The organism is Archangium violaceum (assembly GCF_016859125.1).
Classification (GTDB): Bacteria; Myxococcota; Myxococcia; order Myxococcales; family Myxococcaceae; genus Archangium; species Archangium violaceum_A.
The window spans coordinates 11,685,492-11,743,162 of sequence record NZ_CP069338.1 but is presented as its reverse complement, the minus strand read 5'-3'; the positions used below and the strand labels follow the sequence as shown (position 1 = coordinate 11,743,162).

Genomic DNA, 57,671 nt, shown 5'->3' with positions numbered 1-57,671 from the left:
ATGACGTAGGGTCGGCTCGCCGTTCCCTCGAGGAACGGCCGGATGACACGTATGGGCTCCCCGCCGTGGTAGTACGCCGCGTGGATGCTCGGCCAGAGAGTGCGTACGTGCAGTGCCGCCTGCTCGACCGCCGCGCGCGTGGGGAGGAAGAGGCCCACCCCGCGTTGCTCCTGCTCCACGGCGCGGAGGAACGCCTCGTCGAGGAACGCGAGCGGTTGTCTGTCCTCGACCACGACGGTGGCCACCTTCCGCGGATCGAATGCCCGGACCTCGAGCACGTCAACGCTGTTCAGGTAGCGCGCGTAGAGCGCCGGGTCGACGGTGGCGGAGAGCCAGATGAAGCGACAGCCCACGCGCTTGCCGAGCGCGAGGCAGAGCTCGAGCTCCGCCGACGTCTGGTGGATTTCGTCGATGACGAGCGTGTCGTGCGGCAGGATGTCGCCGTTCTGGAACCAGCGCCGCGCGATGCCGGTCGTCACGATGATGACGTTCCAGGAGGGGGTGTCGGGCGTCGCCTCGCGCTCGCGGTTCACCACGCCGACCCTGAGCGGGGCCGCGCCTCCCTGGCCGACGAGCTCCTCGGCGATGAGCCGGATGGCGAGCGTCTTTCCCGTCCCCGTTCCGGCCACGATACCGAAGCCCTTGCCCTCGCGGGCCAGCTCGCGCACTCGCGGCCCGTGGTGCTTCTCGAGGTAGGTCTCGAGGTTCAGCCCGAGCGCGAGCTCGATCGTCTCGCACGCCGCGCGAGTGGGGGCGATGACGATGACGCGCCCCGTCGGTGGCTCGGCGGAGATGAAGGCGTCATGGTCGGGCGGCAGATAGCGGTCGGTTGGCGTACGCACGCTGGATAATCACGCACGACGGAGACTCGCGGGGAAGGGTGAGTGCTGCCCTGAGTGGGTTTGCCGTCAACGACTGAGCAGGGACGCGGCGGCCGGAAGCGGCCGCCGCGCGGAAGGTCTGACTAGAAACGCAGACCCAGGGTCGCGACGACGTCGAAGAAGCCGCCGCTGGGGTTGTCGAGCTGCTCCGAGAGATCCTCGTCCAGCAGCAGCCGGTAGGTCGCCCGGGCTCCCGCGGTGAACTGCTCCACGTTGAACTCGATGCCGGCGGCCAGCGGCACCTCGCCCACCAGTCCCGACTGGTAGCCACCCAGCAGCGTGCCCTTCGCGAAGACGTACGAGCCCCCCACGCCAGCGCCCACGAAGGGACGCACGGTCTCGAGGAAGGGCGGGGACAGCTTCACCAGGGCGGAGCCTCCATGGCGCGTCAGGGCCAGGTCGAACACGCCCGCTTCGCTGATGGGGTTGTGCGCGCCCTCGTAGCCCAGCTCGAAGCCCAGGAAGCGCATGGGCTGCAGGTTCACCGTCAGACCCCAGCTCGGACCCGTCTTGGCGATGTCACCCAGGGTTCCCGTGTAGTTGCCCACGCCTCCGCGCAGGAAGACCTTCACCTTGCCGGTTGGCTCCTCTTCCTGGGCAGCCGCCGTCCCCGCGGTGCCCAGCGCCGCTACGAGCCCCAGTACCGCCATTCCATGACGCGACATCTCATCCTCCCATGTGGTGCGAGTGTGTGCAGGCTATAGCCATTGCCTTCCGTCGGCGCATCCGTCCTGACTCGAATGTTGCGCCGGATGTCGCGTACCGGCGTTGCGGGCTCCCAAACACGCGTGGCCAGGTGTCGCCGGGGCGGGTAGGCTCGTGCCCGAACCATGGGCTCCACACCTGGTTCGCTGGGGCTCATTCGAGCGAGGCATCCATGGAGCATCACTACGCGGAGTTCAACGGCATCCGTATGCATTATGTCACCCACGGCACCGGCAAGCCCCTGGTGCTGCTGCACGGATTCCCGGAGTACTGGGGCGTGTGGAGAGGGCTCATGCGGGAGCTGGAGCGGGAGTATCAGCTCATCGCTCCGGACCTGCGCGGCTACAACCTCACCTCCAAGCCGGAGGGGGTGGAGCACTACCGCATCCAGCACCTGGTGGCGGACGTGCGTGGGCTGGCGGACCACCTGGGTCTCGAGCGGTTCAACCTCCTGGTCCAGGACTGGGGGGCCTTGGTGGGCTGGAACTTCCTGCTTCGCCATCCCGAGCGGGTGGAACGTTTCATGACCATTGACATCACGCACCCGGCGCTCTTCCTCCGGGATCTGCGCACCAATCCCCAACAGCAGAAGGCCAGCCAGTACATGCTGCTCTTCCGCCAACCGGGAGCGGCCGAGGACTACTTCCATGCGAATGACTTCGCCGCGGGGAGGCAGGAAATCTTCGGGGATGCCCGGCGGCACGGGGCGCTACTGTCGGCGGAGCAGGAGGAGGAGTGGGTGGAGGTCTGGAAGCAGCCAGGCGCGCTCACCGCCGGCTTCAATTACTACCGGGCAGCGGAACTGGGGCCACCCGATGGCAAGGGGCATCCGGGCGGCGGCAATATGTTGGATGACCTGAATCCCGAGCAGTTCCTCGTGCGCGCGCCGGTGCTCGTGATGTGGGCGGAGAAAGATACCGCGTTACTGCAGTGCGGCCTGGAGGGGCTCGAGCAGTATGTGCCGGATCTCACCATCCGCCGCGTGCCGGATGCGACGCATTGGCTCTCGCTGGAGAAACCCGCCGTCGTGGCCCAGCACGTGCGTGAGTTCCTCGCTCGTTAATCCCTCTCACCGAGAGCAAGCGGCCCGGCGGCGTCTCCGTGCTCGAGCACGGCTTGCTTGCGACCCCTCTACCCCGTGCGCAATTACGGCGCGGGTAGTGAGGGGGAGCGACAATGCCAGCGAAGAGTACGTGGGGGAAGTGGGCGCGTGTAGGTCTGCTCGTGAGCGCGGGGCTGTACACGGGGTGTCATGCGGTGGACGACTCGGATGGGGAGGTCGCGACGCCCGAGTCCGCGGAACAGGAGCCCTCGTCTCCGCAAGCGGGAGCGCCTCTGCCTCCGGGAGATGTCTCCCCCGAGACACCCGGTGAGCCCGGTTCTGGCTCTGACTCAGGAGGGGAGGGCGATCCGCCTGACGCGCCTCCCGTCGGGTCGGAGCCGGACCCCGGGCCGGGTGGAGACCCGCAGCCGCCTCCGGCGGAGTCCGACTCACGCAGAGCCTGGCTGAGGGACTCGTTCTACGCGGGCGTGGCACCAAGAGGGCTCGCGGTGGGTGATTTCAACGGCGATGGCGCGCCCGACGTGGCCGTCAACGCGGGGGGGCGCAACTTCACGAGCCGGTACGTGAGCGGTACGGGGGAGTTCCTCCTGCTGCTCAACGATGGAAGTGGTGGACTCCGGAAGGGGCCGGCGCGACTGTCCTTGAGCCGAGGCAGCCGCATCGCGGCCGGTGATGCGGAGGGTGATGGCGACCTGGACGTGTTGGTGGGGTCCCGTCACGGGGCGAGTCTGTTGGTTGGGAACGGGAATGGCACCTTCTCGGCGCAGGTCGTCACCGTGGGCGATGGCCTCGTCTCCAGCCTGGGCTTCTGGAGTGGAAGCTCCGGTGCTCCCCTCGCGTGGGCCCTGGGGAACTACTCGCGGAGGGATGGGTCGACCACCGAGGCCGGGTTCGGTCTGCTGCGTCATTTTGGAGACGGCCGCTTCGAGTCCTCCTCCCTCCTTCATGAGAACGGAAACCCGTTGATTGGCATCACGCAGGATTCGTTGTTGGCCGCGGTCGCTGATTACAACGAGGATGGCTTCCCGGATGTCGTGTTCGACGACGCCCTGACACGGGAAGGGCGGACAGCGCATGTCTTCTTCGGGGACAGCGCGGGCCGGGTCCGTGCGGGTGGCGTCCTGCCCTGGACCGGGGTCAGCCGCCTGTACACCGCGGACTTCAACCGTGACGGGCACGCGGATCTCCTCACGGCGGACACGCACTTCCTCCGGGTGTACCTGGGCAATGGCCAGGGTGACTTCTCCGAGGCCTCCTCGGTGGAGCTCGGGCAGGAGGTGAGTGATATGGCCGTGGTGGACCTCGGCACCGACAACCTCCCCGACGTGGTGGCCCTGCACGGCGCGGCGGGGACGGTGTCGCTCCTGCGCGGCGCTGGCGAAGGAAAGCTCGCACCGCACAGTCAACTGGCGGTGGGTCGGGATCCGAGTGCCGCCGCTACCGCCGACCTGGATGGAAACGGGACGCTCGAACTCCTGATCGCGGAGGCGGACGACAACGCCGTGTCCGTGTATGCCATCCCGACCGAGCCCGTCCAGGAGTCGCCCGTCTCCTCCTGGTGCCCGCTGGATTCTGTTCCGGCGGACGCCTCGGTCCCCTCGTCCGCGTCCCCGCTGGCGGAGGTGGACACAGGGGGCGCAACCTCGAAGGCGGCCGTGGGGGACTTCGATGGGGATGGTCGGAAGGATCTCGCGCTCGCGTTGCCGGAGCAGGGAGCGCGGTTGGTATTGAACCCAGGGAGCGGAACCTTCACGACCTGGGACGTCCTCGAGGACCATCAGGTGTCCACGCTCACCGCGGGCGACTTCGACGGCGATGGCCGGAGTGACATCGCGGCTTCCCTGTACGACGGGTTCGATCATCATGACGTGACCGTGGTGTGGAACGACGTGGCGGCTCCCTTCGAGAACAGATTGTCACTCGGTGTCTCGGACGGCCCCGGCGGGTTGCTGGCCGCGGATTTCAACCGCGATGGGCACGTGGATCTGGCTGTGTCGTTCCAGGGGTTCTGCATCGGGCATGCGGAACGCTTCACCAACCTGGGCGACGGCACGTTCAGCGCGGTCCGTCTGAAGGATTACAACTACGAACCGGATGACACCTGTCCATCGATTGGAGAGCCACTTGCCGGGGACTTCAATGGGGACGGCACGTTGGATCTCATCCACACGACGCTGGGAATCAATCTCAACCCCACCGCCGCGGATGGGAGCCTGCTCCCCGGATATGGGTTCGTGGGCAGGGGTCCCTTCCTCGGGGTCTCGGATGTGAATGGCGATGGGCGGGTGGATCTGGTGCAACAAGCTTCGAACACGGGTGGTGTGAGCCTGTACCTCGGTGATGGGCATGGGTCGTTGTTGGCGCCCATCCCGTGCCCGTTGGCCGCGGGGAACAAGACGATCGCGCTGGAGGACCTGAACGCCGATGGGCTCACGGATGTCGCGGGCACTTCCGCCGATGGGACCGGGCTGTGGGTGGCGCTCGGGAAGGGCCAGGGCGGATGGAATCCGCCGCGGAGCTACGCGCCGGGCGCCCAGGTCGAGTGGGTGAAGCCCGTGGACCTGCTCGGAGACGAGCGCCCCGAGCTCCTCATGTTGCTGCGCTCGGGCCGGCTGCTGGTGTACCCCACGCCTGGGAATTGAGGGAGCCACCCGCCCGCGTGGGACTCGAGTTTTCTCCGGATTCGGACGTGCCCCTATCCTCCGTCATGAGGGAGGTGGTGACTTCGGCGGCGGCAGTTCCTCCTGGTAGCCCAGGGGCGTGAGAGGTGGAGCCTTCCGCTTCTCGTGCCCTCCTCTATTCAGAGGCGCCTGGTAGGACGACTTCGACACCATAGGACCACGGGATTGTAGAACACGGAGTAGATCCCAAGACCCCGGGCGTCATGGCTCGTCACCGAGCCAGACGGTCTGGTACCCCTTGCTGTTCGTCCTGAGCGAGGGGACCTTGACCGCGTAATTGCCGGTGCTGTCGATGAAGAGATAGGGCTTCTCGCGAATGACCGGCGTGGTGTCGACGACCGTGTAGACCTGGTTCTGCCAGGTGCCCGTCGGGGCCTGCTCGTCACCGACGAAGACCATGTTCCAGTTCTGGTCCACCCAGTGGTTCAGACTGGTATTCCGGGTGAGGAACTGCTGCTGGGTTCCGGAGTTGATGGTGTTGTCGATCTTCGAATATGAGTTGAGTCGTCCGGAATCATGCCCGGGTGTGCTCGCAGCTGGTGACAGCGGTCATCACCTGGTGATTGCTGTCACCATGCGTCGCCTGGGAGTGCTTCAACCCGCCTTCAGCAAGTCGCCGAGGATTTCCCGGCTCCGGGTCCACAGGAGCGCGCCGCCTTCGTCGGGAAAGGCATGCAGGGTTGCCTTCGGGAAGCGTGTGCTCAGGGTCTCTCCGAAGTCCGGGGAGTGGACGGTGCTCGTGTCGCGCTTTCCGTACCAGAGGCTCACGGGCACGGTGATGGTCTCGGGCTGTGTCGGCCAACGGCTCATGGCCAGGGTGAGGTCGCGGACGTATCCACCGGGTCCCTGCGCGAAGCCCTCGGCCAGGGACCGCCGGTACGCGGTGGAGAACGCGGGCTCGTCGTAGATGGCACGATCCTCTGGTGCGCTCATGGCGATGATGAGCGCCCATAGCCCTTCCGCGTCCACGCGTGCGGCGAACGAGGCCTCGAAGCCCTCCCGATCCTTCTCGATCGCCGTGACCAGTCCGGCGACGTCTGGATGAAGCATCTGCCTCGTCGGTGGGTACGCGAGCTCATCCTGACCGGAGACGATGGCAACGGCCGAGACGACATCCGAGCCAGCGAGGGCGACGGCGAAGGGAGCGCCCTGGGAGAATCCAATGACAGGTGGCCGCGCGATTCCCTCGGATCGCAGCACGGCCTCGACATCCCGGGCGTAGCTCTCAAGGCTCTTGTTCGGGTCCGGCGCCGACCCGCCGAGCCCCGCGCGATCGACGCAGAGCAGCCGCACGCCCAGCTCCTGGATGGCCTCCGCACCGAATCCAAAGGAGCTGGTCATGGCCGCGCCGGTGCAGAAGAGAACCGGAGTTCCTCGAGCGGAGCCCCACTCGGACCAGCCCACGCGCCTTCCATCCTCACGAGCGATGTGGCGGGTGCGGTCCGGAGCAGCGAGTTGAAGGGTCATCCGTGCAGACTCGGAGAAGGGAGCGGGAGCGTCAAGGTCCATGGACTGGCTGGGGACGGTCCCAACTCCTCGAAACTGACAGGGGGGGTTGTACACCCGCCCAGATGGAAACTTCAGGCCACCTCGTTTCGACAACGAGGTGGGACCAACGCATCCACCCGCTTGACCGACCACACCAGGAGACAGGCAATGCACTCGAGACGGATGATGTGGAACACGGCGATGTTGGCAGTGGAGCTCGTGCTTGCCTCATGTGGTGGAAGCTTCGAGGACGCGGCGTTCGATGAGTCGGAGACGAGCACGTTCACGTCCGAGTTGAACTCACCCATCTACGATAGGGCGCGGGCCTACGCTGCCGCCCATCCCAAGCGGGACGGCGCGTCGTGGGACCAGTGGTGCGGCTCTTTGATGTGGCGCTTTGGTCAGCTGCCCGAATCCTCGGCCCGGCCCTCCGCCATCGAGGCCTACCAAGCGTCGAGCATCGTTTCGACGGACGCATCGAAAGCGCTCACCGGCGCCTTCCACTGGTGGGACATTGGCGCTTACGGTCATCGACTTTGGCTATACCGGTCCCATTGATGGCGTGACAGGCCCTCAAACGGAGAAGATTCGCGTGAGGATCACCGCGCGTGAGCTGAACAACCGAGGTGGACCTCGTACCTCCGCGCAGGAAGATGGGATTCCCGGGAAGATCTACTGGACTCGCGTCCAGAGTGTCGGCCGGAGCTTCGGCTACACCGGCCCCATCGATGGTGTTCCCGGCCCGAATACCTACAAGGCCGAACACCGGATCGCCGCTTACGCGGTGAACCGGGCTTTCTGCCTCGCGCCGTCTGGAATCCTGGCCATGCCGTCCAGGACGAGCTTGCGGATCAGGAAGATTTGGCCCTTTATTCGAAGCCCCGCCCTTCCTCGCCCAGAATCCTGGTCGTCACATGCCTGCCACGTTCCACACGAGAGTTGTCCCCATCGTCGTGCTCCTCTCCCTTTCCGCGTACGCGGCGGGGGAGAGTGCCGGAGCCGTCGACTTCAAGAACACGATCAGCATGCTCAGCCGCCTCTTCAGGCAGGGCGAGTACGAGCAGGCCGTGGATGTCATCGAGCTCGTGCGTCAGCGCCCGTTGGGGACGTCCGAGCTGGTGACCCTGTCCCTCTACGAGGGCATCATCTTGTTTGAATTGGGCAAGCACGAGGAGTCTGGAGATGCCTTCCAGATGGCGCTCATGCTCCGGCTCGATGCGAAGCTTCCCGAGCCGGTCTCACCCAAGATCGAGAGTCTCTTCGAGGCCAGCCTGCGAAAGGTCCAGCAGGAGCTGTCCCCCCCGGCTCCGGCTCCTTCCACTCCGGGGGGCTCCTCGCCGGATTGCCCTTCGGCACGCATCGCGGCCAAGGGCAGGACCTTGAAGGCACAGCAGCTGTGGAGGTTGGCCTCCATGGATCAGATGTTGTGCGTGCGAGGGCTCCGGAAGGGGACGGTCATCGGGGCCTTGTCGGCATTGAAGGCCCAGGTCACGGAAGCGGCCACGAGCACCGAATGGGTGCGCGTCACCCAGGACATCGAGCGGTTCGCCCATCAGTTCGCCGTGTACCCGTCCAACGAGGACTGGCGTAAGGCGAAATCCACCGTGCCTGAAGAGCTCTGGGAGCTCGGGGACGAGGACCAGGACGTGCCCCTGCCCGAAGAGCCCCCCGTGCCCGTCGTCAAATCCCAGCCCGAGGAGGAACCGACGAATCTGTTCGGGTGTCTGGCGGCCGTCGCTCCCGAATGCGAGCGGCTCATGATGCGGCTGATTCCCCTCCAGACTCGAGCCGACGGCATGGAGGCCGCGAAGAAGGGCCCGGCGAAGAAGGAGCTGTTCCGCCTGGGCAAGAAGATCCGCGAGGCCCGCTCCAGCGAGACCCTGGCGGAGGCCTCGCGCGAAATCGACGCCTGGCAGGCGAAGTCGCACTGAACCTCGGAACCGCCGCTGCTCACTCCTCGATCAGGTTGAGCTTGAGGGTGGAGCGATGTCCGGCTTTGACGTTGACCTCGCGCTTCACCCTCTTGGCGAGCTTCTCGTTGACGAACTCGAGGGTGTGCCGCCCCGCGGTCAGCTCCAGGGGGGGCAGGGGGGTGGGTCCCTGCCTCTTGCCGTCCACGAAGACGGTGGCGTAGGGGAAGATGCGCAGCTCCAGGGTGCCCTTGAAGGTGACGGTGGGCGTGGCTGGAGGAGCGGACCGCTTCGGGACTGACGGCTGCACGGGGGCGGGAGCGGGCGTCGTGACAGGGGGGGCGGAGGCAATTCCGCTCCCCGCGTCCGGCACCCCCGCGTCGTCCTGCACGCCCGTGGTGGGGAGTGACGTGCGGTTGGGCTCGGAGGGGGTCTCCGCCAGCAAGATGGGTTCTGTTTCGGCGGTGGGAGGAGGCTTCGGCCAGAAACCCGCTCGCCAGGACACCCCGATGCCGCACGTGGCGAGCAGCAGGGCCGCACCCAACAGGAGGGGGACCCGTTGATTCGACGGCGGGGGCTTCTGCTCCGGCCTGGCGGGGCGCCACACGGCCCGCGCGCCAGTGGCCACGCCCGGATTCAGCTCCTGGGGATCCTCGTCGGGGGTGGACGGGGCTGGAGTGGACCGGGACGGCCGTGGCGGCCGTACCTGGGCGGTCATCAGCTCGGGGGGCGGAGGCGTGTGCGCGCGGCGCCGGGGCGGAGGCGTGACGAGGTCCCTCGGCTCCTCCTCTTTCGGCGCCTGGGGCCCGCGATGATTCGCCGTCACCACCTCGTTCGTGGGCGAGGAAACACGCTTCCGGACGAGGTTCGGTGGCTCGGGGGCCGGAGTGAGCGCCGGCCGAAGCGGCCCGACGGGGGGCGGCGTCAGGGCGGGGAAGTCCGTCTTCGAGACAGTCTGGTTGATGAACTGGGCCATCTGCTGCGCCGTCACGGGCCTGCCCACCGAGACGATGAACGCCTCCAGGTCGGCCTGAAGGGCATGACAGTCCGGGTAGCGTTGGTCGCGATCCTTGGCGAGCGCCCTGGTGAGGATGCGCCGCAGCGGCTGGGGCAGATCCGGACGGACCTGGGCCGCCTGAATGGGTGGCTCGTAGAGGATGGCCTGCATCAGCCCGGCCTCCGAATCCGAGGCGTACGGCCGCTGGCCCGTGAGCAGCTCGTAGAACACCACCCCGAGCGCGTACACGTCCGCGCGCCGGTCCAGCGCCTTCGCCCGCAGCTGCTCGGGCGGCATGTACGCGATCTTGCCCTTGATGACGCCGCTTTCCGTCTTGTGGCTCTGCCCGGCGGCCTTGGCGATGCCGAAGTCCACCACCTTCACCGCGCCCTGCCGGGACAGCAGGACGTTGTCCGGGCTGACGTCGCGGTGGATGAGGCCCTGCGGCTCGCCCGTGTCGGGATCGACGAAGTCATGGGCGAAGGCGAGCCCCTCGCAGGCCTGGGAGATGATCCGGGCGCACAGGGTGGGGGGCGGCGACAGGCCCTGGCTCGTGGCGCGCTTGATGACCTCGCGCAGGCTGGGCCCGTCGATGTACTCCATGGTCAGGAAGTACGCGCCGTCCGCCTCGCCGAAATCGAAGATCTGCACGATGTTCGGGTGCGTGAGCCGGGCGGCGAGCCTGGCCTCGGACAGGAACATCTGGACGAAGGCGGGCTCCTCGGCCAGATCGGGAAGGATGCGCTTGAGGACCAGGGTCTTCTCGAAGCCCATGGGCCCGGAGGCCTTGGCGAGGAACACCTCGGCCATGCCGCCCGCGGCGAGCTTGCGCACCAATTGGTATTTACCCACCTGTTGCAGCGTCACGAGCCAACTCTTTCTTCTCGGCGGATCCGGCGGTCCTGCCCCGGGAGCTCTCAGGGCGAATCTATTGGTTTCAAACACTCTCCGCGAGCTTGCTCAGCTCCACGTTGGCACCGCAGAGGAGCACGCCGACCCGCTCGCCCGGCTGGGGTCGGTAGGCATTGGAGAGGAGCGCGGCGAGGGCCGTCGCGCCGCCGGGCTCGGCTGCGATGCGCCACTCGCGCCAGAGCGTTCGTTGTGCCTCGCGGATGGCCGCGTCCGTCACGAGCGCGACGTGGTCGACCGCGGCTCGGGCAATGGAGAACACAAGCTCTCCCGTGTTGCGCGCGCCGAGCGAATCCGCCGCGATTGACTCAACCGTTACATCCACGGGACGGCCTGCTTCGAGCGAGGCGTGCAGCGCGCGGGAGCCTTCGGGCTCGACGCCGACGAGCTTGATGCCTCGCCCCGCCCACCAGCTCGCGATGCCAGCGATCAACCCACCGCCACCGACGGCCACGAGGACCGTGTCGAGCCCCTGCCCATCCTCTTCCCACTCGAGGGCGACGGTGCCCTGGCCCTGGATGGTGGAGAGGGAGTCGTAGGCATGGACGGAGAGCGCGCCCGTGTCGGCGATGTATGCGCCGCAGGTGACGAGCGCGTCGGCATAGCGCGGGCCTCCGATGACGACCTCGGCGCCGAAGCGGCGGATGAGCTCGAGCTTCGCGGGGCTCGAGATCTCCGGTACGAAGATGCGGGCGGGGATGCCCAGCTGCCGCGCCGCGTAGGCGACGGCCGCACCGTGATTGCCGCCCGATGCGGCGGCCACACCCGCCTTTGGAACGGGCTGCGTCAACAAGGTGTTGAAGGCACCGCGCGGTTTGAAAGAGCCCGCGTGCTGGAGGAACTCGAGCTTCAGGCTCACCGGCCCGTCGTGTCCCAGGGCACCGCCGGGCTGGGTGCAGACCGGGGTGCGACGGATGTGGGGGCGGATGCGCTCGTAGGCGGCGCGGATGTCGTCGCGGGAGAGGGGAAGGGCCATGGCTCGTTCGAACGGGGGCCGCCTGTCTATCATGAGCGGCCCCTCGGTGGCCGGATCCTCCTTCACCCTGGAATGAGGAGCTCGGGCGTGGAATCCGTCATGGGCAGAACCGCCTCGGACGAGGCCTCCGCCAGGGGAATGCCGAAGGAGAACGTCGAGCCCGCCCCCGGGGTGCTCACCAGCCAGATGTGCCCTCCATGGGCCTCGATGATCTGCCGGCTCAGGTGCAGCCCGAGCCCCACCACTCCCGTGTAGCCCGGTGCTCCTGGTGGGAGCGGCTCATAGAGGGGCTCGAAGACATGGGGCTGGCGCTCCGGCGGAATGCCGGGGCCGTGGTCGTGCACGGAGACCACGGCGTCGTCCCCCTGCCTCCGGGCCTCGAGCTGGATGGCTCCGCCAGGACGTGAGTACCGCAGGGCGTTCTCCAGCAGATGGGACACCACCTCTCCCATGAGATAGCGGTCGGCATGGACGATGAGCGGGCCAGAGGTCTCGACGCGAATCGGGTTCTCCGTGGTTCGCGCCGCCTTCTCCACCCGCTCTCGAACCAGGGCGTGGAGATCGAAGGGCTTGCGCTCCAGCCTTGGCTCGTTGGGCGCCATCTTCACGGCCGCGAACAGGTGCTCCACCAGGCGGGTAATCCGCCGGGTGTTGCGCGAGATGGCGGTGATCCCCTTGAGCTGGCGGGGCGTGAGCGCCTCCTTGTCGAGCAATATCTCCGCCCACGTCTGGATGGTGGTGACGGGAGTCTTCAGCTCGTGGGCCGCGGCCGTCATGAATTCCTCGCGCAGCCGCAAGGCCTCTCGCACCTGCTGGAACAGGCGTGCCTTCTCGATGGCCACGGCGAACAGCTGGCCCAGGGTGGAGTGGAACTCCAGCTCTCGTGCGGAGAAGGCGCGGGGAGCGTTGGTACCGTAGGTCATCACCCCCACGAGGTGCCCGCGAGAGCGCAGCGGAAACGCCGCCACTCCACGCAACCCCTCGTCCGCCCAGATACACGAGACCCCGGGCCGCCTTTCCTCCGCCTGGAGATCCTCGACGACCTGGAGCCGCTCCGTCCGGGCCGCCTGCGCCGTGAGCACGGGGGCATCGAAGGAGAGGCGACGCAGGCTCTCATCATCTGGGATGCGATGGGATGCGAGCAGGGTGAGCTCCCGGTGCTCCGGCTCCGCCAGCCAGACCCCGACCGCGTCGGCGCGCAGGCTATGGCGGCTCTGCTCGATGACCACCTCGGCGATCCGCTCGAGCTCCACCTCGCTGACCAGGGCCTGACCGACCCGGGCCAGCGCCAGCTCCTGATCCAGCAGCCGCGCCAGCTCGTCCTCCACCTGCTTGTGCTCGGTGATGTCCTGCACCGTCCCCAGGATGCGCACCGGGTGGCCCTCCGCGTCCGGGTGGACCTCGACCTCGTGGTGGACGATGCGCTCCGTTCCGTCCGGCCGGCGGACGCGATGGTCGAGGCTGAAGGGCTTGCTCCCGACCCGGGCCGCCTCCATCGCCTTCTCGATTCCCCGCCGCTCCTGGGGAGGGATGAAGGAGAGGAGCATCTCGAGGGTGAGCGTGCGCGCCTGGGGGGTGAGGCCCAGGATGCGGTAGACCTCATCCGACCCGTGGAACTGGTGGCTCACCAGGTCCCAGTCCCAGTTGCCGAGGTGCGCGATGCGCTGCGCCTGGGCGAGGCTCTCCTCGCTCCTGCGGAGGGCCTGCTCCTCCTGCCGGTGCCGGGTGATGTCCCGGATGACGACTTCCCCGAGGATGATCTGCCCGGAGGCATCCCTGACGGGGGCACCATTGATGCTGAGCAGGATTTGTCTCCCATCTGGACGGCGGAAGAGCATCTCCAGGTCGGTGAAGGACTCACCCCTCAACGTACGAACGAGCGGCAATTCCTTCTGCTCCATCGGGCGTCCGTCCGGGTGCCGGAGGTCATGGCGCCGGAGATGCTCGGAGAAGGACATCTCGGTGAAACCGGAGTGGCTCCGGATTCCGAGCAGCCGGAAGCCCGCGGGATTGGTGCTGACCATCCGTCCCTCCGTGTTGGCGACGATGATGGCTTCCGGCACGCTGGCGATGATCGCCGCGAGCTCGAGGGCCTGGCGCTCGGCCTCCTTGTGCAGGGCGTTCACCTCCGTCTCCCGCCTCGCGACCTCGGCCGCCATCGTGTTGAAGGCCTTGCCCAGCTCCTCCAGCTCATCCCCCGTGTCGATGTGCACGCGCGCTTCCCGATCGCCCCGTCCCAGGGCCTGGGCGGCCGCCTGGAGTTGCCTCACCGGGCGGGTATAGAAGCGCGTCAACCCCAGGGCCAGCAGGAGGCTCAGCAGGAGGATGCCCGCGAAGACGGCGAGCCTGAGGTGCATCTGCTCGTAGACAGGAGCCAGGGCCAGGTCGCGTTCCACGGATACCCCCACGGCCCACGGGTATTTGGGGACCGGAGCGAAGGCTCCCAGGTGCTCGTCTTCCAGGAAGGGGCTCGTGAACCGGGCCAGCCGAGCCGGGATGCCGTCCAGTGCCCTCTGGATGGCCTCGAAGCGGAGATAGGCGCCGCTCTGCCGGTAGGGAAGGTAGGCGGCACCCGTGTGGAAGGCCAGCCTGCGGCTCGGATCGACCAGGAGGAGGACCTGTCGCTGCTGGGAGCGGGCATCCAGGAAGCGATCCGCGAGCTGCTCGGCTCGGAGCTGGATGGTGACGACTCCGATGGGCCGTCCTCCTTCGTCACGGATGGGAACGCTGGCGATCAATCCCGCACGAAGGGTGCGCTCCAGTTCGTGCACATGGGAGATGACGGGTGCATTGCTCGCCATCACCTGCTGAAAGAACGGGCGGTCACGGATGTCGCGCCCGGGGTCGGCGAAGCCGGACTGGCCCCCCCAACCCCGTTGGTGACCCCGGGCGTCGTAGATGCCAATGGATTGATAGAGCGGGCTGCGTTCGACCACCCTCCTCAGGTGAGAGTCCAGCACCCGGGAGTCCAGGATCAGGAGCCGCGGATCCTGCGCCACGGCCCAACCGAGCCCGACGGCACCATCGAAGACCTCGGCGACCTGTACGGCGACGGACTGGGCCGTCATCGCCTGGGCCTCCAGGATGTACTCCTGGGTCCGCCTCAGGTCGGAGAGGAAGCCAGCGACCAGCAGACCCAGGACCGGTAGGAGGACGAGGACGAAGGCGACGAGCAACTTGGCGTGGATGTGCAGACGCGGCAGGGTCGCTCGGGAGTGCATACGGGTTCATCGCCTCATCGGAGTCCCGGTCGGGGTGTCGTGGGGAACTCCCACCCTGGAGGGAGCCGCGGCGCCACTTTCGTGATGGGGGAAGCACACCTCATGCGCGCACCGGCCACGGAGTGGGGGGAGGAACCGTCTTCAACCGCTGTCTCGCGAGTCGCTCGAAGGTGTGGGCGCCCTGCTCACGAGCGATCTCGAGAGCACACTTGAAGCTGGCCTCGGCCTCCTGCTCCTGGCCGAGCGCACGCAGACCCTCGCCCCGCAGCCGGTGCAGCGCCGAGGCGTAGAAGCGTTCCTCTCCCAGGTGGGTGAGGGCCCGCTCCACCACCTCCAGCGCCTGCTGGGGTTGCCGCTGCCACAAGTAGATTTCCGCCAACATGCCGCAGTGGTGGCTCTGGTAGGACTGGATGCCGGAAGCCCGCCATTGCTCGATCCCCTGCCGCATGAGCGCCAGCCCCTGGGAGACCCATCCCATCCCGGCCAGGGCCCAGCCGCGCAGGAGCGCCGCCCCGCTGCGCCACATCCGGAAGTGGTGCTCGCTCGAGAGCGCCATGCAGCGCTCCGCCAGTTCCAGGGTGCTGACGACATCTCCCCAGTACTGGCTGCCCTGCGCCACGGAGTGGAGGGCGAAGGCGGAGGTGTGCAGGTGTCCGAGCCGTCCGGCCAGTGCCAGCGCTTCCTGGCCCCAGATTCGGGCCCGCTCCAGGTCCCCACCCCAGGAGAGGATGAGGGAGCCGTAGGCCAGCGCCTTCACCCGTGGCTCCACCCAGTGCCGGAGCGCCAGACGCCGGTGCTCGTCCAGGGTGAAGTGCGAGCTTCCCAGCGCCAGCTCCGCGTGCTCTCGCGCGGCACGGCCCTGTCCGCGGGTGAAGGCCACCATGGCCATCATCCCGTGTCCCAGGGCGAGCAGCTCCCGGTCTTCCAGTCGCTGGCCCTGGGCCACCAACCGCTCCGCCAGCTCCCATGCGGGCGACAGCTCGCCGCGCCCCAGGTAGAAGGAGAAGGCCCCCCAGTAGGACAGCTCCAATCGAGGCAGCTCGTCGCCCACGGCATCGAACAGCGAGCGAGCACGCGCGAAGGTCCGCTCCGCGTCGGCCGATTGATAGCCCCGCGCCTGCACCAGGGGAATGCCCAGCGTCATCAGGAGCCGCAGCTCCTCGCCCTGGCGCTGGCCCGCGTCCGGAAGGGTCCGCAGCAGGTTCAGCGCCCGCGTGAGGTGTTCAATCGCCTCCTGGTGGGCCGAGCGCTGACTGGCATGTGCACCGGCGCGAGTCCACCAGAGGAGGGCCTGCGTGTGCCAGGCCGCTTCCGTGTAGTGGTGGGCCAGCAACTCCGGATGGGCCTCCGCCAGCTCGGGGAAGGACTCCTCCAGCACCAGGGCGATGCGCTGGTGGTACTCGCGCCGGGTGCCGCGCAGCAGCGATTGATAGGCCGCCTCCTGGATGAGGGCGTGCCGGAACCGGTACTCCGCCAGCTCCTCGTCCGGCCCCTCCTGCTCCAGGATGCCCGCGGAGACCAGCCCCTCCAGATCGCGGATCCTCGCGGCCTCGGATTGATGCGTGAGGGCCGCCACCAGGGCACTCGAGAAGCTTCGTCCCATCACCGAGCAGAGCTGCGCCAGCATCTTCTGCCGGGGAGGGAGCGCGTCCAGACGCGCGAGCAGCAGCTCGTGCAGGCTCGAGGGAATGGAGGAGGACACGTCTCCAGCGGCCTGCCGCTCCAACATCATGCGCGTCAGCTCCTCCGCGAAGAGTGGAACGCCCTCCGTCCTCTTCACGAGTTGCCGCATCACTCCCGATGTCAGGACCCGGCCCCGGGCCGCCTCCCGCACCAACACCTGGGTGTGTTTCTCGGACAGTCGCTCCAGCGAGAGGATGTGGAGGCCGGGCCATCGCGGCGCGGCATCGCGCGGCTCGGCGCGGCTGCTGAGGAGCAGCAACACCCGGGACTGACTCACCGACTCGTGCAGCCAGACCAGGAGCTCCAGGGTGGAGGGATCCGCCCAGTGCAGATCCTCCACCACGACCAGCACCGGTCGCTCGCGAGCCAGGCCCCGCAGCAGGATGGCCAGGGCGTCGAACACCAGTGACTTCTGCCGCTCCGGCGTCAGCTGGGTGGAGGGCAGTGTCTCCATGGGCGGGAGGGACAGGAGCGAGACGAGCGCCTGCAGGTGCTCGGCCGAGAGGCCGAGCGCGCGCAGTCGTGGCTCCAGCCCGCGCGGAGCTCCGGGGGAGGCGCCTTCCGGGCGTGAATCCTCGAGCAGGCGCTGGAGCAGGTCGATGACGGGATACAGCGCGCTGGAGGAGAACGGGGCGCCGCACTGGGCATTCAGGCGACAGTCCGCCTCGGAAGCCACCCGCTCCCGTACCTCGTGGATGAGGCGGGACTTCCCCAGGCCCGCCTCGCCGCGAAGAAGGACGGCGGTGCCCTGTCCCCGCCGGGCACTCGCCCACAGCTCGAGCACCTCCCGCAGCTCCCGCTCGCGCCCGACCAGCGGTGTCAGCCCGAAGGCCGCGTGCATCCGCTCGAAGCGGGACCGGGTCTTGCGCTCGCTCAGCGCCCGGAACACCCGTACCGGGCGGGCGGCCGGTGCTCCCGTGGGACGCCGTGTCCCGAGCGGCTCCATTTCGAAGGCACCGCGCACCAGGGTCCGGGTGGCCTCGCTGAGGAGCACCGTGCCGGGCTCGGCCTGCCGGGCCAGCCAGGCGACCACCTCGGGCGCATCTCCCGAGAGGACGGGCCCCCCCGCGCTCTCGTGCAGGGCCACCCTGTCCGTGTGGATGCCCACCCCCATGGAGAGCCCTCGCGAGAACGGGCGCGGCAGCTTCCGCTGGAGCATCCGGGGGAAGTCCCGGGCCAGGAGCATTGCCGCGTGGACGGCGTTCCTGGAATCCTCCTCCTGGGCCTGGGGATAGCCGAAGCAGGCCAGCACCTGGGCTCCCATGGAGGGCGTGAGCGAGCCGCCGTGATGGCCGAGGAGCTCCGCACAGGTCTCGCGGAAGGCGGCCTCCAGCTCATCGAAGTCCTCGGGGTCGAGCGCCGCCGGGAGTCCGAGCGGTACGCAGCACACCAGCGTCACCTGTCGACGCTGGGCGACGGAGGTCTGCCCCTGCTCGCGACGCAGCCCGAGGTGCTCGCTCACCTCGCGCAGCTCCTCCAGCAACTCCTGCCCCGAGGGAATGCGCCGGGCCGGGTCCTTGGCCAGGGCCGTGGCGACCAGTTGCTCCAGCTCCCGCGACAATTCCGGGCGGAGCGCGCGTACCGAGGGCACGGGCTCCGCGGAGATCACCCGGGCACGGAGCTCCTCGGCACAGAGGGTGGAGAAGGGCCGCTTGCCGGTCAGCAGCTCGTAGAGCAGCAACCCCGCTGCCCACACATCGGTCCGCTCGTCCTGGGGCCTGCCCAACCATTGCTCGGGTGCCATGTACAAGGGAGTGCCCGCCGTGGACATGTCCGGCAGGGGCAGGGTGCTCGCCACGAGGTGGGCCAGGCCGAAGTCCAGGAGCTTCACCGTCTCCTCGCGGGTGATGAAGACGTTGGCGGGCTTGAGATCCCGGTGGATGAGGTGTCGCTGGTGCGCGTGAGCGAGGCCCGCGGCCACTCCTTCCATGATCGTCATCGCCTGCTTCAGCTCCAGCCGGCCCCGGTGCAGCCGCGCCGAAAGCGACTCGCCCTCCAGGTACTCCATCACCAGGAAGAGCACGCGCTGCTCTCCGTGCTCGACGCGCCACTCGGCCACGTCGAAGAGGCGGACGATGTTCTCGTGGTTCAATCGGGCAATGGCCCGGGCCTCCTGTTGGAGCAGTTCGGTGACCCGGCTCCCGAGCGACATGGTCTGCGGGTTCAGGAATTTGAGCGCCACCTCGCGCTGCAGCTCCGCGTCCCAGGCCTGGAACACCTCGCCCATGGAGCCGCGGCCCAGCGCCAGTTGGATCTCGAACCGCCGGCCATCCGGGCCCCCCAGCTTCTCTCCAGGGACGGGACTGGCCAGCCAGGGATCGGTGCCCACGACCTCCTCCAGCAAGGAGTCCCCGAAGTCCATGTCGTCTTGAATCGAATCCATCCTCGGCTGCCTCGAGAGGGGCTCGCGCCACTCCTCGTGCCTGGCTGGCGCCGGAGAAGCCGGGGATCGCCCCATTCTCAGGACATGTGCATGGCCTCTCGCTGGGGCAACATCGAGGCCGGGCGAGGCTGGAAGAGGGGAGCCATCCGGCGAGGCGCGCGCACGTTCGAAGCCTGTCTCCCAAGTCCCCGGCACGGGGGTGGGGTAGGCTCGCGCTTCAGAGAGGACGATCCATGCTGCAAGCAGTCCGGCGGCTCGCCGTGGGAATCATCGCGACACTCCCCCTCACCGCGGAGGCGAACAAGAAGAACGTTGCCGCGACCTCACTCCAGGCGCTGATCGCCCGGGAATGGCAGTACCAGCTGGAGCACAGCCCGACCTATGCGTCGGTGCTGGGTGACCGCCGCTGGAATGACCGCTGGGACGATCTCAGCCTCGCCGCCATCGAGGCGGACCACCAGCACAACCTCCAGGTCCTCGCGCAGCTCGCGAAGTTGGATCGCAAGAAGCTCTCGGCGGAAGACCAGCTCGACTACGACCTGTTCCGCCGCGATTACGAGACGTGGGTCGAGGAGCACCGGTACAAGTGGTACCTGCTGCCGACGAACCAGGTAGGGAGCATTCCGGAGGGAATCAAACAGCCTCCAGGCATCCAGACGGCCTACCAGCTCGCCGACACGCTGCGCTTCGCGACGACGAAGGACTACGAGGAGTGGATCACCCGTCTCGGCGGCTTCTCCACGTACGTGGATCAGATCATCATGCTCATGCGTGAGGGAATGCGCGAGCGCCGCATGCATCCCCAGGTCATCCTGCGCCGCATCCCGCCCCAGCTCGAGAAGCAACGGGTGGAAGACCCCACGAAGAGCGGGTTCTACAGCCCCTTCACGCGCTTCCCCTCCAGCATCTCCCCGGCCGAGCAGCGGCGCTTGTCCACCGCGGGCCGCGCCGCCATCGCGAACGGGGTACTGCCGGCGCTCACGCGCTTCCACCGGTTCCTGACGGGCGAGTACATCCCCGCCGCGCCCGAGCAGGTGGGCATCTGGCAATTGCCGGAGGGCCCGGAGATGTATGGTTTCTTCACCCGCAAGTACACGACGACGAAGCTGAGCCCGGATCAGGTCCACGAGCTCGGGCTCGCCGAGGTCCAGCGCATCCGTGCCGAGATGGAGGCGGTGAAGGCGAAGGCGGGCTTCCAGGGCTCGCTCCACGAGTTCTTCCGCTTCCTGCGCACGGAGCCGCGGTTCTATTGCAAGAGCGGGGAGGAGCTGCTGCTGCGGTATCGCGGCCTCTCCAAGCGGATCGACCCGCTGCTGGTGAAGCTGTTCAAGACCCTGCCGCGGCAGCCCTATGGCGTGGAGCCGACCCCGGCCGCCATGGCTCCGGATGTCACCACCGGCTTCTACTACCCCGCCGCGTCCGATGGTTCCCGCCCGGGCACCTATCTCGTGAATCTCTACCGTCCCGAGACACGGCCCGTCTGGGAGATGATCCCCCTCACGTTGCACGAGGCCGTGCCCGGGCATCATCTCCAGACGTCACTCGCCGCCGAGCAGAGCCACCTCCCCGAGTTCCGTCGTTATGGCTACCACGTGGCCTACGGTGAGGGCTGGGCCCTGTACTGCGAGACCCTGGGGGACGAGCTCGGCTTGTACGATGACCCGTACGACAAGTTCGGCCAGCTGGCCTACGACATGTGGCGCGCCGTCCGGCTGGTGGTGGACACGGGCATGCATGCCCGGCGCTGGAGCCGGCAGCAGGCCATCGACTACTTCCTGGAGCACTCGCCGCGCCAGGAATTGGATGTCGTCAACGAGATCGACCGGTACATCGCCTGGCCGGGACAGGCGCTGGCCTACAAGGTGGGGCAGCTCCAGATCCGGGAGCTGCGTTCGCGTGCCGAGCGTGCGCTGGGCGAGCGCTTCGACGTTCGCGAGTTCCACGACGTGGTGCTGCTCGACGGATCACTCCCTCTGGACATCCTCGAGCAGCGGGTCGAAGCCTGGGTGGCCAGGACCCGCGCTGGCGCGACGCGCTCCCGGTGATTACTGGCGGCCGATCTGGTCGAAGCGCTGCAGATCGTACTTGTTGATGATGGAGATGAGCTTGTCCGCGTAGCCGGGATCCGTCGCGTACCCGGCCCTGTGGATCTCGCGGGCGAACTGCGCCGCGTCATCGGTGTGCTTGAACGCGTTGGCGTAGCGCTTGTTCTCCCGCAGGAACTTGCCGTGGTCCGCGAAGGACTCGGCCGGGGTGTTGTACTTGCGGAAGTTGGCGTTCACCGTGTGCCAGCCCCTGGACCTGGAGTACTCCTTCGTGGGCATGGTGACGTGGCCGGCGGGGCCCTCGCCCTTGATGCCGAAGAAGTTGTTGCCCTTCGTGGCCAGGCTGGACTTGCCCGCGCCGCTCTCCAGCAGCGCCTGCGCCAGCGTCACCGAGGCGGGAACGCCCGTCTGGCGCTGGCTCTTGATGGCGTCCGCCGCGACGCGGTCGATGAACGCGTTGCCCGTCGTGGGCAGCGGGCCCGTCACGCCACTGGTGCTGTCCGTGCCCGAGGTGCCGCCGGAACCCGAGGTGCCTCCCGTGGAGGGCGCCGCCGAGCCACCGACCTCGGCGCCCAGCTTCTGGAACGCCTGGCGCGTGAGCGGACCGTAGTAGCCGGTGTTCTTCACGCCGTGCGCTTCCTGGAACTCCTTGAGGGCCGACTGGGTCCTCGGACCGAAGGTGCCCGGGCCGGTGTTCATCTCCGCCTGGGTCATGAAGCCCAGCTTCACCAGCGCCTTCTGGAGCTTCTCCACCTCGGCGCCCCTGGCGCCCTTCTCCAGATCGCCGGAGGGCAGGGCCATGCCCTTCACGCTCGCGCCGTTGGCCGCCGGGGAGGCGGGGGGCGTCGAGGTGTCCGCGGAGGGAGCCGCCGTGCCCGGCTTCGGGTTGCCGCCGGAGAACGTCACCAGCTCGTCCGTCGTCTTGTAGTTCTTCGGACCGCCGACGAGCCTGCCGTTCTGCTCGCTCAGGGTGATCTGGCTGCCGGTGGCGGGATCGTTGGCGAAGTAGACGTCCTTGCCATTCTGCTTGCCGCGTCCGGTGATGGTGATCCAGTGATCCGTGCCGTTCTTGCCGCCAGCGCTGCCGGCCTTGTAGTCCACGCCCACCACGACGGGGCGGCCCACGTCGATCTGCTTGTTGATGGTGGAGAGGCTCCAGGCCGACTTGCTGGCGCTCAGGCCCGCGGCCTTCGCGGCCGTATCCCACATGATGCCGTTGCCCGCGTAGCCCTTGTTCCTGTCCAGGTACGCGTCCAGCTCGCCCGGGTTGATGGCCTTGCCGGAGATCTTGCTGATGGCCATGGCGGTGGACGTCGTGGCGCAGCCCGCCAGGGAGATACTGCTACCCGTGCCCAGGCTACGGCCGCCCCACTGCGCATCGCTCTGCTTGTACATGGGCGTGCCGTCCGCCGAGGCGGGGTAGGTCCGGCCACCGGAATCACGCACCGCGCCGGCCGACGAAGGGGCGCCCGCCTCGAACGTGTCGCCAGCGTTGGAAGTGGCCGGCTTGGAGGCGGGCTTGTTATCGAAACCGTCGGGGATGACGAGCTTCTGACCAACGTTGATCTTGTTCGGGTTGCTGATGTTGTTGGTCTGGGCCAGCTGGGTCGCCGAGACGCCAAAACGCCTGGCCAGTGCATTCAAGGTGTCGCCACTGCGAACCGCGTAGGTGGTCGTCAAGGGGGGGGCTCCCGCTGGGTCGGATGAGGACTTTTCTCATTGTCGGTGAAGCGTCCCAGGATGTTGCGTACGCGGCTCCGAATTCAGGCTGCGTGACGCCAAGCCCTCGAGAACACGAGGGAAAGGACCCTCGAGGTTGGCCGTGGCGAAGGCGTGGTGATGGGGGGCGCTGGCCCCCCCGCACCAGAGGTCTCAGGCCTTTTCGATGGTTGGGACGGCGAGGAGGGGCGTACTCTTTTGGATGGGGGGGCACTTCCGTTCCAGTGAGGCTGTACATGCCGTTCCTCCGCCGTTCCTCCGCCTCTCTGTCCGGCTCGACGCTCCTGCAGATGGGGGTTCGCATCGCCGGAGTCGTCGCCCTGGCCACGCTCTTCAGCTACCTGCACGTGCTCGACTCCGTGCGTACCGAGAACCTCGGGAGACTGGAGCGGTACGTCGTGGAGCGCAGCCAGCGCGAGCAGGGCATCTTCGTGCTGGCGCAGGACAATCACGTCGTGCTCCAGAAGGCGCTGGAGGAGCGGATCCGCGCGCTCGAGCACGAGGACGTGGACGCGCGTTTCGACAGCCTCTTCGTCCGGCTGCCCGACGGCACCGTCCGCAATCGTCCCGAGAGCTTCGACGGCAAGAGGATGCCGGGCGTCATCGTCCCGAAGGATCGGCCGCTGGACGCGGGGCTGCGCCGGCGCATCCTGGCCGCGTATGACGTGATCGCTCAATACGGGCCCGCGTTGCACACGCGCTTCACGAACACCTATGCCGTGCTGCCGGAAGACGTGCTCGTGCTCTATTGGCCGGAGGGCCCCACGTGGATCCAGGACGCCGAGAGCACCATCTCGTTCCTCGGCCTCGAGTTCTACGACTTGAGCCTGCCAGCGAAGAACCCCAGGCGGGAGACGGTCTGGTGCGGCGTCTACCCGGATCCCGTCACCCGGGAATGGATGGTCTCGGTCTCCACGCCGCTGGACCTGGACGGCCGCCATGTCGCGACGATCGGCCACGACGTGCTCATCGAGGAGTTGATGACCCGCACCATCAACGACCACCTGCCCGGCTCGTACAACATGCTCTTCCGCGACGATGGCCAACTCATCGCCCATTCCCTGCTCACCCGGGAGGGAGGCACGGGGGTCTATTACATCCAGGGCGGCCCCGAGCGGAACGACAAGGGCCCCACCGTCACCGAGGAGGAGCAGCGCCACCTGCGGAGCATCTTCGAGCAGGTTCGCAAGCGCCCAGCGGACCCGCCGGTGGCGGAGCTGCCCGAGTATTCCGAGTACATCGGCGTGGCTCGCTTCAAGGGGCCCGGCTGGAACTTCGTCACGGTGCTGCCCGAGAGCGTGGTGTCCGCGCCCGCCGTCCGGGCGGCGCGCCAGGTGCTGCTGTTCGGCCTGTTCTCGCTGGTGATGGAGCTGGTCATCATGTCCTGGGTGCTCAAGCAGCAGATCACCCGCCCGCTGCTGGCCTTCACCCAGGCCGCGGACCGGGTGGCCGCGGGGGACTTCCATGTCGAGCTGGATACCTCGCGCGAAGACGAGCTGGGCCAGCTGGCCCGGGCCTTCCGGGTGATGGCGGACAAGGTCCAGCATCGCGAGGAGGCCCTGCTGCAGGCCAATGAGGGGCTGGAGCAGCGGGTGGAGGAGCGCACCCGCGAGCTGAGGGAGGTCCATCACCAGCTGGTGCAGGCGGCCCGGCGCGCGGGCATGGCGGAGATCGCCACCAACGTGCTGCACAACGTGGGCAACGTGCTCAACAGCGTCTACACCTCGGCCCAGCTCGCCCGGGAGCGGATGGGCCAGATGCGGCTCGAGCAGGTGGGCCGGGTGGCGGGCATGCTCGAGGAGCACCGGTCCGACCTTGGCGGCTTCCTCACCCGGGACGAGCGCGGCCAGCATGTGACGCCCTTCCTGCGCAAGCTGGGGCAGAACCTGTTGGAGGAACGCGAGGAGCTCGTCGCGTTGCTCGACGACGTGGGCCGGTACACCGAGCACATCGGCGACATCGTCAAGGTGCAGCAGCGCTACGCCCGCACGCCCCGGATGCACGAGCCCGTGCACCTGGAGCCGTTGGTGGAGGACGCGCTGCGCATCAACGTGGCCGGGCTCACCCGCCATCAGGTGAAGGTGGAGCGGCACCTGGCCGCGCTGCCGCCCGTGCTGACCGACAAGCACAAGGTGTTGATGATCCTCGTCAACCTGATCAGCAACGCCTGGCACGCCCTGGATTCGGTGCCCGCGGACGAGCGGCGTCTGACCTTGAGGATGGAGCGCTGCCTCGACGGGCGCGTCCGCATCGAGGTGCGGGACAGCGGCATGGGCATCTCGCCGGAGATGCTCACCCGCATCTTCCAGTACGGCTTCACCACCCGGGACGAGGGGCACGGCTTCGGTCTGCACTCCAGCGCCCTGGCGGCCCAGGAGATGGGGGGCTCGCTGTCGGCGCACAGCGACGGGCCGGGACGCGGGGCCACGTTCACGCTGGAGCTTCCCTACATTCTGGCCGAGGAGGCGGCATAGGGGCCCACCCGTGCATTCCATGCATGAGGGTGGATTCGCGCCCGGCTCCGTGGCAGAGAATACCTCGTGGCCATCCTCTCCATTCAGTCGCATGTCGCCTATGGGTACGTCGGCAACCGGTCGGCGACCTTTCCCCTGCAGCGCCTCGGTCACGAGGTGTGGTCGGTCAACACCGTGCAGTTCAGCAACCACACCGGTTACGGCCGTTGGCGCGGGCAGGTATTCGAGCCCTCGCATGTCGCGGAGGTGGTGAACGGCATCGCCGAGCGCGGTGTGCTGGCGGAGTGTCAGGCCGTGCTGTCCGGCTACATGGGCGACGCGGCGACCGGCTCGACCATCCTCGACGCGGTCGCGCAGGTGCGGGCGGCCAACCCGCGGGCATTGTACTGCTGTGATCCGGTGATTGGGGACGTGGGCCGTGGCATCTTCGTGCGGCCGGGCATCCCCGAGTTCCTGCGCGAGCGGGCCGTCCCCTCCGCGGACATCATCACCCCCAACCAGTTCGAGCTGGAGTTCCTCACGGGCCGCACCGTGCACACCCTGGCGGACGCGCTGGAGGCCGCCGCGGCCCTGCGCCAGAAGGGCCCGCGCGTGGTGCTGGTGACGAGCCTGCTGCGCGAGGGCACGGCGCCCGGGACCATCGAGATGATGGCGGCCACGGACGCGGGCGCCTGGCTGGTCCTCACGCCTCAGCTCCCCCTCGATCCGCCGCCCAATGGCGCGGGTGACGCCGTGGCGGCGCTCTTCCTCTCGCACCTGCTGCGCGGCCGGGACGCGGGTGAAGCACTCGGGGAGACGGCCGCCTCCATCTTCGGCATCTTCTCCGCCACCCAGGCCGCTGGGACCCGCGAGCTGCAGCTCGTCGCCGCCCAGGAGGAGCTGGTGAACCCCTCCCAGCGATTCGCCGTGGAGCGGGTGGCCTGACCCGGCTCCCCGCTACTTCCGGCCGCTCAGGGCGATGAGGAGTGGGTTCTCCCGGTACTCCCGCCAGTAGGCCTCGCCGTACTTCTCGAGCGCCTCGGCGGGAATCTCGAAGGGGTGCCACGCGACCTGGCGGAAGCCGGCCTCCGCCAGGACGGACTCGTACACCTGGGTGGACCAGCGGAAGTACTCGACGGGGGTGCTCGGAGCGGTGCTGAACCGTGCCTCGCAGACGTACCGTCCCTCTTCGAAGCGCTCGCTTCGCACCTCGAAGCCATACTCCGCCCAGTTCGACCGCCGCAGGTCGAAGGCGGGATCGATGGTGAAGGCGATGCAGCGTCCGCCCTCCTTCAGATTGGAGAAGGCGCTCCGGCACATCCGCAGCATGTCGTCCCGGGTTCGCGCGTAGTTCAGCAGGTAGACGGCCGTCACCAGATCGAAGTCGCCCAGCCGGGGCAGGGCCGCGGCGTCGAAGACGTGGTACAGCACGCCCCTCCGTTGCTCCTGCTCCTTCTGACGCGCGACCTGGACCATCTCCGGGGAGATGTCCACGCCCTCCACCCGCTCGGCGCCATGATCCTTCAAGAGCCGCGAGTAGTGGCCGCTGCCGCAGGCCAGATCCAGGACGCTCTTTCCTTCCAGGTTCCCCACCAGCCGGAGGAAGGTGTGTCGCTCCGGGATGGGTAGGGTGGCTGTGTTCTTGAACTGCTCGTACTTGCTCCCCACGCTGTCGTATTGCTCCGCCATGATGTCCGTCCTCGGGTCGGGTGCCGCCCCTCGAGCAGGGGCCTGCCTGCTTCGGGTGGCGTCATCTTGTTCATTCGGGTCGAGAGTCACCCAGAGAGCCGTCGATCGCGGAGCCAGAGTTGCCTGCTTTCCGACACAGTGATGCGCCGCGTTCATCGCCATGGTAGGGCTTTGGCCCTCATGGAAAAGAATTGTCAGCTTTCTGGAGCGAATCCCGTCTCTTGAAGCGAGCGAGGGAAACCGTGCTGCAATGGCAGCCACCGCCGCGAACGAGCCCCCGAGCCTTTGTCAGCCCTCGTGACGAGCCGTCGTCTGGGTGCGCCAACCCCAGACGAAAGGTTCATGATGCCGCTCGTTTCCCGTGCTGGAAGGGCTCCCCGCCAGGCCATCGTGTTCGGCCGTAATCCGCATCAGTTCGATTCCTTCGACGTGGAGGCGGACGCGGCCGAGGCGCTGGGAATCGATACGTTCCAGATCGATCTGGCCGCCCTGCTCGAGGGAGACGCGGAGCGCGCGATCTCCGCCATTGCGAGGGCGGCTCCTGGCGGCGGAGTCCTCGCATGACTTCGATGTCGACGTGCCGGACTTCTCCGCCTTCGAGGCACTCGCCCGTAGAATCGACGCGCGCTTCTTCACCCTGGATGTCGCGATGCTCGAGGAGGGTCGCTGGGCCGTTGTCGAGGTGAATGACGGAGGCGTCTCCGGGCTTCCCGCGAGCATCGACCCGCGCGAGCTGTTCGCGACGTTGCTGGGCGTGGACCGGTGAGCCGTGCGTCGGCACGCGTTCGTCATGAGACAGTCGTTGAGGGAAATGCTTGTCGCGGAAGCCCATCTCCCTCTTCCATTCAATTCCAGATGCGCAAGCTCAAATACCACGTGGCCATGTCCCTCGACGGCTTCATCGCCCGCGAGGATGATTCCGTCGACGACTTCCCGGCGAATCTCTCGCCAGAGCACGTCACTGACTACCTCTACAGTCTGGCATCGGAGTACGACACGGTGCTGATGGGCCGCGGCACCTACGAATTCGGGCTGAATGTGGGGGTGACGGATCCATATCCCTCCTTCGAGACCTATGTCTTCTCTCGCTCCCTGCAGGAGAGCCCGGACCCGCGCGTCCACCTCGTTCGTGAGGATGTCGTCGGCTTCGTGCGGGAGCTCAAGACGCGCCCCGGCAAGCAGACAGACATGAGCCGCGTCATCCGGGCGGCCCAGATGGGTCTCCCCAAGGATATCTACCTGGCCGGCGGCGGGCTCCTGGCGACGACGCTCCTCGACGCGGGGCTCATCGATGAGGTCATCATCAAGGTGAATCCGGTGCTGTTCGGTTCGGGCAAGGCGCTCGTCCCTCGGCTCGCGCGGAAGGCCGACCTCGAGTTGCTCTCGACCAAGGTGTATCGCAACGGCGTCGTGCTCCTGCAATACGCCGTCAAGCGCTGAGGCAGGGGAGCCTTCCTCCCGCAACGCGTTGGAGTAGGCTCCGCCCTCATGTCCTGTGCGCACTGCGGCAAACCCCTTCCGGCGGAGAACGGCCGGTTCTGTACCCACTGCGGAGAGCCCATCGCTCCCACGAGCCAGGGGTTTTCTCCCGAGGTGGCGAAGGAGGCCACCCGGCGTGCCGCGGGAGAGACCGCCCAGGTGGTGCGGTCCGTGCTCGAGGACCCGCGCCTTCGCGAGCGCCTTCCTGGACGTTCGCTGGCGCTGCTCGGCGCGGGGCTCGTGGTGCTGGCCGTCCTCCTCTCCGCGCTGCCGTTCTTCTCGGGCATTGGCGTCGTCTGGTCGTTGGTGATGCTCGCCGGTGGCGTGCTCATCTGCGTGCGCGAGCTTCATGCCGCCGGGCGTCCCCTCCCGGAGCCGGCGGTGCGCGCGGTGCGCTCGGCCGAGCACCCGCTCTTCCTGCCAGCCTTCACGGTGCTCACGTTCGTTCATGCGTTCCTCTCGTTGAGCGTCGGCATCGTGCCGCTGCTCTGGCTGCTCGCCGCCATCGTGCTCGGCTATGACCAACGGCGCGCGCTCGCCGCTCTCGGGGAGGAGGAGGGGACGCCCTCGCCCGAGGAGCGGCGCCTCGGGCGGTGGGTGCTCGCGGGCGCGCTCGTGTGTGCGGCGGCGCTGTTGCTCACCTGGGGCCAGGGCGGAGGTTATTTCCTCGGCGGCATGCAGCCCGTCCACGTGCGCGAGTGGACGATGGATGGTTTCGGCAGGGAGTACGAGGACCACTACGAATACCGCTACAACATGTGGACGAACTACGTCTCCGCATACGCCTCCTCCGGCCGGGGCCGTCCGTTGGCGTCCGTGGCGGTGCTCATTCTGGGCGGGCTGGTGCTGCTCTCCCGATCGCGCCGGAGCCGGGCCTCGCTTCCTTCGTGGCTCCTGCCCGTGCTCGCCGGGGCCGTCACGCTCTGGGGCATCGCCGGGCTGGCCTCCTTCGTGGGTCCGTGGCTCTTCCTCGTGGGTGCACTGCTCATCGATGTCGCGGTGGTGCGAGCGCGTTCGCACTTGACGTGACTCGGGCCGCGCGTCCACTTTGGGCGGATGAAGAAGCTCGTCAATGTGCCCCGCGCGGTCGTGGGGGAGATGCTCGAGGGACTCGTCGCTCTTTCTCCGGAGCAGGCGCTGCTGGAGGGTGAATCCGTGGTGGTTCGCGCGGACATTCCCGCCGAGCCCCATCGGCGAGAGGTCGCGGTGATCTCCGGAGGAGGCAGCGGACACGAGCCGGCGCATGCGGGCTATGTGGGCGCTGGCATGCTGCACGCGGCGGTCGCGGGGGATGTGTTCACTTCGCCGAGCACCGACGCCGTCCTGGCGGCGATCCGCGCGGTGTCGGGACCGGCGGGGGCGCTCCTGGTCGTGAAGAACTACACCGGCGATCGGCTCAACTTCGGTCTCGCCGCCGAGCTGGCGCGCGCGGAGGGCATCCCGACGGAGGTCGTCGTGGTCGCCGACGATGTCTCCCTGCGTGACACCGTCGAGCCGAGTCGCCGCCGGGGAATCGCGGGGACCGTGCTGGTGCACAAGGTCGCCGGGGCCGTTGCCGCCTCGGGTGCCTCGCTCGAGGCGGTCGCGCGGGAAGCCGAAGCGGCCGCCACGGAGCTCGGCACCATGGGGGTCGCACTCGGTCCCTGTACCGTGCCCGCGGCGGGCCGGCCCGGCTTCACGCTCGGCGAGGAGGAGATAGAGCTCGGTCTGGGCATTCATGGCGAGCAGGGCGTGCGGCGCGTACCGATGCAGCCGGCCAACGCCCTGGTGGACACCCTGCTGACGACCATTCTGGAGGACCGGGGCATCGGCTCCGGCGCCCGCGTGGCCCTGCTGGTCAACGGCCTGGGTGGTACTCCGCCCATGGAGCTGGCCATCGTGGCCAACCGCGCCCTGACCGTGCTGCGTGAGCGGGGCGTCCTCGTGGAGCGGGCGTGGTGCGGCTCGTTCCTGACGGCGCTGGAGATGCCGGGCTGTTCGCTGAGCCTGTTGAGCGTGGATGACGCGCGGCTGCGCTGGCTGGACGCGGCCACCACCGCACCGGCCTGGCCGGGCAACGGCAAGCTCGCTCCCGCACGTCGGGTGCGGCCCGTGCCGCCCGCGCCGCCAGCACCCGTGGCGGATGGTGAGCGGCATCCCGGGATGGAGCGGTTCAAGCAGGCGGTCCTGACGGTCGCCGACGCGCTCGATGCGGCCGAAGCGCGCTTGACCGAGCTCGACAGCGCGGCGGGAGATGGAGATCTCGGCATCAGCATGGCGCGTGGCGCGGCGGCCCTGCGCGCCCTGCCCGAGTCCTCCTGGACGAATCCCGCTCGGGCGCTGACGGCGATGGGCGAGGCCGTGCGCCGCGGCATCGGTGGGAGCTCGGGCCCGTTCTACGCCACCGCGTTGTTGCGCGCCGCCCGTCGACTGGCGGACGTGGCTCCGGACGCGACTGGCTGGGCCGAGGCCTTCCATGCCGGCGTCGAGGCCGTGGCGGAGCTCGGCGGTGCGCGTCCTGGAGACCGCACGATGCTCGACGCCCTGCGCCCGGCCGCGGACGCTTTCTCGCAGGCGCTGAATGCCGGGAAGTCGCCCGCCGAGGCCTGGAACGCCTGTGTCCTGGCGGCGGAGCGAGGCGCGGAGGCGACCGCGGGGATGAAGCCGCGTCTGGGACGTGCCAGCTATCTTGGCGAGCGCGCCATCGGTGTTCCCGATGCCGGGGCGGCGGCCGTCGTCGTCTGGTTGAAGGCACTCTCTTCCCGCATCGGCTGACACCGGCGCCTTCCCACCCTGGATAGGGTTTGGCTCCGTCAATCCTCGCAAGTCGCTCCCGAGAATTCTTGAACTCTCATCAGGTGAGTGTCAGGTGAAGGTCAGGTGATTGTCGAGATATCGCTCACGTGCATGGCCAGATGAGTCGAACCCTTTGGGAATGGCGTAGAATCCATACGCGATGAATCACAAACGCCGGTCGTGGCGGATCCTGCTGGGGCTCGTCCTGTGTCTGATGGGCGTGTACGGGGGCCATCAGCTCATCGATCGTGCGGAGGCCGAACCCCTCCAGCCGCCGAGCCAGTCGGACACCCCCTCTCCCCTCGAGGTGGTGATGCTGCTCGTGGCTGGCCTGCTCGGGGTGGGGGGGACCGCCTATGGGGTGCGGCAGCTTCGCCGGGAAGGGCAACTGCTGCGCGAGGGTGTGCCCGTGCTGGGGACGCTCACGCACGTGACGCAGGATCGAGAGAGCAGCCACCGGATCCTCATCTACCGCTTCGAGGACGAAACGGGCGTGGTGCGAGAGGGTTCCTACGAGACGTCGCCCGTGGCGCTGCTGGAGGACTACGAAGCAGGCCAGGCGGTCACGGTCCTCTACGATCCCACGGACCCGCGCATCAACATGGTCGACGAGGACCACGTGCGGCGGGCTGAAGCCAGGGTTCGCGGGCCGTAGGTCAGCTCAGTTCGGGGAGTCCGAGCTTCCGTTCGGCCTCCCTCATCTTGCGCTGCTTCACCTCTTCGTCCTCGCCCTCGTCGCCCTGTTGGGCGCTCGTGCCCACGTCCTCGGCCAGGCCGCTGCCCCTCCAGCTCTCGGAGGGGCCGCGGCTCTCCACCTCCATCCCGAGTGATGGCATCGCGGCATCGGCGCGAAGGAGGGGAGGGGGCCGCTTCGCGGTGGCGGCGTAGATGTCCACCAGGGTCACCCCCACGAAGGCGGCGGTGATGGCGCCGTGCCAGGCCCGGTTCGCGCGCGGAAGCCGGAAGCTCACCGCCAGGAGCGCGAGGTCGATGGCATCACCCGCCACGCGCGCCCAGACCCAGGGCCGCCGATGACGCTGGGTGAGCAGTCCCAGACCGCTGGCGATCTCCCGGATCCCGAGCACCTTCACCAGCCCGGAGTGGCGCCTCGAGGCGCCCAGGAGGCGACAGAGGCCTTTCGGAAATGTCAGTTCCGTCAGTCCGATGCCCAGGCTCACCCATCCGAGAGCCCACGGCAGACGCTCACTCTTCATCGAGGCACTCCTCCCTCGACGAAGGTGAGGATGCCCCTGGAGTTGGAGCAAGCCGCCGACCCTTCGAGCGGGCGTCCCCCGGCTCGCGGGGGGCACCCGCCAGGCGTCCTCGGGATCAATCCACGCGGATGACGACCTTGCCGAAGTGTGCCCCGCTCTTGAGGTGCTCGAAGGCGGCACGTGTCTCGTTGAACGGGAAGACCCGGTCCACCACCGGGCGGACGCCGTGCAGGGTCAGCGCGCGGTTGAGGGCCTCGAAGGACTGGCGGTGACCCACGAAGGTGCCCTGCACGCGCAGATTCCCCATGAGGATGGGAGTGAGGGGCGCCGAGCCCGCCCCTCCACTGAGCACGCCGATGACGGACACCGTCCCTCCGACACGCACGGCGCGCAGGGACTTCTCGAAGGTGCCGGCTCCGCCCACCTCCACGACATGGTCCACGCCCGTGCCACCGGTGAGGGTGCGTGCCGCCTTGTCCCAGTCCGGCGTCGTCACGTAGTTGATGCCCTCGTGGGCGCCCAGCGCGCGGGCGCGCTCCAGCTTGTCGTCACGGCTGGAGGTGAGGATGACGCGCGCGCCGAACATCCGGGCGATCTGCAGCGCGAAGATGGAGACGCCTCCCGTGCCCTGCAGCAGCACGGTGTCACCCGCCTTGAGCCCACCCTGGGTGACGAGCGCGCTCCACGCGGTGACGGCCGCGCACGGCAGCGTGGCGGCCTCCTCGTCCGACAGATGCGGGGGCGTGAGCACCACCCCCTCCTCGTGGAGCAGCATCGTGTCACCGAGCGCGCCATCCAGGGGCCCACCCAGCGTGCTGGCTTGCACGGTGCGCGAGGCCTCTCCCGCGAGCCACGACTGTGCGAAGAGGCCCATCACCCGGTCCCCGGGCTTCACCCGGGTGACGCCCGGGCCCACGGCATCCACCACGCCCGCTCCATCCGAGTTGGGGACGAGAGGCAGCTTCTGCCGTGGGTTGTAGCGGCCCTCCACCATCATCAGGTCGCGATAGTTGAGGCTCGTGGCCTTCACCCGGACCCGGACCTGGAAGGGACCGGGCGTGGGGTCCGGCCGCTCACAGGACACCAGGTTGTCCAGTCCGAATCCGCCGCGAATTTCGTAGGCTTTCATGTCCCCGGGCTTCTAGCGCGCCTCGCGCTGGCGTGAGAACCCGGATGACGCGAGCGCTACTGCCGGCCGAAGTCCTGCGTCCAGTAGTGACCGTAGGGGCTGCCGGCGACGTAGGCGTAGCCAACCCCGAGGTGCAGGAGGTTGCCGTTCATGATGTTGTTGCAGTGGCCGGTGCTCTTCATCCAGCCATCGACCACCGAGGCCGGGGTGCTCTGGCCCGCCGCGATGTTCTCGGCCGCCGACCTCCAGACGTAGCCGGCGTTGGTGATGCGCGTCCACGGGGTGGTGCCGTCCTGGCTGTTGTGGGCGAAGTACTTGTTCGTCCCCATGTCCTTCGAGTGCTTCCGGGCGGCGCACCGCAGCCGGGTGTCCAGGGTCAGCGGGCCGACCTTCGGCTTGGCCACGCCACCACAGGTCGCACCCGCCGCGCGCCGCTGGTTCACCAGGGTGAGCACCTGGTTCTCGAAGTTCTCCCAGGCCGGATCCCAGGTGGTCACGTCGTCACAGTATGCGGCCGGGGTGACGGCCTGGGCCTGGAGCTCTTCTCCGTTCAGGGTCTCCTCGAGGGGCTCACCCACGATCCCCTCTTCCTCGTGCGTGAGGGGCGCATCGGCTCCGCAGCCCGCGAGCAGGGTGACTCCGAGGAGGATGGACGGGACGCTCAGCTTTCGGTTCATCGGGCTTTCTTCTCCGGGGGTAAAGAAAGTTCAAGATGCGCAAAACGGGACAGCCGGGATTGGCTATAAATACCTTCTGGAAATGTTTGTCAATGCATCTCAAAATATCAAGGCTCGCTCCCCTGGTGTGATGGTAGGCTTGTCTCGCCCCTCCCGAGATTGCGCGCCATGTCACCCACATGGACGCCCACCCTCTACAGGAGGACCGCTCGCGCCGCCGACGGAGGAGGGGGCATCCGAAGGAGGGCTGTATGACGGTCCTCCCGGGGCCCTGATCGCGCCATATCGAGGAGACGAAGGACGGTTGTGCAGGTGGTGATGGCGGTGCCGCTGGCCTCATGTGCGCACACGTCATCCGGCGGTGCGTTCTCGGTTTCCGAGAGTCGTATCGCCCGTGTCTGGCATGCCGGACACCGAGCCAATGACTTGCAGGGAGGGTCGAGCCGGGGTGGGTCACGCCGGAGTCGTGGGCGTCATTGGAATGGCAGACGTACGCATCCTCCGGCCGGCCTCCAGGGAGGCGTGCGGTAGCACGGGGACATGACTGGAAAGTGACCCGTCCGGGGGCGCTTCAGGGCGCTCCAGGGGCGCGGTAGCGGGCCAGTCTTCCGGCGAGCAGCTCGCGGAGGGCGGGGGGCGTGTCGGCCAGGAGCACCTCGCCCTGGAGATCATGGCTGAACCATGCGCCCCGCACGAGCGCGGCTTCTTCCAGCTCGCGCCAGGCATCCATCAATCGCTCCGTCGGCGTCTCCAGCGCCGCGGCGGCCTGCTCCAGTCCAATGTCCGAGCGGGCCACGGCGAGCACCTGCGCCAGGCGCAGCGCCTCGGGGGACAGACGGCTCAGCCGCTTCTGGATGATGGCCCTGGCCCGACCCGGAGGCGTCAGCGTGGTGGGGATGCTCCCATCGGGAGCGCCGGACTCGATGAGATGCCGGACCGTCTCCACGACGAACAACGGATTGCCACCGGTGTAGCGGGCGATGTCCTCGGACATGTGCTCCAGCGCGGGCACCTCCATGCCGCGCAGCAGGGTGCGTACCGCCTCGGAGTCGAGCGGCTCGAGCTGGAGCAGCTCCCCCAGTCCGGCATCGGCTATCTGCCGGATGCGTTCCCCGCTCCAGACGGTCTCGTCGGTGCGCTGGCTGGTGATGACCAGGGGAAAGCGCCCGTGGGCCATGTCCTCCTGCGTCTGGGCGAAGGTGTAGAAGCCCAGGTCGCTGCTCTCGGGATCGCTGTACTGGGCATCGTCATAGGCGAGGACCTCCACATCCCGCAGCGCCAGGCGCAGCACGTGGACGATGGCGGCGAAGAAGCGGGCCTTCTCCTCGGGAGGTGGGGGCAGGGGCCTGGCCTCTCCGCCCAGCTCCGGGAGCAGCCGCGACAGCTCGCGCAGCACCCAGTCCTCCAGCACCAGCTCCGGGTGTTGCCGCAGCAGCGCTCGAATGTTCCGGGCATGCGTGGCGTAGGGCACGTCGAAGTCCCCCGGGCGGGCCGTGAACAACAGCCAGCGCCCTCGGGAACGGGCGAAGTCCATCATCAGCCGCGATTTGCCCGCTCCCGGAGGCCCCACCAGGAACAGGGCCTGGCGCGCCGTCCAGGCTCCCTCCATCCGCGCCCATTCGCGCTCGCGACCCGCGAGCACCGGAGGGTGCACCACGGAGAGGGGCAGCGCCCGCCGTCCCGGGGCGTTACCGATCGGTGGCGGCGTAGCCGAGCGCTCGATGTCGTGCGCGAGCTGTCTCGTGGCGGTCGAGGGGACCATTCCCAGCTCGATCTGGAGCACCGCCTCGCATTGCCGCCAGACCTGCAAGGCCGCCACCCGGTTTCCAAGCCGGTGATGCAGGCGCATGAGGTGCCGGAAGGCCTCTTCCGAGGTGGGCTCCAACTGGAGCATCCGCTGGGCCGTCTCCAGCGCCGCGGGCAGCCGGCCTTCCCGCTCCTCGCGCAACGTCCGCGCCTCCAACGCCCGTTGTTGCATGAGCAGCATCCGCGCCCGCGCGCCCCGCAGCCAATCGTCCAGCGCCTCGCAGTCCTCGTAGAACAGGCCCGCGAGCAGCTCACCCATGGAGTCCCCGGTCCACGTGGAGCCGCCGCGCGCGAGCTCCCGCACGTCCACGGGCACGGTATCGCACAGGTGCAGGGGGTCGCGGCCCTCCACTCCCGCCACCCCGAGCAGCTCCTTCAGCCGCCGCAGGACCTGGGACAGGTTGTTGCGCGCGGTGGTTTCACGGGAGTCCGGCCAGAGCAGTCCCGCGAGCGTCCCTCGTGCTGTCTCTCCTTCCATCGCGAGGTAGGCCAGCAGGGCCGCCGTCTTCCGCTCCAACGGCCGTACTCCGGTGTCGCCACCCACCACCCGTGCGCCGCCGAGAAGCTCGATTCGCCAAGCGTTCAATCCGCGAGAGTCTAGGTCAGAGACGGACTCTCGGATAGCCGCGCCTGTTTCCCATTCCCGGTGAGAGATTTCTCGAGGTTCGGGATTAAGCGGTGGGCCTCGTTGTTGGGCCGGGGTTTCCCGCCTGCTCAGAGGCCCCCCCTATGACATCCCAGAAGCGACGTATCCCGGGCACCGCACGCGTGGTGCTCACGACCAGCGCGGCCGCGTGGCTCGCCGCCTGTGCCACCTCCACGCCGCTGGACAAGGCAGCCGCGCCAACGCAGGTGAAGCCACCCGCGACGTCCGCCGCCCCGCGCCCTTCTCCGAAGCCCACCTACGGCGCCTTCGGCGTGGACACCGCCGGAATGGATCCGTCCGTCGCGCCCGGCGACAGCTTCTACCGCTTCGTCAACGGCACCTGGCTCCAGAAGACGGAGATCCCCGCCGACAGGTCGAGCTACGGCATGTTCACGACGCTCGCGGAAGAGGCGAGCCGGCGCACGCGCGCGTTGATCGAGGAGGCCTCGAGCTCCAATGCGCCCGCGGGCAGCGAAGTGCGCAAGCTGGGTGATCTCTTCGCGAGCTTCATGGACGAGGCGGCCATCGAGGCCAGGGGCGTGTCACCGCTCGCGCCCGAGCTCGGCCGCATCGCCTCCATCACCAACCGGAAGGAGCTCGCCGCGGCCCTCGGCGACACGCTGCGCGCCGACGTGGATGCGCTCAACATGGGCCACGTCACCACGGACCGGCTCCTCGGCCTCTGGGTGTCCGAGGACCTGAACGAGCCGTCGCGCTACGCCGCCTATCTGCTGCAGGGCGGCCTGGGCCTGCCGGATCGCGACTACTACCTGGTCGACAACGCCCGGTTCACGGAGATCCGCCAGAAGTACCAGGAGCACATCGCCACCCTGCTGCGCCTGGCGGGCATCACCGACGCGGAGGCCCGGGCGCGCCGCGTCTTCGAGCTCGAGCGCGACATCGCGCGGGTCCATTGGGCCCAGGTGGACACGCAGGACGTGGCCAAGACCAACAACCCCTGGCCTCGGGAGGAACTGGCGCGGCGCGCACCCGGTCTCGACTGGGACGCCTACCTCGGCGCCGCGGGCCTCGGGCAGCAGCGCGAGTTCATCATCTGGCAGCCGAGCGCGTTGACGGGGATCTCGAAGCTCGTTGGCGGCGAGCCCCTGCAGACCTGGAAGGACTACCTGACCTTCCACGCCATCGCGCGTGCCGCGCCCTACCTGCCCAAGGCCTTCGTCGACGAGTCCTTCGCCTTCAACGGCCGCGTGCTCTCCGGCGCGCAGCAGCTGCGCGAGCGCTGGAAGCGTGGCGTCGACGTCACCAGCGGGGCGATGGGCGAGGCCATCGGCAAGCTCTACGTCGAGAAGTACTTCCCGCCGGAAGCCAAGGCGGAGGCGGACAAGATGGTCCGCAACATCATCGCGGCGTTCGGCCAGCGCATCGACGCGCTGGCGTGGATGTCCCCGGAGACGAAGCAGCGCGCCAAGGAGAAGTTGTCCACCCTCCAGGTCGGTATCGGCCACCCGGAGAAGTGGCGGGACTACTCGGGGCTGGAGATCGTGCGTGGGGACGCCTACGGCAACGCCGAGCGCGCGTCGCGCTTCGAGTACCAGCGCAACCTCCGCAAGCTCGGCAAGCCCGTCGACAGGTCGGAGTGGTTCATGGTCCCGCAGCTCGTGAACGCGCTGAACTCCCCGCAGCAGAACTCCATCATCTTCCCCGCGGCCATCCTCCAGCCGCCCTTCTTCGATCCGAACGCCGACCCGGCGGTGAACTACGGCGGCATCGGTTCCGTCATCGGGCATGAAATCGTCCACAGCTTCGACGACGTGGGCGCGCAGTTCGACGCTCGCGGCAAGCTGGCGAACTGGTGGACCCGGGAGGACGCGGAGAAGTTCAAGGCCGCCAGCAAGACGCTCGTCGCGCAGTACAGTGCCTACAAGCCCCTGCCCGACGTGTCGGTGAATGGCGAGCTGACCCTCGGTGAGAACATCGCCGATGTCGCCGGTCTGGCGATCGCCCATGACGCCTACCGGCTGTCACTGGGTGGAAGGCCGGCGCCGGTGATCGACGGCTTCTCCGGCGATCAGCGCTTCTTCCTCGGCTTCGGTCAGGTCTGGCGCAACAAGTACCGCGAGCCCACCCTGCGCCGCATCCTGCTGACGGACGGGCACTCGCCGGGCGAGTACCGCGCCTCGACCGTGCGCAACCTGGATGCCTGGTACGAGGCCTTCGGCGCCACGCCCGGGCAGGCGCTCTACCTCGCCCCCGAGCAGCGCGTGCGCATCTGGTGAGGAGAGGGGAGGGGTGGACACCGGTCGCCTCCCGGGTCCACCCCTTCCTTCGTTTCCGGTCAACGTCATGGGTCCCCTTGCCACCGGGCTTGGGAGCAGGCCACGTACCGGCCTGGCGGGCCAGGGCTGTTCCCTTCGAGACCCGGATGGGTGGCCAGACAGGCGAGCGCCGGGCACTGGACGTGTCTACACTGGTGGCATGTCCCGTCTAGGCTCCTGGTTCCGTGGGTCGCTTCTGGGTATCGGACTCCTGGTGGGGGGAGTGGCCGTTGGCGTGCCCGCGCATCCGGCCATCTCCGTGGATCTGCCCTACAGGAGTTTCAACCTTCAATTCAGCGGGGATGACGTCTTCTCGCCGGACCTCCAGATCCACCGCTCCGGGACGGAGCTGCGGGGACGGGCCCTGGGCCTGGCGACGTTGCTCACGTTGAAGGAAGACGGGGTCTCCGGTGTCGTCGGCTCCATTCCCATCAACCTGAAGGTTCGCAAGGAGGGAGACACCCTGATCGCCGAGGGGGGCTTCATCGACGGGCGCACGAAGCTCCGGTTCAGCCCGAAGGCGCTCCACGTCTACATCAACCAATGCACCTATGATCTGACGTTCGCCGAGGGCGTGTACCAGGGGCCGCGAAGCTGCGACAGCCGGTTCTCGCCTCCGGTGCGGATCTCCGTGCCGCCCGAGCTCCTCTCGCGAGGCGCCTCGGAGCAGGCGGCCCTGTTGCTCTTCGCCCTCGTGTCCGCCGGGCGGTAGCGCACCACGCCCCGCCGGGCGGACCGGGAGGAGAACGGGGGCGCCGCTCTCCTCCCTCGTGGCTCCGGACCCGCGGTCACCGGGCCCGGAGCACACCTGCTGCTAGCTGAGGATCGGATCGCAGGAGCAGGTCGCCATGTTGCAGGTCGTACCCACGCCGCACGTACCGCCGCAGTCGGGCTTGCAGACGCACTGGTCGCCCGACTCGTTGCAGCCGAGCGTCGGGCCCTCGCAGTGATCCGGCTCGGTCGGGCTGTACTTCGGATCGTCCTCGCAGGGGGTGCCGCCGTTGGGATCCTTCACCTGGTCCACCCAGTACTGGTACGACACCGCCACCTTGGTGGACTCGGTCGCGGGGCGGCAGGCGCCGAAGAAGGACAGGGTGCGCGCGCTGCCGTCGAAGTCGAAGCCGTTGACCGTGTTGCGCGGGATGTCGTTGCCCGTCTTGCAGACAGCCGGATCTCGCACGTTCTCAGCGGCCACCTTGATGGACGCACCGATGGGCGGCTTGAGGGTCTTGTAACCCGCGTTGCCGATGGCATCGACGATGATCGCCTCCATGGAGGTCTCGATGGAAGCGGTGTCGAGGATGGAGCCGAGCACGCCGCCCGTGGCGTTGACCACCGCCGCGTGGCGCAGCTGGGACACGCCGCCAATGGGCTGCGGGTTGAACTCACGGGTGGAGTTGGAGAGGTTGCAGGTCCCCGAGGTGCAGCCGCAGACCTGGCCGGACGGGCACACGATGCCGTGCACGGTGATCTGCTTCTTCGTCTTGTTGGTGGGCTCCTCCGTCTCCAGGCGATTGCCGAAGAAACTCTTGAAGTTCTCGACACTCTCACATTCGCTTCCGGCCTTGTCCTTGGTTCCGCCGCTCCCGCAGTTCGCCTTGGTCGTGGAGTAGTTGTGGGTCTGATCGTCCGCGTCTCCGAGCAGGATGACCACGAGCTGGGCATCCTTGCGCGCCTTGAGGCCGGACTCGGCGGCGCCCGGCTCGGTGCCCGGGGTCATGTCATCGACGACCTTGCGGGCCGCGCCGAGCAGGCCCTCGTTGCCGCTACCCGCCAGACCCACCCAGCAGCCACCGTTGACGCCTTCCGAGGGGTCGTCAGTGCCAGGACAGGTCGCGGGCTCGGGCGTGGTGGGAACCCCGCTGCACGTCCCCGGGGTAGCTGATGAGCACTTGCTGTTCTGCGTGAGCCAGGCCTTCACCTTGTTCACGTTGCGGGTGAACTGGCGCACCCTGCCCACGTTGCTGGAGCCCGGGGCGCCCAGGTGGTAGCTCGTGGTGACGAGCGCCATGCGCCAGTCCAGCGACGAAGCATTGAGCGCGTTCGCCGCGGACTGGGCGGTGGCGGCCAGCGACTGCTGAGAGGTCCCCATCGAGCCGCTGTCGTCCACGACGAAGATGAAGTCCACCTTCGAGATCGGGATGGTGAAGAGCTCGCACTGCGCCGCCGTGGGCTCACCGAACTGGGCGAGCGCGGAGCCATCCGAGAGGTCCTTCACGGAGAAGGCCGCGGGGGTGCTGCGGTTGCCGCCCGTCACGCCCGTCAGCGGAGCCACCGCGATGAGCACCACGAGGCTCTGGTTCGAGCGGTGCACGAAGAGGGTCTGGAGCCGGAAGTCGCCCGTGACACCCGCCGCCGCGCTGCTGAGGCGGCCCGTGCTGCCCGGCAGCAGCGCGTCCACCAGCTGGTCCGTGCGGCGCTTGAGGTCCGTGCTCGTGCCGGCCTGATCATAGTTGGCCTGCACGGCCTCGAAGCCCTCCCAGGTCTTGAACGTCTGGGCGATGCGATTGCGCAGGGCGCCCTTGGACGCGATGGCGGGCTGCAGTGCCTCCTCGTCGCCGAGCGGATCCGTGGCGCCCGCGGGCGGGGTGGTGCGGAAGGCCAGGAAGGCGACCTTCGTCGTGCTGTCGTAGCCGATCAGACCCTTCACCTCGTCGCCCGACTTGATCTGGGTGACCTCCGTGAAGGTGGGCGGCAGCGCCAGCTTGATGTCCGCGCCCTCCTCGGACTTGAAGACCACGGGGCGCAGGTTGTCGGCGGTGCACACCTGTCCGGCCGGACCCGACGCGTCGGTGCCGTCGGTGGGGTCCAGCTCCCCGGGGTCCTTGCCGCCGTTCTGGTTGTTGTCCTCGGCGCCATCGGCCACGCCGTCGCCGTCGGAGTCCGGATTGGTCGGGTCCGTGGTCGAGCCGGGGTTGACGTCCGGGCGGAAGATTCCGGAGCAGTTCGCCGCGTCCAGGTTCTGGGTGACGCCCAGCTCCACGCCGTCCGAGATGCCATCGCCGTCCGTGTCGAAGCGGCGGGGGTCGGTTTCGGTGGCCTCCCGGATGCCGTTGCCGTTCTGGTCCTCGCCCTTCACATCCCCGCTGGTCGGGCCGTCGCGCAGGCCGTCACAGTCGGTGTCCACGAGGAGCGGGTGGGTCTCGTCATCGTCCACCTTGCCGTTGTGGTTCGCGTCCTCCACGCCATCGGGCAGGCCGTCACCATCGGTGTCCGCGTTGACGGGGCTCGTGTTCACCGCGGTGCTCGCGTCCGGGGTGATGGTGCAGTTGGTGCCGGTCACCGCCTCGGTGACGCCCACCTCGAGCCCGTCCGGGAGCCCGTCCTTGTCGGTATCCGCCAGGCCGGGGTGCGTCTGCTTCCCCTCGTAGAGCACCTCGAACTCGGTCTTGTCGCTCAGACCGTCGCAGTCGGTGTCCTTGGTGGCGTTGTTCGGATCGTTGCGATCGGTGGGCAGCGGCGTCTCACCTCCCGGGCCGGTGGGATTGCCCGGGCCGGTGGGGTTGCCCGGGTCCGGATCCGGATCCGGATTACCCGGGCACGCGGTCGCTGTGAGCAAACTCGTCGCGAGCAGCACTGCTTTGATCAGTTGTCGCGTATTCATCGGGGCTCTCTTCCTCCAACCAGGCATCCCTGGCGTGTCTGGAAAACCGCCCCCCCCGCGCGGTACCTGCTTGCCATCATACGCGCTTGCGAGCGCGAATTGGCGGTTTTCGTTGGGGGCACGATTTTTGGTCCGGATCAGAGTCCTCCGCAAGAGAGCCACTCCGTCTGGGGGCGAGACCGCTCGCCCGTCGAGGGAGTTCCTTCTGTCTTGATCTGGACTCATTGTGTTGGAATCGGCTTCTTTTCTCGTACCAGGGGTGAAGACTGTCAAAAGCAATGACTTGTACGCTTGGGATTTGAGACTCGGCTCGAAGCAGGGTTGTGTGCCCCGGTGTGGGCGATTGGGTCTCATCCGTGCCGGGGCATCGTCTATTTCGGCCCACAGCGGACGCGAGCCCGTCGGAGGGGATGCATGTCGTCGGAGCCAGCCTCGACACCATTGCGCGCTGAAGGGGATATGGCTGTCATACGCGTTTTCCCCCCCTCGCGAGGAGGCCGACGATGTGCCGGATCCTGAGTTCCTTGATGCTGATACTTCCCCTGGTGGCCTTGCTGGGTTGTGACGGCGTGGGTGTGCCCATCGTCTTGAACCCTTCCGACAGTGGGACTCCGGATGGGAATCCTCCCCGCGTGACGGTGGGGCTCGAGCTGACGACGGTGACGGCGATCCAGCCTCCGGTGATCAGGCGTTTCACCGCGGCATCCTCGACGATCAACCTGGGTCAGAGCACGACGCTGAATTGGTCGGTGGCGGGCGCCACGAGCCTGATCATCGAGCCGGGCGTGGGGACGGTAACGGGGACGAGCGTGACGGTGAGCCCGACCGTGACGACGACCTATACGCTCGAGGCCATCAACGATCTGGGGACGGTCACGGCGACCACGACGGTGACGGTGACCGTTCCCCCGGCGGGCTGGGCGCCTCTCGCCTGGACCCACGAGCTGCCTGGAAACTATGACTCGGATGTCTACCGCTGGCTGGATTCAGGCAAACAGCAGCGGACCGCCGTCCTCACGCGCAATGATTCCCGGGATCCGGGCGGGAGTTACGGCGGCATGCTCCGGCAGTTCCGCTTCTACCTGGGCTCCCAGGAGCGCGTGGCCACGGGCACGGGCGCCAGTGGTCTCTGGAACGGCTGGGGCTACGTGGTGAGCCATTACGGCTCCGGTGGGTTGACCCACTCCGGCAACATCCCCGGCAACTACCGCCAGGTCTTCGTTGGCCGCCACCATGCCATCCACGAGTTCTCCTGGAACCTGCCCATCAATGGCACCCCCGTCAAAGCCACGGTGCACTGGTTCTTCGCCACGGGACGGGACCATCCGATCTACGCCATCACCTTCGACAGCAGCGCCGCCGGCTCCGGTGGATTGTCAGTCAATGCGGACTCCCGTTCTCCCTATGGCGACATCGCCTGGGATGGTGACGGCCTCAACTCCTACGTGGACGGCGTGAAGTGGGGCGACAAGTACAAGTTCTCTTCTGGCACCGAGCCGCTCACGGCCCAGAGCACCTGGGATTACACCCAGCCCAACGTGGTCCCCTACACGATGGCCTACTCCCGGACCGCCGACGCGGAGATGGGCATGGTGCAGACGCTCAGCTGGCTCCAACACAACACGGGCGGCACCTGGTTCCACACCAACTGGGGCTATACCTCCGCGAACCGTCAGGGCGCCGGGGATTTCGGTACCTGGCTCATGCCCCCCAATTGGAACTGGCCCTACCAGATGTGCCAGTACGAGATGGATGACTACAACCCGACCCGGAGCAAGCGCCTCGCCTGGGGCTTGATGTACGGTGCCGTGGGGAGTCCGTCCTATTATGGCTATGGCTATGAGGGGACCTTCTCGGGCCATCCCTATCAGAGCTACTCCGTCTCCATGGTCATGGGCCGGCAGAGCACCAGCTCGGTGCTGGCCCAGGTGACCCAGATGGAGCGCATGCTTCGGGGGCAGCTCAGCGCGACGCGAGGCTCGGTGGTGCTCTCGGGTCCCACCGGTGTGGCTCGCACCGACACCGCGACCTATCCGGTGCCCGGTTACAACAGCGTCTACGGAGCCTATGAGCTCCAGCCGGATGCGACCGGTGCCTTCACCGCGACCCTGAATGCCGCCGGTGGAGACATCCAGAATCCCGTCTTCCTCGTTCACAAGTCGGGCGGCGTGCCGGAGCGCCTCTATCTGGATGGTGTGCTGCTGACGGCGGACGTGGACTACTTCGCTTCCTCCGATACCAGCGCCGGGCGGGTGTGGATCACCCTCAACCGGACGTGGAACGGCAGCCATACCCTGTCCAGCGTTTCCTCCGCGTTCGGAGTGGAGCCGTGACGAACGAAGAGTCCTATCTGGTCACGGCGGGCAAGCTTCCTGACTGGCTCGTGTATCCCCATGGATACACGAGGGTGGTGCGGCAGGGCATCCTGGATCTGATGCCCTGGCACCTCATGGAAGCCAGAGCCGCTCGGGAGAAGGCTCGGGCCCTGGCGGGGCGCTATCCCTCACGCGAGCTGTTTCCGTTCGCCTACAGACAGGACAACGACGGTATCGCCTGCTGGAGCAAGGGGCATGGAGAGCAGGTGCTCATCATCCATGACTTCGCTTCCGCGGGCTTCGAGCTGGAGAGTGTCTTCCCGACGTTCTGGGATTGGTTTCGCGCCGCTGTCGAAGAGACCATCCAGTGGGACTGAGGCGGGCGCGCTCGGGCGCCACCGGCGCGAGGCTCATGGGCCTCGCGCCGGGGCTTCGGCTGTCCCGGATTACCTCCAGGTGTCGTTGATCGTCGCGGTGCCGCTCGCGGGAGTCGTATAGGTACGGTTGGTGCCGCTCTCCCAGGTGACGTTCCCGCTGCCGTCCTTCTTGATGTACTTGTATTGGATGGCCGTCGAGCCCGGCAGGCTCAGCGTCACGCTCCACGTCGGATAGTTGTCCGGTGAGAGCTGGATGGCGGAGCCGGGGGCCCAGCTCCCGAGCGCGGCGATGCTGCCCACGATGTAGATGTTCTGGCCGACCGCGGTGCTGGCCGTCTCGTTGAAGGTGACGGTGGCGCCGGAGGTGCTGGTGGTGACGCTCAGGGCCGAGCTCAGGGCCGAGACGTTGCCCGCGGTGTCTCGCGCGCGCACGGTGTAGCTGTACGTGGTGCCGAGGCTCAGGCCCGTATCGGTGTAGCTGGCGGAAGGGGGCGAGCCCACGAGGGCGCCATTGCGGTACACGTCATACCCGGCGATGCCGCTGGCGTCCGTGGAGGCCGTCCACGTGAGCGAGACGGAGGTGGCCGTCTTGGACGACACCATCAGTCCCGAGGGCACGCTCGGCGCGGTGGTGTCGGCGGACGGAGCGCCCGCGGTGATGGTGCCAGCGTTGAAGGTGGAGGTCCCCGTGGGGAAGAAGTAGTTGCTGCCGTTGTTGTTGTCCCAGGTGCCGCTGCCGTTGTTGAAGACGCACTCGAGCTGCGTGGCCGCGCCCAGGTTGATGGTGTACTTCGCGTAGCCGGAAACCTCCGAGTCGGGCATGGGGTAGCCCGGAGGGACGGTCCACGTGCCGCCCGCGGGACGGAAGTGGATGTAGGGCGTGGCGAAGCCCTTCTTGTAATAGACGGTGGTGGTGTTGCCGGCGCCGGTGGTGACGGAGAGCGCCGCGCTGGCCGCCGAGGTGTTGCCGGCCGCGTCCCTGGCCTTCACGGTGTAGCTGTACGTGGTGCTCGGAGAGAGCCCGGTGTCCGTGTAGCTCGTGCCCGTGACGGAGGCCACCAGCGAGCCATTGCGGTACACGTCATAGCTGGCGACGCCGTAGTTGTCGGTGGAGGCCGTCCAGAGCAACGCCGCCGAGGAGCTCGTCGTGCCCGACACCGTCAGCCCCGTGGGCGCCGAGGGCGCGGTGGTGTCCGGTGCCAGGGTGGTGACGGAGAGCGCCATGCTGGCCGCCGAGGTGTTGCCGGCCGCGTCCTTCGCCCTCACGGTGTAGCTGTACGCGGTGCTCGGGGTCAGTCCGCTGTCGGTATAGCTCGTGCTGGTGCTCGAGCCCACCTGCGAGCCATTGCGGAAGACGTCGTAACCCGCGACCGCCACGTTGTCCGAGGCCGCGCTCCAGCTGAGCGTCACCGAGCGATCCGTCTTCCTGGACGCCGTCAGGCCCGTGGGCGTGGAGGGCGCGGTGGTGTCCACCCTCAGGAACGGATACGTGCCCTGCACCGAGCCGTTGATGTCCTCGACGTACTTGCCGCCGACCAGGTTGTACCTGCCCGCGCCCACATAGACGGATTGAATCTCGCTCCGGGTGACGTTGCCCCGGCTGTCGGTGGCCTCGATGTAGTAGTCGAGGAGCTGGTCCCGGTAGTTGCCCAGGTAGACGTAATAGAGATCGCCGATCTCCTGCGCGGGCACCTTCGCCATGACGGGCAGGTAGGTGGGCTGCCACGAGACGCCATTGATGACGGGCTTCAAGTCCCTCCGGGTGAGCGGATGGTCCACCCAGGCGCCCACGCGCGAGGTGTCGATGTTGGGCACGCCCGCGGCCTTGAGCGCGGCGGGGTCATACACCTTGTGGGTGTTGTCCAGCGGGTCGATGCTCTTGTGGGTGTGCACGCGGACGCGGGCCTTGATGCTGGTGATGCCGCTCACGTCGTACGCGTAGGTGTAGATCGCGAAGGCATTGCTGAAGTGGTGGAGCGTCCAGCCCTCGGACTTGTCCGTGTTGGCGCTGCCCGGGTTGTAGGGCCAGCGCTGCGGCCACCAGACGGACGGGCCCGTCTTGTCCTGGGCGATGCGGTCCTGCACGAAGGGCTTGGAGAAGTAGAGCGACTGGTTGAAGGAGAGCGTGGGCTTGACGATGTCGTCCTGGTTCTCGTCGTAGTAGCCGAAGCCCGAGTCCATGGCCGGCAGCAGGAAGTACCAGGCCAGCTCCGCGGGGTTGGCGCCGCCCGCCCAGTCGTTGCTCGCATCGCCCTTCACCGGGAAGGACATCATCCACGGGTTGAGCTGGTTGCCCGCGTGGGTCACCTGATTGTCCAGCGTCGTGGTGGGCTTCCAATGGTTGGGGTGCGCGTCGAGCCAGATCTGCTCGGCCGTCTTCGCGTAGTTGAGGGCGGCCTGGAGCAGGGCGAAGTTGCGCTCCAGGTAGTGCCAGCCGTGCTCGAAGGAGACCGTCATGCCCTCCTGCACGCCGCTGAGGTTCGTCTTGGGCGCCAGGTTGAGGCCGGTGGCCGCGTTGAACGCGGGGAACTGGCCCTTCCAGATGCCGAAGGGCAGCTTCCAGTGGTGCCACTGCGGATCGGACGAGGAGTCGCGCGTGTCCACCCACGAGCCGTCCTGCACGTGCACCACGTCGGTGGAGGGGGGCGTGTTGTTGACGAGGTACTCGCTGATGCCCAGACACTGCACGCCCGCGGTGCAGGTGACGCTGCGGCCGTTGTACCAGGTGGTCTCCGAGCCCGCGCGCCCACCCGAGTTGTCGCCGTCATGGGCGATGACGAAGAACTGCTTCTGTGGGACGAGCCCCTCGAAGCTCTTGAGGTTGACGACGTCGACGGTGGCCTCGCCCTCCCAGCCCTCGAGCCAGGAGCCGTTCTGGTTGACGGGGATGCCCACGACGCGTGACTCGGCGCCGGTGGCCGGGTCCACGTAGCGCACCCAGTGCGGCGTGGAGGCGAAGGGGTACTTGTTGCGGATGACCTGCTGCTCGTGCGCCATCTGCATGCTCACCCAGCTGCCCACGTTGCTGGTGTTCTGCAGGTCCGCGCGGTTGGGCGGCGACACCAGCGTGTCGGAGCCCGGATCATTCAGGAAGGGATAGTCCTCGAGCGTGCGCGAGAAGTGGTTGTCTCCGATGACGGACCACTGGATGCCCAGCTTCGCGAGCGTGGGGATGAGGCGCTCGGAGAAGCCGAGCTCCGTGGGGAAGAAGCCCTTGGAGGACTGGAAGTTGCTCCCCAGGAAGTAGGGCTGCGCGAGGGTGGCGCTCTGGTTGATGAGATCCTTGAGGAAGTAGTCCGGTCCCACCAGCGGCCCCATGGTGTGGTGGCCTGTGAAGTGGATGAGATCCAGCGTCCGGTTGCCCGCCGGGGTGCGCAGGGTGTTGTACCGGTCCCTCCAGGAGGCGCCCCAGTGGATGTTGTTGTAGCCGGAGACGTTCTGCAGGGTGTTGAGATCCTGGACGTTGTTCACCACCGCCCCGGACATGGTCACGTGGATCTGCCCGGTGGGGGCGTTGGTGTTCATGTCCGCGGCCACGTTCCCGGGCCAGGACATGTACGCGCCCGTCTTCGCGTGGTGCGAGTAGTACGTGACCAGGTCATCGTGCGGCATCGGCGCGCCCGACGGCAGGTAGTACGTGTAGTTCGACGGAGGGTTCTGCTTCAGGTTGATGACCTGGCCGTCGTACGTGTAACGGATGGCTCCGCCCGTCGGCGTGGACGCGTACTTGCTCACGTCGTAGTACGGCCAGAAGTTGGGCATGTGGTTGTGATAGACATGCGACGCGGCGATCTGCGCTCGCGCTGGCCCGGCTTGCAGCAAGAGCGCCGCCAGGGCGGGCAACAGCAACGACCTCTGTCGATGCACGGGGACTCCTCGGGGGTAGGGGAGGGGAATGCACCGCGCGTATTAGTGGGGCTGATGCGGGGTGTCACTTTTTCCTGGTAAAACGGGGCTTGACGCGGTGCATTCAATGCGTGACGCGGTGCATCGGGAACGAGGAGGTGTCCATGAGAAGACTCTTGATGCTGGCGCTGCTCTCGGTGGTGGCGTGCTCCGAGAAGAAGGGGCAGGGCGGTGAGGCCGTGCAGGACAAGGCCACGGCGGCCCTGGCGAGCAAGGACGAGAAGTGCCCCGGCGGGACGGTGAAGGGGTGCTTCGACGCGGCCGCGGAGGCCGAGCGGAAGGGGGAGGTGGCGCGCGCGGCCGAGCTGTACACGCGCGTATGTGACGCGGGCGTCGCCCGGGCGTGCACCGTGCTGGGCACACTCGTCTGGCAGGGACGTGGCGTGAGCGCGGATCCGGCGCGTGCCTTCTCGCTCTACATGCGCGCGTGTGAGGCCGGCGACGCGGCGGGCTGCTTCAGCGCGGGCATCTGCCACAGGACGGGCGCGTGCGCGGAGAAGAACGACGCCGAGGCCTCGAAGCTCCTCCGGCGCGCCTGCGACGGCGGTGATGCGAGGGCCTGCGCCAACCTGGGTGGTGGCTGAAGGCCCCGGTGGGACTCAGGGCGTGGTCGTGGTCGCCTGGGCCGGCCCGTTGGGCGCGGGCTGCGCCGCCCTGGCGGCGGCTTCGGCTTCGGCCCTGGCCTTGAGCAGGGCCTCCCGCTCGAGCCGGTTCTTCGCCTCGGTCTCGGTCAGCGACTTGATGGTGGCCAGGCCCTTCTCGAAGTCCTTGCCGACCCTTCCGTCCATGTCCACGAAGAGGGAGAAGGCCTTGCCCAGGAAGCCGTTGTGCCCCTCCATGGCCCAGCGGACCGTGACGCCCTCGGCTCCGGGCTGGAACGTGAAGGTGGCGATGTTCGTGGCCGGCCACGGCTCGAGGAGCTCGAGCTGGATGTGGATGGACTCGTAGGGCTTGGAGTCCAGGATGGTCATCTTCCCCCGGCCGGCCTCGTCGTTGCCGGACCAGGCGTAGATGGCTCCGGGGCCCGCGAACGGTCCGTCGAAGGTCCTCTTCATCTTCGGATCGATCTCCTCCCACGGCGACCAGAAGCGCCAGCGGTGGAAGTCGTTCACCAGGCCGAAGGGGAGGTCCACGGGGGCGGCGATGGTGATGGAGCGCTCGAGCCGCCAGGCCGATGGCCGCGAGGCCACCACGGCGGAGAAGCCCACGAGGGCGACGGCGAGCGCGAGGAAGACCCTCTTCAGCATTTCACTCCTCAGCATTCGATGATGTTCACGGCGAGACCACCGCGCGCGGTCTCCTTGTACTTGGTCATCATATCCGCGCCCGTCTGGCGCATCGTCGCGATGACCTTGTCGAGCGACACCTTGTGCTTGCCGTCGCCCTGGAGCGCCAGCCGCGCGGCGTTGATGGCCTTGATGGAGCCCATGGCGTTGCGCTCGATACACGGCACCTGCACGAGCCCGCCGATGGGATCGCACGTGAGTCCCAGGTTGTGCTCCATGCCGATCTCCGCCGCGTTCTCCACCTGCTCGGGCGTGCCGCCCATCACCTCGGCGAGACCCGCCGCCGCCATGGAGCAGGCGACGCCCACCTCGCCCTGGCAGCCCACCTCGGCGCCGGAGATGGAGGCGTTGAGCTTGTAGAGCATGCCGATGCCTCCCGCGGTGAGCAGGAAGCGGATGGCGCCCTCGTCGTCCGCGCCCGGCACGAAGCGCCGGTAGTAGTGGAGCACCGCGGGCACGATGCCGGCCGCGCCGTTGGTGGGCGCCGTCACCACGCGCCCCTGGGCCGCGTTCTCCTCGTTCACCGCGAGCGCGTAGAGGTTCACCCAGTCCATGGCCAGCAGGGGGTCCGCGCCGCGCATGTCCCCCTTGAGCTTGCGGTAGATGCCCGCCGCGCGCCGCTTCACCTTGAGCCCGCCCGGGAGGATGCCCTCGCGCTCGCAGCCGCGCTTCACGCACGCCTGCATGACCTCCCAGATGCGCAGCAGCCCCGCACGCACCTGGGCCTCCGGCCGCAGCGCCTTCTCGTTCTCCATCATCAGCGTGCTGATGCTCAGCCCGTGTTGATGGCAGAGCGCCAGCAGCTCCGCGGCCGTCTTGAAGGGGTAGGGGATGCGCTCGTCCCGGGTCCCCACGCCGAGTGACGAGGTACCGTCGTCGTTCACGACGAAGCCCCCGCCCACCGAGTAGTAGACGCGGGTGAAGGGCTCGCTCCACCCGGCGAGCACCGCGGTGAAGCGCATGCCGTTGGGGTGGCGCGGCAGCGACTGCCGCTTGTGGAAGACGATGTCCTCGGACGGCTTGAACTTCACCAACTGCTGGCCGAGCAGCTTCAGCTTCCCGGTCTCGGTGATGCCCGAGATCCGGGCCGGCACGGCGTCACAGTCGACCTCCTCGGGGCGCTCGCCCTCCAGCCCGAGCAGGACCGCGACGTCACTGCCGTGCCCCTTGCCGGTGTGTCCGAGCGAGCCGAAGAGCTCGACCTTCACGGACTCGACGGCGCCGAGCCCACCCGCCGCGTTCGCGAGGGTCTCCACGAACTGCCGCGCCGCGCGCATCGGTCCGACGGTATGCGAGCTCGAGGGCCCGATACCGATTTTGAACATGTCGAAAACACTGAGTGCCACGAGCCGCCTCCCGCCCTGAGACACGCGAACCTATAACCCAAACAGGGTATGGCGTGTCGCGGCGGCTCCCGGAACGAGGGAGGGGGCTCGCGGCTCGTGTCGTGTTCTAGCTGACGACACGCGTCATGGATGGCGCTCCAACGATTCAGTGGCCCGAGGCGGCCGAGGCGGCGAACTCGTCCTCCGACATCTGCGGCCAGAGGAACGGGAACTTCCACCGGTCGGATCCGCTCGGCTGCTGGGCCTTCACCCGGACGAGCCCCCGCAGGCTCAGGCCCACCAGGGACAACATGCCCAGGGTGATGATGCCGGAGGCGGCGGAGCGCAGCGTCCGAGGCCACATCGCGCGGATTCCCCAGAGACCCACGGGGAGGACATAGATGGGGACGGCGACCAGGCCCGCGAGCACGAGCATGCGCCGCTTGTCGGAAGCTTCAATGGCAGCGTTGGGATTCATAGCTGCCCTAAAGGGTGAGTGCGGCGGGGGCTGACGGGAAGGGGGACTCGTGTGCCGCTTGCATGAATACCCACAGAACGGACGGGCCGGCTCAGTTCCCGCGTCCGCTTCCGAGCCATTCCTTCCGGCGCTGGTCCTGGGTGCGCTTGCGCGCGAGCGCGTCCTCCGTCTGCCGGGGAAGCTCGTCGAGGCGGGTGCGGTGCATCCGGATGCTCAGCTCGTACAGGCCCCGCTCCTGCTCCGGCAGTTGGTCGCCGTACTCCTGGAGCACCTGGCTCGCGAACGCGATGGCGTCCTCCGACACCCTGCGGCGGTGCTCGTAGTACTGGTGGATCTCCTCCTCGCTGGCCGTGTTCGACTGCACCTTGCCGTAGAGCTCGTTCCAGCGCAGTCCTTCCTCGGCGCGCTTCTGGAGGACCTGGGGATCCTTCGTCGGCGCGCTGAGCTCCCAATAGAGGTTGTCGGGCAATCGCTCGCGCAGCTTCGCCAGGTCCACCGGATGACGGCGAGGTGCGTCAGAAGACAGTGTCTCGGAGGCGACGCCGGCATCGGTCGTGACGGCGGCGAGGGCCTGGGGCGGGGCGGGTGTCTCTGGCTCGGGGGGCGGAGAGGCGTCCCGCACGGGCCTCGCGACCTTCTCCGCGCGGGGGGGCGCCTCCTGCGTGGTTGCCTCATGACGCGGTAGGACAAACCACAGCACCGCCAGCAGCGCGATGGCGGCCATCGCCACCAGCCACGGCAGGGTCTTCGACCGGCTATTCGCGCCCATGGTCAACCAGATACCCGGTGCCACACCCGTTTCGCAACGGGCGTTGATGGAAGACACATTGGAGTGTGAGAGACCGATATTTCACGGATTGTGATACTCTCGTTCATCCCACTGAATACCACCTATGGAGGAGTTGGGATGAAGAACCATCTCTTGTTGGGCCTTCTCGTCGCCGCGGCGGTCCCCCCGAGCGCCGCCCGCGCGGAGGTGCTGGTCGACGGTATCGTCGAGGTGCTGGTCGACGGCGGCAACAACTACAACTGGGAGAAGGTCGAGCTGCCGGGAACGAAGTGCGGCAACGGCTCTCAGTACAAGTTCTTCATCACGCGGAGCACCACCGGCTCGAAGAACCTGATGTTCTTCTTCGAGGGTGGCGGTGCGTGCTGGGACTACGACACCTGTAGCGGGCGCGCGGGCCTGCTCGGCGCGGCCAACCCGAACGGCATCACGGACGACTACATGAAGCAGTTCACGGCGAAGTATGTCTCGCCGCTCGTGAACGGCGCCGATCCGGGTCTGCCCTTCCGCAGCCGTAAAGACATCGCGACGAAGGACTGGAACATCGTCTACATGCCCTACTGCACGGGTGACGTGCACGTGGGCAACAACACCGTCACCTATACGGATCCGACGGGGGCGGAGCCGCCGCTCGCCTGGCACCACTCCGGCTATACCAACTCGCTCGCGGCCATCAACTACGCCAAGACGCAGTTCCCGAACGTCCAGAAGCTCCTGGTCACCGGCTTCAGCGCCGGAGGCACCGCCACCTCGTCCTCGTATTACTTCGTGCGGCGCATCATCAATCCGGCGCGCGGATATTTCCTGAACGACTCGGGTCCCATCTACCTCGCGCCGAACGTCAATGATCGCTCGCGCCCGCTCCACGACAAGATCCGCCAATCGTGGAACCTCGACTCGGTGTTCAACCAATTCCCGGCGTCCTTCGACCGCAACAACCTCGGCACCATCAACCGCATGCTGGCGATGGAGTTCCCCAACGACCAGCTGGCCTACACGGCCTACTCGCGCGACTACAACTACTCGCGCTTCTCCTACGAGCGCTTCTACACGCCCAATGATCAGGAGACCGTCCTCCAATACTGGAAGGAGGACCAGGACAAGCTGGTCGCCGAGCTGAAGCTCTACAACAACTACAGCTACTTCATCCCGTACAGCCGGCCCATCAACGCCAGCCATTGCAGCACGATCATCACCTTCATCGGCGCGCACGCCTGCGAGCGGATGGAGAAGAAGCACAACTGGTATGAGTACATCTCCGAGCCGTGGCAGAGCTACAAGTGCTACAGCGAGTTCGTGCCGATGGACGTCTTCCTCCATCGCTTCATCAATGAGAACCAGCGCGTCCGCGTCTACGAGCCGGCGAACGGCTACAACGACGAGGATCCCGGCATGGACATCGTCGCGCCGCTCATCAACGGCGCCCTCGGTGGTTGAGTCCGGCTGACGAGCCAGACAGGGGAGAGAGGAGGCAGCCGGCGAGGCGGTCGGCTGCCTACCGCCCGTAGCCCCCGCTCCTCACGTCGACGAGGCGGCCGTTCTCGAACACCGCCACCTGCATCAGCCGCTGGGGACCGAAGTTGTACGTCCACTCCTCGATCGTCTTCTGGACGACATGCTCGGTGGTGGTGGTGCTCTCGTCCGTCTTCTGCTTCGTCTTCTCGCCCACGGACTCGGTGCGGCTCTCCCTGGCCATCGGCTCTCCGCACTTGAGGAGGACGTCGGACCTGGAGGCCCCATCCGAGACGAGGTTGTTGCCACAGCGGAGCGTGGCCGCGTCACTGGTGGTGGGGAGGAGGAGGAACGAGAAGGTCAGGGTCGCCAGCAGGGCGCGCATCGAGAGGGGCTCCTTCGAGAATCCGTGAGGGGAGCTGCAGGACGTCCGAACCCGGAGGATATTCAATCGCCGAGCCTGATTCCTCGTGGCACCCCGGGCTCAGCGTCCCAGGATGTCCTTGCGCTGGCTCTCGGTGAGGGCCCGGGCCCAGTCCCTGAGCAGCTTGCCCACGTTCAGCTCCTCCAGGGTGTTGTCCAGGTGGTTCAGCACGGCGTCGAAGTGGACATCGGCCAGCTCGCGCTCCACCAGCCGAGCATGGGCCCGGCGCATGTCCCGGCCGGAGTACGTCCTGGGGCCGCCGAAGACCGTGGCCAGGAAGGCCCTCTGCATGGACTCCACGCGCGTCACGTCCACCCCCTCGAAGAAGGGTCTCAAGAGGGGATCTCCCAGTACCTTGCGATAGAAGATGGACACCGCCCTGGAGACCATCTCCTCGCCCCCCAGTTGCTCGTAGAGGCTGTTCGTCTGGTGCACGCGCGCTCCCATTTCAGGCCCCTGGAGGCCCTTGTTGTCGCCGCGGTGGATTCTAGTTTGGAATGGGGTGGAACGGTGGAACGGCATCGGGAGGACTGCGATGGCGGAGCGGAAAGAGGGCGCGAGGTTGATGGTGTATGACCGCACCTGCGGCGGGCCCTGGGGTCTTCCGGGTCTCACCTTCTCGTGGCGTGTCGGAGGCGTGCTGTATCGTGCGCTCGGCCGGCTCGATGCCTGGAAGGGCGTGGCGAGCTGGGACGAAGCGCTCGATTGGCTGCTCGAGCGCTCACGCGAGGAGCGCATCGCGGAGATCCAGTTCTGGGGTCACGGCAACTGGGGCTGTGCGCTCATCAGTCGTGTGCCGCTGGATGTCCGGGCGCTCGCGCCGGGTCACCCCCTGCACGAGCGTCTGGCTGCGTTGCGCGAGCGCCTCGTGCCGGGTGGGGAGGCGCTCTGGTGGTTCCGCACCTGCGAGACCTTCGGGACGGCCCGGGGGCATGCCTTCGCGCGGGCGTGGACGCGCTTCTTCGGCTGTCGTGCCGCGGGGCACACCCATGTCATTGGCCCGTGGCAGAGCGGGCTCCACTCGCTGCGTCCCGGAGAGGAGCCCCACTGGCCGGTGGACGAGGGGGTGCCACCCGAGGAGCGTTCGGGCACGAGGCACGCGCTGTGGTCGGGGCCTCGCGTGCCCAACACCATCACCTGTCTGCATGGTCGGGTACCGCCGGGTTTCTGATCCTCCGGGGATGAGGGCCTTGCCTGGCTCCGCCCCCTCTGCGACGGTGCGCCGCCATGACGACACGACCCTTTCGCATCCTGGGCCTCCAGCAGGTGGCCATCGGCGGACCGGACAAGGCGCCCCTGCGCAAGCTCTGGGTGGACGTGCTGGGCCTCGAGCCCCACGGCACCTACCGCAGCGAGCGCGAGAACGTCGACGAGGACATCGTCGTGGCGGGAGTCGGCCCCTTCCGCGTGGAGGTGGACCTGATGCAGCCGGTGGACCCGAACGGGAAGCCGCGCGTGCACGAGCCCGCGCTCAACCACCTGGGGCTGTGGGTGGATGATCTGCGCGCGGCGGTGACGTGGCTGGAGGGGCAGGGCGTGCGGTTCGCTCCCGGTGGCATCCGCAAGGGCGCGGCCGGCTTCGATGTGACATTCATCCACCCCAAGGGCAACGAGCAGTTCCCACTCGGGGGCGAGGGCGTGCTCATCGAGCTGGTGCAGGCCCCGCCCGAGGTCATCTCCGCCTTCGATACGCTCGCGAAGGCCGCTGCTCACAAGCCGTAGGACTCCAGCAGCCGGAGCCACACCTCGCTGACGGTGGGGAAGGCCGGCACCGCGTGCCAGAGTCTGTCGAGCGGTACCTCGCCGGCCACCGCGATGGTGGCCGCGTGCAGCAGCTCGCCCACTCCGGGGCCCACGAAGGTGGCTCCGAGGAGGATGCGCCGCCGCTCGTCCACCACCAGCTGCACCGCCCCGTTCAGGCCCTCGCCGAGCAGGGCCGTGCCCGCCACCGAGTCCAGGCCCACCCGCACCGTGCGCACCGGCAGTCCCCGCTCGCGCGCCTCCGCTTCGGTGAGTCCCACCGAGGCCACCTGCGGGTGCGTGAAGAGCACCTGGGGTGTTGCCTTCGCGTCCGCCCAGGCCTCCACCTGCTTGCCCAGGATGTGATCTCCCGCCAGCCGCGCCTGGTACTTCCCCATGTGCGTGAGCAGGTTGCGCCCGTTCACGTCCCCGCACGCGTACAGCCAGCCGTCCTTCACGCCGTTGGCGCGGAGCTGGTCATCCACCTCCACGGGCTTGCCCGGGGTCAGCCCCACCGTCTCCACTCCCAGGTCGTTCGTCCGGGCCTCGCGCCCCATCGCCACCAGGAGCTCGTCCGCGCGGAGGGTTTCTCCGGTGGAGAGCGTCACCGTCACCTCGCCCCGTCCCTCCGGGCGGTGGACGCGCGTCACCTGGGTGCCCGTGCGCACCGTGATGCCACTCTCGCGCAGGGCCTTCTCCAGCAGCTCGCGGGCGAAGGGCTCCAGGCGTCCGAGGATGTGCTCGCCGCGTTGGACCAGCGTCACCTCCTGGGCGCCCAGCTCGCGCCAGGCCTGGCTCAACTCCACCGCCACCGCGCCGCCCCCCAGGACCACCAGCCGCCGGGGGACGTGCCTGGCCGCGGTGCCCTCTCGGTTCGTCCAGGGCTTCGCCTCGCGCAGCCCGGGGATGTCCGGAAGGCGCGGGCCGCTGCCCGTGGCCAGCACCACCGCCCGGCGTGCCGTCAGCTCGCGTGTCCCTCCGTCAGGCAGCGTGACTCGCACCGCGCGAGGGCCCGTGAGCCGGCCGTGTCCTCGCACCACCTCCAGCTTCGCGCCTCGCGCCCATTCGGCCTGGGAGCTGTCGTCGTAGCCCTGGACCATCTGATCCCGGTGCGCGAGCACCTTGGAGGCGTCGAGCTGTCCCTTCACCGCCTCGCGAGCACCGGGCGAGTG

General features: G+C 67.9%; 44 protein-coding genes (2 of these 44 cut by a window edge). 21 read left to right on the top strand and 23 right to left on the bottom strand.

What is annotated here, in order from left to right:
* A protein-coding gene (locus JQX13_RS49555; protein WP_239014340.1) for a DEAD/DEAH box helicase crosses the window boundary here: on the bottom strand, positions 1-842 show its 5' end (the start). Its footprint begins 1,777 nt before the window's first position; only the first 842 of its 2,619 coding nucleotides appear in the window; it begins with the start codon at positions 840-842; its stop codon lies off the left edge, out of view.
* A gap of 122 nt (positions 843-964) precedes the next feature.
* Positions 965-1,546 (bottom strand): hypothetical protein, encoded by a 582-nt coding sequence (locus JQX13_RS49550; protein WP_203406357.1) that lies wholly within the window; start codon positions 1,544-1,546, stop codon positions 965-967.
* Positions 1,547-1,758: 212 nt separating this feature from the next.
* Between JQX13_RS49550 and JQX13_RS49545 the strand changes: the two genes are divergently transcribed.
* Positions 1,759-2,649, top strand: a complete 891-nt coding sequence (locus JQX13_RS49545; RefSeq protein WP_203406356.1) for an alpha/beta fold hydrolase — start codon at positions 1,759-1,761, stop codon at positions 2,647-2,649.
* Positions 2,650-3,137: 488 nt separating this feature from the next.
* Positions 3,138-5,291 (top strand): FG-GAP repeat domain-containing protein, encoded by a 2,154-nt coding sequence (locus JQX13_RS49540; protein ID WP_203406355.1) that lies wholly within the window; start codon positions 3,138-3,140, stop codon positions 5,289-5,291.
* Positions 5,292-5,531: 240 nt separating this feature from the next.
* Here JQX13_RS49540 and JQX13_RS49535 read toward each other — a convergent pair whose 3' ends face one another.
* Positions 5,532-5,747, bottom strand: coding sequence for a hypothetical protein (locus JQX13_RS49535; protein ID WP_239014339.1), 216 nt, complete (start codon positions 5,745-5,747; stop codon positions 5,532-5,534).
* A 177-nt stretch (positions 5,748-5,924) separates the two neighbouring features.
* The gene (locus tag JQX13_RS49530; RefSeq protein WP_203406354.1) at positions 5,925-6,797 is read right to left on the bottom strand and encodes an alpha/beta fold hydrolase; all 873 of its coding nucleotides are present in this window, start codon (positions 6,795-6,797) and stop codon (positions 5,925-5,927) included.
* Between the two features lie 204 nt (positions 6,798-7,001).
* Between JQX13_RS49530 and JQX13_RS55070 the strand changes: the two genes are divergently transcribed.
* Both JQX13_RS55070 and JQX13_RS49520 read left to right on the top strand, forming a co-directional pair.
* The gene (locus tag JQX13_RS55070) at positions 7,002-7,376 is read left to right on the top strand and encodes a hypothetical protein (RefSeq protein ID WP_239014338.1); all 375 of its coding nucleotides are present in this window, start codon (positions 7,002-7,004) and stop codon (positions 7,374-7,376) included.
* 356 nt (positions 7,377-7,732) lie between these two features.
* Entirely contained in the window at positions 7,733-8,749 is a 1,017-nt protein-coding gene (locus JQX13_RS49520) for a hypothetical protein (protein WP_203412641.1), read from the top strand.
* A 19-nt stretch (positions 8,750-8,768) separates the two neighbouring features.
* Here JQX13_RS49520 and JQX13_RS49515 read toward each other — a convergent pair whose 3' ends face one another.
* From JQX13_RS49515 to JQX13_RS49500, 4 genes are all read right to left on the bottom strand, one after another.
* Positions 8,769-10,592, bottom strand: coding sequence for a serine/threonine protein kinase (locus tag JQX13_RS49515; protein WP_430384132.1), 1,824 nt, complete (start codon positions 10,590-10,592; stop codon positions 8,769-8,771).
* 70 nt (positions 10,593-10,662) lie between these two features.
* Positions 10,663-11,610 carry a threonine/serine dehydratase gene (locus tag JQX13_RS49510; RefSeq protein ID WP_239014337.1) on the bottom strand — a complete coding sequence of 316 codons (948 nt, stop codon included), beginning with the start codon at positions 11,608-11,610 and terminating at the stop codon, positions 10,663-10,665.
* A 62-nt stretch (positions 11,611-11,672) separates the two neighbouring features.
* Positions 11,673-14,831 carry an ATP-binding protein gene (locus JQX13_RS49505; RefSeq protein ID WP_203406352.1) on the bottom strand — a complete coding sequence of 1,053 codons (3,159 nt, stop codon included), beginning with the start codon at positions 14,829-14,831 and terminating at the stop codon, positions 11,673-11,675.
* A 100-nt stretch (positions 14,832-14,931) separates the two neighbouring features.
* Positions 14,932-18,897: a protein kinase domain-containing protein gene (locus JQX13_RS49500; RefSeq protein WP_203406351.1), complete on the bottom strand. Its 3,966-nt coding sequence runs from the start codon at positions 18,895-18,897 to the stop codon at positions 14,932-14,934.
* 233 nt (positions 18,898-19,130) lie between these two features.
* Here JQX13_RS49500 and JQX13_RS49495 point away from each other — a divergent pair, with 233 nt between their 5' ends.
* Positions 19,131-20,942 carry a DUF885 domain-containing protein gene (locus tag JQX13_RS49495; RefSeq protein ID WP_203406350.1) on the top strand — a complete coding sequence of 604 codons (1,812 nt, stop codon included), beginning with the start codon at positions 19,131-19,133 and terminating at the stop codon, positions 20,940-20,942.
* Here the strand turns inward: JQX13_RS49495 and JQX13_RS49490 are convergent, their stop codons facing one another.
* A complete protein-coding gene (locus JQX13_RS49490) occupies positions 20,943-22,622 on the bottom strand; it encodes a glucosaminidase domain-containing protein (protein ID WP_203406349.1) in 1,680 nt (559 codons plus the stop codon).
* 275 nt (positions 22,623-22,897) lie between these two features.
* On the opposite strand from JQX13_RS49490, the gene JQX13_RS49485 reads away from it, so the two are divergent.
* A complete protein-coding gene (locus JQX13_RS49485) occupies positions 22,898-25,135 on the top strand; it encodes a sensor histidine kinase (protein WP_239014336.1) in 2,238 nt (745 codons plus the stop codon).
* Positions 25,136-25,201: 66 nt separating this feature from the next.
* A complete protein-coding gene (gene pdxY, locus JQX13_RS49480) occupies positions 25,202-26,059 on the top strand; it encodes a pyridoxal kinase PdxY (RefSeq protein ID WP_203406348.1) in 858 nt (285 codons plus the stop codon).
* Positions 26,060-26,071: 12 nt separating this feature from the next.
* Here pdxY and JQX13_RS49475 read toward each other — a convergent pair whose 3' ends face one another.
* Complete coding sequence (locus JQX13_RS49475; RefSeq protein WP_203406347.1) at positions 26,072-26,803, bottom strand: class I SAM-dependent methyltransferase; 732 nt, start codon at positions 26,801-26,803, stop codon at positions 26,072-26,074.
* Positions 26,804-27,145: 342 nt separating this feature from the next.
* Here JQX13_RS49475 and JQX13_RS55065 point away from each other — a divergent pair, with 342 nt between their 5' ends.
* The 6 genes from JQX13_RS55065 (at position 27,146) to JQX13_RS49450 (ending at position 31,712) form a co-directional block, all read left to right on the top strand.
* Positions 27,146-27,367, top strand: coding sequence for a hypothetical protein (locus tag JQX13_RS55065; RefSeq protein ID WP_239014335.1), 222 nt, complete (start codon positions 27,146-27,148; stop codon positions 27,365-27,367).
* The gene (locus JQX13_RS55060) at positions 27,330-27,569 is read left to right on the top strand and encodes an ATP-grasp domain-containing protein (protein ID WP_239014334.1); all 240 of its coding nucleotides are present in this window, start codon (positions 27,330-27,332) and stop codon (positions 27,567-27,569) included. The genes JQX13_RS55065 and JQX13_RS55060 overlap by 38 nt, the downstream gene beginning before the upstream one ends.
* Before the next feature lie 89 nt (positions 27,570-27,658).
* Complete coding sequence (locus JQX13_RS49465) at positions 27,659-28,243, top strand: dihydrofolate reductase family protein (RefSeq protein WP_203406346.1); 585 nt, start codon at positions 27,659-27,661, stop codon at positions 28,241-28,243.
* Positions 28,244-28,291: 48 nt separating this feature from the next.
* Positions 28,292-29,311 carry a zinc ribbon domain-containing protein gene (locus JQX13_RS49460; protein WP_203406345.1) on the top strand — a complete coding sequence of 340 codons (1,020 nt, stop codon included), beginning with the start codon at positions 28,292-28,294 and terminating at the stop codon, positions 29,309-29,311.
* Between the two features lie 27 nt (positions 29,312-29,338).
* The gene (gene dhaL, locus JQX13_RS49455; RefSeq protein ID WP_203406344.1) at positions 29,339-31,036 is read left to right on the top strand and encodes a dihydroxyacetone kinase subunit DhaL; all 1,698 of its coding nucleotides are present in this window, start codon (positions 29,339-29,341) and stop codon (positions 31,034-31,036) included.
* A gap of 181 nt (positions 31,037-31,217) precedes the next feature.
* Positions 31,218-31,712 carry a DUF3592 domain-containing protein gene (locus JQX13_RS49450; protein ID WP_203406343.1) on the top strand — a complete coding sequence of 165 codons (495 nt, stop codon included), beginning with the start codon at positions 31,218-31,220 and terminating at the stop codon, positions 31,710-31,712.
* A gap of 1 nt (position 31,713) precedes the next feature.
* On the opposite strand, the gene JQX13_RS49445 is transcribed toward JQX13_RS49450, so the two are convergent.
* The 4 genes from JQX13_RS49445 to JQX13_RS49430 form a co-directional block, all read right to left on the bottom strand.
* Entirely contained in the window at positions 31,714-32,271 is a 558-nt protein-coding gene (locus JQX13_RS49445) for a hypothetical protein (protein ID WP_203406342.1), read from the bottom strand.
* 115 nt (positions 32,272-32,386) lie between these two features.
* Entirely contained in the window at positions 32,387-33,400 is a 1,014-nt protein-coding gene (locus tag JQX13_RS49440) for a zinc-dependent alcohol dehydrogenase family protein (RefSeq protein WP_203406341.1), read from the bottom strand.
* Between the two features lie 56 nt (positions 33,401-33,456).
* Positions 33,457-34,077 (bottom strand): CAP domain-containing protein, encoded by a 621-nt coding sequence (locus JQX13_RS49435; RefSeq protein WP_203406340.1) that lies wholly within the window; start codon positions 34,075-34,077, stop codon positions 33,457-33,459.
* 571 nt (positions 34,078-34,648) lie between these two features.
* Positions 34,649-36,469: an AAA family ATPase gene (locus tag JQX13_RS49430; RefSeq protein ID WP_203406339.1), complete on the bottom strand. Its 1,821-nt coding sequence runs from the start codon at positions 36,467-36,469 to the stop codon at positions 34,649-34,651.
* Positions 36,470-36,612: 143 nt separating this feature from the next.
* On the opposite strand from JQX13_RS49430, the gene JQX13_RS49425 reads away from it, so the two are divergent.
* Together JQX13_RS49425 and JQX13_RS49420 are read left to right on the top strand one after the other, a co-directional pair.
* Complete coding sequence (locus JQX13_RS49425) at positions 36,613-38,766, top strand: M13 family metallopeptidase (protein ID WP_203406338.1); 2,154 nt, start codon at positions 36,613-36,615, stop codon at positions 38,764-38,766.
* A 274-nt stretch (positions 38,767-39,040) separates the two neighbouring features.
* A complete protein-coding gene (locus JQX13_RS49420) occupies positions 39,041-39,517 on the top strand; it encodes a hypothetical protein (protein WP_203406337.1) in 477 nt (158 codons plus the stop codon).
* Positions 39,518-39,619: 102 nt separating this feature from the next.
* Here the strand turns inward: JQX13_RS49420 and cglD are convergent, their stop codons facing one another.
* Complete coding sequence (gene cglD, locus JQX13_RS49415) at positions 39,620-42,409, bottom strand: adventurous gliding motility lipoprotein CglD (protein WP_203406336.1); 2,790 nt, start codon at positions 42,407-42,409, stop codon at positions 39,620-39,622.
* A gap of 527 nt (positions 42,410-42,936) precedes the next feature.
* On the opposite strand from cglD, the gene JQX13_RS49410 reads away from it, so the two are divergent.
* Together JQX13_RS49410 and JQX13_RS49405 are read left to right on the top strand one after the other, a co-directional pair.
* Complete coding sequence (locus tag JQX13_RS49410; protein ID WP_203406335.1) at positions 42,937-44,742, top strand: hypothetical protein; 1,806 nt, start codon at positions 42,937-42,939, stop codon at positions 44,740-44,742.
* The gene (locus tag JQX13_RS49405; RefSeq protein ID WP_203406334.1) at positions 44,739-45,101 is read left to right on the top strand and encodes a hypothetical protein; all 363 of its coding nucleotides are present in this window, start codon (positions 44,739-44,741) and stop codon (positions 45,099-45,101) included. The genes JQX13_RS49410 and JQX13_RS49405 overlap by 4 nt, the downstream gene beginning before the upstream one ends.
* A gap of 69 nt (positions 45,102-45,170) precedes the next feature.
* Here JQX13_RS49405 and JQX13_RS49400 read toward each other — a convergent pair whose 3' ends face one another.
* Positions 45,171-48,968, bottom strand: a complete 3,798-nt coding sequence (locus tag JQX13_RS49400) for a carbohydrate binding domain-containing protein (protein ID WP_203406333.1) — start codon at positions 48,966-48,968, stop codon at positions 45,171-45,173.
* A 143-nt stretch (positions 48,969-49,111) separates the two neighbouring features.
* Here JQX13_RS49400 and JQX13_RS49395 point away from each other — a divergent pair, with 143 nt between their 5' ends.
* Positions 49,112-49,591: a tetratricopeptide repeat protein gene (locus tag JQX13_RS49395; RefSeq protein WP_203406332.1), complete on the top strand. Its 480-nt coding sequence runs from the start codon at positions 49,112-49,114 to the stop codon at positions 49,589-49,591.
* A 15-nt stretch (positions 49,592-49,606) separates the two neighbouring features.
* On the opposite strand, the gene JQX13_RS49390 is transcribed toward JQX13_RS49395, so the two are convergent.
* The 4 genes from JQX13_RS49390 to JQX13_RS49375 form a co-directional block, all read right to left on the bottom strand.
* On the bottom strand, positions 49,607-50,254 hold the full coding sequence (locus JQX13_RS49390; protein WP_203406331.1) for an SRPBCC family protein: 648 nt from the start codon (positions 50,252-50,254) through the stop codon (positions 49,607-49,609).
* An 8-nt stretch (positions 50,255-50,262) separates the two neighbouring features.
* Complete coding sequence (locus JQX13_RS49385; RefSeq protein ID WP_275424965.1) at positions 50,263-51,639, bottom strand: L-serine ammonia-lyase; 1,377 nt, start codon at positions 51,637-51,639, stop codon at positions 50,263-50,265.
* A 145-nt stretch (positions 51,640-51,784) separates the two neighbouring features.
* A complete protein-coding gene (locus JQX13_RS49380; RefSeq protein WP_203406330.1) occupies positions 51,785-52,096 on the bottom strand; it encodes a hypothetical protein in 312 nt (103 codons plus the stop codon).
* A 91-nt stretch (positions 52,097-52,187) separates the two neighbouring features.
* Complete coding sequence (locus JQX13_RS49375; RefSeq protein ID WP_203406329.1) at positions 52,188-52,865, bottom strand: hypothetical protein; 678 nt, start codon at positions 52,863-52,865, stop codon at positions 52,188-52,190.
* A gap of 138 nt (positions 52,866-53,003) precedes the next feature.
* Between JQX13_RS49375 and JQX13_RS49370 the strand changes: the two genes are divergently transcribed.
* Positions 53,004-54,320, top strand: coding sequence for a pectin acetylesterase-family hydrolase (locus tag JQX13_RS49370; RefSeq protein ID WP_203406328.1), 1,317 nt, complete (start codon positions 53,004-53,006; stop codon positions 54,318-54,320).
* 58 nt (positions 54,321-54,378) lie between these two features.
* Here the strand turns inward: JQX13_RS49370 and JQX13_RS49365 are convergent, their stop codons facing one another.
* Positions 54,379-54,720, bottom strand: a complete 342-nt coding sequence (locus JQX13_RS49365; protein ID WP_203406327.1) for a DUF2845 domain-containing protein — start codon at positions 54,718-54,720, stop codon at positions 54,379-54,381.
* 99 nt (positions 54,721-54,819) lie between these two features.
* A complete protein-coding gene (locus tag JQX13_RS49360; protein WP_239014333.1) occupies positions 54,820-55,194 on the bottom strand; it encodes a group I truncated hemoglobin in 375 nt (124 codons plus the stop codon).
* A gap of 100 nt (positions 55,195-55,294) precedes the next feature.
* On the opposite strand from JQX13_RS49360, the gene JQX13_RS49355 reads away from it, so the two are divergent.
* Both JQX13_RS49355 and JQX13_RS49350 read left to right on the top strand, forming a co-directional pair.
* A complete protein-coding gene (locus JQX13_RS49355) occupies positions 55,295-55,930 on the top strand; it encodes a hypothetical protein (RefSeq protein WP_239014332.1) in 636 nt (211 codons plus the stop codon).
* Positions 55,931-55,986: 56 nt separating this feature from the next.
* A complete protein-coding gene (locus tag JQX13_RS49350; protein ID WP_203406325.1) occupies positions 55,987-56,481 on the top strand; it encodes a VOC family protein in 495 nt (164 codons plus the stop codon).
* Here JQX13_RS49350 and JQX13_RS49345 read toward each other — a convergent pair.
* Positions 56,469-57,671, bottom strand: partial view of a dihydrolipoyl dehydrogenase family protein gene (locus JQX13_RS49345; RefSeq protein WP_203406324.1) — the 3' portion only. The gene runs 192 nt beyond the window's last position; only the last 1,203 of its 1,395 coding nucleotides appear in the window; its start codon lies off the right edge, out of view; the stop codon is at positions 56,469-56,471. The genes JQX13_RS49350 and JQX13_RS49345 overlap by 13 nt on opposite strands.

Bases quoted from the DNA above. Each gene is read 5' to 3' on its own strand.
- JQX13_RS49440 (WP_203406341.1), bottom strand. From the start codon at position 33,400: ATGAAAGCCTACGAAATTCGCGGCGGATTCGGACTGGACAACCTGGTG.
- JQX13_RS49545 (WP_203406356.1), top strand. From the start codon at position 1,759: ATGGAGCATCACTACGCGGAGTTCAACGGCATCCGTATGCATTATGTC.
- JQX13_RS49425 (WP_203406338.1), top strand. From the start codon at position 36,613: ATGACATCCCAGAAGCGACGTATCCCGGGCACCGCACGCGTGGTGCTC.
- JQX13_RS49380 (WP_203406330.1), bottom strand. From the start codon at position 52,096: ATGAATCCCAACGCTGCCATTGAAGCTTCCGACAAGCGGCGCATGCTC.
- cglD (WP_203406336.1), bottom strand. From the start codon at position 42,409: ATGAATACGCGACAACTGATCAAAGCAGTGCTGCTCGCGACGAGTTTG.
- JQX13_RS49510 (WP_239014337.1), bottom strand. From the start codon at position 11,610: ATGGCCCTTCCCCTCTCCCGCGACGACATCCGCGCCGCCTACGAGCGC.
- JQX13_RS49475 (WP_203406347.1), bottom strand. From the start codon at position 26,803: ATGGCGGAGCAATACGACAGCGTGGGGAGCAAGTACGAGCAGTTCAAG.
- JQX13_RS55065 (WP_239014335.1), top strand. From the start codon at position 27,146: ATGATGCCGCTCGTTTCCCGTGCTGGAAGGGCTCCCCGCCAGGCCATC.
- JQX13_RS49520 (WP_203412641.1), top strand. From the start codon at position 7,733: ATGCCTGCCACGTTCCACACGAGAGTTGTCCCCATCGTCGTGCTCCTC.
- JQX13_RS49370 (WP_203406328.1), top strand. From the start codon at position 53,004: ATGAAGAACCATCTCTTGTTGGGCCTTCTCGTCGCCGCGGCGGTCCCC.
- JQX13_RS49375 (WP_203406329.1), bottom strand. From the start codon at position 52,865: ATGGGCGCGAATAGCCGGTCGAAGACCCTGCCGTGGCTGGTGGCGATG.
- JQX13_RS49395 (WP_203406332.1), top strand. From the start codon at position 49,112: ATGAGAAGACTCTTGATGCTGGCGCTGCTCTCGGTGGTGGCGTGCTCC.
- JQX13_RS49450 (WP_203406343.1), top strand. From the start codon at position 31,218: ATGAATCACAAACGCCGGTCGTGGCGGATCCTGCTGGGGCTCGTCCTG.
- JQX13_RS49465 (WP_203406346.1), top strand. From the start codon at position 27,659: ATGCGCAAGCTCAAATACCACGTGGCCATGTCCCTCGACGGCTTCATC.
- JQX13_RS49355 (WP_239014332.1), top strand. From the start codon at position 55,295: ATGGCGGAGCGGAAAGAGGGCGCGAGGTTGATGGTGTATGACCGCACC.
- JQX13_RS49445 (WP_203406342.1), bottom strand. From the start codon at position 32,271: ATGAAGAGTGAGCGTCTGCCGTGGGCTCTCGGATGGGTGAGCCTGGGC.
- JQX13_RS49460 (WP_203406345.1), top strand. From the start codon at position 28,292: ATGTCCTGTGCGCACTGCGGCAAACCCCTTCCGGCGGAGAACGGCCGG.
- JQX13_RS49350 (WP_203406325.1), top strand. From the start codon at position 55,987: ATGACGACACGACCCTTTCGCATCCTGGGCCTCCAGCAGGTGGCCATC.
- JQX13_RS49435 (WP_203406340.1), bottom strand. From the start codon at position 34,077: ATGAACCGAAAGCTGAGCGTCCCGTCCATCCTCCTCGGAGTCACCCTG.
- JQX13_RS49365 (WP_203406327.1), bottom strand. From the start codon at position 54,720: ATGCGCGCCCTGCTGGCGACCCTGACCTTCTCGTTCCTCCTCCTCCCC.
- JQX13_RS49505 (WP_203406352.1), bottom strand. From the start codon at position 14,831: ATGCACTCCCGAGCGACCCTGCCGCGTCTGCACATCCACGCCAAGTTG.
- JQX13_RS49550 (WP_203406357.1), bottom strand. From the start codon at position 1,546: ATGTCGCGTCATGGAATGGCGGTACTGGGGCTCGTAGCGGCGCTGGGC.
- JQX13_RS49390 (WP_203406331.1), bottom strand. From the start codon at position 50,254: ATGCTGAAGAGGGTCTTCCTCGCGCTCGCCGTCGCCCTCGTGGGCTTC.
- JQX13_RS49410 (WP_203406335.1), top strand. From the start codon at position 42,937: ATGCTGATACTTCCCCTGGTGGCCTTGCTGGGTTGTGACGGCGTGGGT.
- dhaL (WP_203406344.1), top strand. From the start codon at position 29,339: ATGAAGAAGCTCGTCAATGTGCCCCGCGCGGTCGTGGGGGAGATGCTC.
- JQX13_RS49530 (WP_203406354.1), bottom strand. From the start codon at position 6,797: ATGACCCTTCAACTCGCTGCTCCGGACCGCACCCGCCACATCGCTCGT.
- JQX13_RS49500 (WP_203406351.1), bottom strand. From the start codon at position 18,897: ATGGATTCGATTCAAGACGACATGGACTTCGGGGACTCCTTGCTGGAG.
- JQX13_RS49485 (WP_239014336.1), top strand. From the start codon at position 22,898: ATGCCGTTCCTCCGCCGTTCCTCCGCCTCTCTGTCCGGCTCGACGCTC.
- JQX13_RS49495 (WP_203406350.1), top strand. From the start codon at position 19,131: ATGCTGCAAGCAGTCCGGCGGCTCGCCGTGGGAATCATCGCGACACTC.
- JQX13_RS55070 (WP_239014338.1), top strand. From the start codon at position 7,002: ATGATGTGGAACACGGCGATGTTGGCAGTGGAGCTCGTGCTTGCCTCA.